General features: G+C 73.6%; 50 protein-coding genes and 2 pseudogenes (2 of these 52 only partly in view). 26 read left to right on the top strand and 26 right to left on the bottom strand.

Going from position 1 to position 56,277, the window contains the following annotated elements:
- The 14 genes from ACGFML_RS23370 to ACGFML_RS23305 form a co-directional block, all read right to left on the bottom strand.
- Positions 1-241: the 5' portion of an ABC transporter permease gene (locus ACGFML_RS23370; RefSeq protein WP_393546606.1), read on the bottom strand. It extends 731 nt beyond the left edge of the window; only the first 241 of its 972 coding nucleotides appear in the window; its start codon is at positions 239-241; its stop codon lies beyond the left edge, outside the window.
- The gene (locus ACGFML_RS23365; RefSeq protein ID WP_393546605.1) at positions 228-1,031 is read right to left on the bottom strand and encodes an ABC transporter ATP-binding protein; all 804 of its coding nucleotides are present in this window, start codon (positions 1,029-1,031) and stop codon (positions 228-230) included. The genes ACGFML_RS23370 and ACGFML_RS23365 overlap by 14 nt, the downstream gene beginning before the upstream one ends.
- Positions 1,032-1,078: 47 nt before the next feature.
- A complete protein-coding gene (locus ACGFML_RS23360; RefSeq protein ID WP_393546603.1) occupies positions 1,079-2,185 on the bottom strand; it encodes an aliphatic sulfonate ABC transporter substrate-binding protein in 1,107 nt (368 codons plus the stop codon).
- Positions 2,186-2,399: 214 nt separating this feature from the next.
- Entirely contained in the window at positions 2,400-3,755 is a 1,356-nt protein-coding gene (locus ACGFML_RS23355; RefSeq protein ID WP_393546602.1) for a sulfate adenylyltransferase subunit 1, read from the bottom strand.
- 2 nt (positions 3,756-3,757) lie between these two features.
- A complete protein-coding gene (gene cysD, locus ACGFML_RS23350; RefSeq protein WP_393546600.1) occupies positions 3,758-4,696 on the bottom strand; it encodes a sulfate adenylyltransferase subunit CysD in 939 nt (312 codons plus the stop codon).
- Positions 4,693-5,226, bottom strand: coding sequence for an adenylyl-sulfate kinase (gene cysC, locus ACGFML_RS23345; protein ID WP_393546598.1), 534 nt, complete (start codon positions 5,224-5,226; stop codon positions 4,693-4,695). Before cysC ends, cysD begins: the two co-directional genes overlap by 4 nt.
- An 80-nt stretch (positions 5,227-5,306) precedes the next feature.
- On the bottom strand, positions 5,307-5,996 hold the full coding sequence (locus tag ACGFML_RS23340) for a phosphoadenylyl-sulfate reductase (RefSeq protein WP_393546596.1): 690 nt from the start codon (positions 5,994-5,996) through the stop codon (positions 5,307-5,309).
- Complete coding sequence (locus ACGFML_RS23335; protein WP_393546594.1) at positions 5,993-6,193, bottom strand: hypothetical protein; 201 nt, start codon at positions 6,191-6,193, stop codon at positions 5,993-5,995. The genes ACGFML_RS23340 and ACGFML_RS23335 overlap by 4 nt, the downstream gene beginning before the upstream one ends.
- Complete coding sequence (locus tag ACGFML_RS23330; protein WP_393546593.1) at positions 6,190-7,902, bottom strand: nitrite/sulfite reductase; 1,713 nt, start codon at positions 7,900-7,902, stop codon at positions 6,190-6,192. Before ACGFML_RS23330 ends, ACGFML_RS23335 begins: the two co-directional genes overlap by 4 nt.
- 215 nt (positions 7,903-8,117) lie before the next feature.
- The gene (locus ACGFML_RS23325; protein ID WP_350257049.1) at positions 8,118-8,201 is read right to left on the bottom strand and encodes a putative leader peptide; all 84 of its coding nucleotides are present in this window, start codon (positions 8,199-8,201) and stop codon (positions 8,118-8,120) included.
- 116 nt (positions 8,202-8,317) lie between these two features.
- A complete protein-coding gene (locus ACGFML_RS23320; RefSeq protein WP_393546591.1) occupies positions 8,318-8,911 on the bottom strand; it encodes a GNAT family N-acetyltransferase in 594 nt (197 codons plus the stop codon).
- A 12-nt stretch (positions 8,912-8,923) separates the two neighbouring features.
- Positions 8,924-9,631 carry a class F sortase gene (locus ACGFML_RS23315; RefSeq protein WP_393546589.1) on the bottom strand — a complete coding sequence of 236 codons (708 nt, stop codon included), beginning with the start codon at positions 9,629-9,631 and terminating at the stop codon, positions 8,924-8,926.
- Between the two features lie 145 nt (positions 9,632-9,776).
- On the bottom strand, positions 9,777-10,643 hold the full coding sequence (locus ACGFML_RS23310) for an LLM class flavin-dependent oxidoreductase (RefSeq protein WP_393546587.1): 867 nt from the start codon (positions 10,641-10,643) through the stop codon (positions 9,777-9,779).
- Positions 10,644-10,876: 233 nt separating this feature from the next.
- Positions 10,877-12,169: a GAF domain-containing protein gene (locus ACGFML_RS23305; protein ID WP_393546585.1), complete on the bottom strand. Its 1,293-nt coding sequence runs from the start codon at positions 12,167-12,169 to the stop codon at positions 10,877-10,879.
- A 305-nt stretch (positions 12,170-12,474) separates the two neighbouring features.
- Between ACGFML_RS23305 and ACGFML_RS23300 the strand changes: the two genes are divergently transcribed.
- Positions 12,475-12,894 (top strand): hypothetical protein, encoded by a 420-nt coding sequence (locus tag ACGFML_RS23300; protein WP_393546583.1) that lies wholly within the window; start codon positions 12,475-12,477, stop codon positions 12,892-12,894.
- A gap of 153 nt (positions 12,895-13,047) precedes the next feature.
- Here ACGFML_RS23300 and ACGFML_RS23295 read toward each other — a convergent pair whose 3' ends face one another.
- Positions 13,048-14,691: an acyl-CoA dehydrogenase family protein gene (locus ACGFML_RS23295; protein ID WP_393546581.1), complete on the bottom strand. Its 1,644-nt coding sequence runs from the start codon at positions 14,689-14,691 to the stop codon at positions 13,048-13,050.
- An 18-nt stretch (positions 14,692-14,709) separates the two neighbouring features.
- On the opposite strand from ACGFML_RS23295, the gene ACGFML_RS23290 reads away from it, so the two are divergent.
- Positions 14,710-15,852, top strand: a complete 1,143-nt coding sequence (locus ACGFML_RS23290; protein ID WP_393546579.1) for a YihY/virulence factor BrkB family protein — start codon at positions 14,710-14,712, stop codon at positions 15,850-15,852.
- A 204-nt stretch (positions 15,853-16,056) separates the two neighbouring features.
- Positions 16,057-17,379: an MFS transporter gene (locus tag ACGFML_RS23285; protein ID WP_393546577.1), complete on the top strand. Its 1,323-nt coding sequence runs from the start codon at positions 16,057-16,059 to the stop codon at positions 17,377-17,379.
- A gap of 61 nt (positions 17,380-17,440) precedes the next feature.
- Here the strand turns inward: ACGFML_RS23285 and ACGFML_RS23280 are convergent, their stop codons facing one another.
- Complete coding sequence (locus tag ACGFML_RS23280) at positions 17,441-19,129, bottom strand: IclR family transcriptional regulator C-terminal domain-containing protein (RefSeq protein WP_393546575.1); 1,689 nt, start codon at positions 19,127-19,129, stop codon at positions 17,441-17,443.
- 198 nt (positions 19,130-19,327) lie between these two features.
- Here ACGFML_RS23280 and ACGFML_RS23275 point away from each other — a divergent pair.
- The 8 genes and pseudogenes from ACGFML_RS23275 to ACGFML_RS23240 form a co-directional block, all read left to right on the top strand.
- A pseudogene (locus tag ACGFML_RS23275) lies at positions 19,328-20,131 on the top strand (CoA transferase subunit A); the annotation flags it as partial.
- A 225-nt stretch (positions 20,132-20,356) separates the two neighbouring features.
- Positions 20,357-21,082, top strand: coding sequence for a CoA-transferase subunit beta (locus tag ACGFML_RS23270; protein ID WP_393547008.1), 726 nt, complete (start codon positions 20,357-20,359; stop codon positions 21,080-21,082).
- A gap of 115 nt (positions 21,083-21,197) precedes the next feature.
- Positions 21,198-22,040 carry a protocatechuate 3,4-dioxygenase subunit beta gene (gene pcaH / locus ACGFML_RS23265; RefSeq protein WP_393546573.1) on the top strand — a complete coding sequence of 281 codons (843 nt, stop codon included), beginning with the start codon at positions 21,198-21,200 and terminating at the stop codon, positions 22,038-22,040.
- A complete protein-coding gene (pcaG, locus tag ACGFML_RS23260) occupies positions 22,040-22,684 on the top strand; it encodes a protocatechuate 3,4-dioxygenase subunit alpha (protein ID WP_393546571.1) in 645 nt (214 codons plus the stop codon). The genes pcaH and pcaG overlap by 1 nt, the downstream gene beginning before the upstream one ends.
- 100 nt (positions 22,685-22,784) lie before the next feature.
- A complete protein-coding gene (pcaB, locus tag ACGFML_RS23255) occupies positions 22,785-24,170 on the top strand; it encodes a 3-carboxy-cis,cis-muconate cycloisomerase (RefSeq protein WP_393547006.1) in 1,386 nt (461 codons plus the stop codon).
- Complete coding sequence (locus ACGFML_RS23250; protein WP_393546569.1) at positions 24,167-24,961, top strand: alpha/beta fold hydrolase; 795 nt, start codon at positions 24,167-24,169, stop codon at positions 24,959-24,961. Before pcaB ends, ACGFML_RS23250 begins: the two co-directional genes overlap by 4 nt.
- Positions 24,961-26,145 carry a 4-hydroxybenzoate 3-monooxygenase gene (locus ACGFML_RS23245; protein WP_393546567.1) on the top strand — a complete coding sequence of 395 codons (1,185 nt, stop codon included), beginning with the start codon at positions 24,961-24,963 and terminating at the stop codon, positions 26,143-26,145. The genes ACGFML_RS23250 and ACGFML_RS23245 overlap by 1 nt, the downstream gene beginning before the upstream one ends.
- Before the next feature lie 62 nt (positions 26,146-26,207).
- The gene (locus tag ACGFML_RS23240; protein ID WP_393546565.1) at positions 26,208-26,573 is read left to right on the top strand and encodes a VOC family protein; all 366 of its coding nucleotides are present in this window, start codon (positions 26,208-26,210) and stop codon (positions 26,571-26,573) included.
- A 71-nt stretch (positions 26,574-26,644) separates the two neighbouring features.
- On the opposite strand, the gene ACGFML_RS23235 is transcribed toward ACGFML_RS23240, so the two are convergent.
- Positions 26,645-27,745, bottom strand: coding sequence for a PP2C family protein-serine/threonine phosphatase (locus ACGFML_RS23235; protein ID WP_393547004.1), 1,101 nt, complete (start codon positions 27,743-27,745; stop codon positions 26,645-26,647).
- 203 nt (positions 27,746-27,948) lie between these two features.
- Here ACGFML_RS23235 and ACGFML_RS23230 point away from each other — a divergent pair.
- The 4 genes and pseudogenes from ACGFML_RS23230 to ACGFML_RS23215 all read left to right on the top strand — a co-directional run.
- Positions 27,949-28,992: pseudogene (locus tag ACGFML_RS23230) on the top strand (NAD-dependent epimerase/dehydratase family protein); the annotation flags it as partial.
- Positions 28,987-29,724 (top strand): glycosyltransferase family 2 protein, encoded by a 738-nt coding sequence (locus ACGFML_RS23225; protein ID WP_393547003.1) that lies wholly within the window; start codon positions 28,987-28,989, stop codon positions 29,722-29,724. The pseudogene ACGFML_RS23230 and the gene ACGFML_RS23225, both read left to right, overlap by 6 nt.
- Positions 29,721-30,398 carry a DUF2064 domain-containing protein gene (locus ACGFML_RS23220; RefSeq protein WP_393546563.1) on the top strand — a complete coding sequence of 226 codons (678 nt, stop codon included), beginning with the start codon at positions 29,721-29,723 and terminating at the stop codon, positions 30,396-30,398. The genes ACGFML_RS23225 and ACGFML_RS23220 overlap by 4 nt, the downstream gene beginning before the upstream one ends.
- Positions 30,395-31,246 (top strand): class I SAM-dependent methyltransferase, encoded by an 852-nt coding sequence (locus ACGFML_RS23215; RefSeq protein ID WP_393546561.1) that lies wholly within the window; start codon positions 30,395-30,397, stop codon positions 31,244-31,246. Before ACGFML_RS23220 ends, ACGFML_RS23215 begins: the two co-directional genes overlap by 4 nt.
- A 352-nt stretch (positions 31,247-31,598) precedes the next feature.
- Here the strand turns inward: ACGFML_RS23215 and ACGFML_RS23210 are convergent, their stop codons facing one another.
- A complete protein-coding gene (locus ACGFML_RS23210; RefSeq protein WP_393546559.1) occupies positions 31,599-32,858 on the bottom strand; it encodes a molybdopterin-dependent oxidoreductase in 1,260 nt (419 codons plus the stop codon).
- Between the two features lie 156 nt (positions 32,859-33,014).
- Between ACGFML_RS23210 and ACGFML_RS23205 the strand changes: the two genes are divergently transcribed.
- Positions 33,015-34,406 carry a hypothetical protein gene (locus ACGFML_RS23205; protein ID WP_393546557.1) on the top strand — a complete coding sequence of 464 codons (1,392 nt, stop codon included), beginning with the start codon at positions 33,015-33,017 and terminating at the stop codon, positions 34,404-34,406.
- Here ACGFML_RS23205 and ACGFML_RS23200 read toward each other — a convergent pair.
- Positions 34,371-34,676, bottom strand: coding sequence for a hypothetical protein (locus ACGFML_RS23200; protein ID WP_393546555.1), 306 nt, complete (start codon positions 34,674-34,676; stop codon positions 34,371-34,373). The two genes, ACGFML_RS23205 and ACGFML_RS23200, sit on opposite strands and share 36 nt — an antisense overlap.
- A gap of 180 nt (positions 34,677-34,856) precedes the next feature.
- On the opposite strand from ACGFML_RS23200, the gene ACGFML_RS23195 reads away from it, so the two are divergent.
- The gene (locus tag ACGFML_RS23195; RefSeq protein WP_393546553.1) at positions 34,857-35,372 is read left to right on the top strand and encodes a MarR family winged helix-turn-helix transcriptional regulator; all 516 of its coding nucleotides are present in this window, start codon (positions 34,857-34,859) and stop codon (positions 35,370-35,372) included.
- Positions 35,373-35,420: 48 nt separating this feature from the next.
- Here the strand turns inward: ACGFML_RS23195 and ACGFML_RS23190 are convergent, their stop codons facing one another.
- Positions 35,421-36,626, bottom strand: coding sequence for a serine hydrolase domain-containing protein (locus ACGFML_RS23190; RefSeq protein ID WP_393546551.1), 1,206 nt, complete (start codon positions 36,624-36,626; stop codon positions 35,421-35,423).
- A 361-nt stretch (positions 36,627-36,987) separates the two neighbouring features.
- On the opposite strand from ACGFML_RS23190, the gene ACGFML_RS23185 reads away from it, so the two are divergent.
- The 7 genes from ACGFML_RS23185 to ACGFML_RS23155 all read left to right on the top strand — a co-directional run bounded on the left by ACGFML_RS23185 (position 36,988) and on the right by ACGFML_RS23155 (position 45,591).
- Positions 36,988-37,644, top strand: a complete 657-nt coding sequence (locus ACGFML_RS23185; protein ID WP_393546549.1) for an isochorismatase family protein — start codon at positions 36,988-36,990, stop codon at positions 37,642-37,644.
- Positions 37,645-37,963: 319 nt separating this feature from the next.
- Positions 37,964-38,710 (top strand): class I SAM-dependent methyltransferase, encoded by a 747-nt coding sequence (locus ACGFML_RS23180; protein WP_393546547.1) that lies wholly within the window; start codon positions 37,964-37,966, stop codon positions 38,708-38,710.
- 226 nt (positions 38,711-38,936) lie between these two features.
- On the top strand, positions 38,937-39,338 hold the full coding sequence (locus ACGFML_RS23175) for a hypothetical protein (RefSeq protein WP_393546545.1): 402 nt from the start codon (positions 38,937-38,939) through the stop codon (positions 39,336-39,338).
- Positions 39,339-39,455: 117 nt separating this feature from the next.
- Positions 39,456-40,040: a (2Fe-2S)-binding protein gene (locus ACGFML_RS23170; protein WP_393547002.1), complete on the top strand. Its 585-nt coding sequence runs from the start codon at positions 39,456-39,458 to the stop codon at positions 40,038-40,040.
- Entirely contained in the window at positions 40,037-41,023 is a 987-nt protein-coding gene (locus tag ACGFML_RS23165; protein WP_393546543.1) for an FAD binding domain-containing protein, read from the top strand. Before ACGFML_RS23170 ends, ACGFML_RS23165 begins: the two co-directional genes overlap by 4 nt.
- Before the next feature lie 47 nt (positions 41,024-41,070).
- Positions 41,071-43,194, top strand: coding sequence for a xanthine dehydrogenase family protein molybdopterin-binding subunit (locus ACGFML_RS23160; protein ID WP_393546541.1), 2,124 nt, complete (start codon positions 41,071-41,073; stop codon positions 43,192-43,194).
- Positions 43,195-43,533: 339 nt separating this feature from the next.
- Positions 43,534-45,591, top strand: a complete 2,058-nt coding sequence (locus ACGFML_RS23155) for a phosphocholine-specific phospholipase C (RefSeq protein ID WP_393546539.1) — start codon at positions 43,534-43,536, stop codon at positions 45,589-45,591.
- A gap of 252 nt (positions 45,592-45,843) precedes the next feature.
- On the opposite strand, the gene ACGFML_RS23150 is transcribed toward ACGFML_RS23155, so the two are convergent.
- Together ACGFML_RS23150 and ACGFML_RS23145 are read right to left on the bottom strand one after the other, a co-directional pair.
- A complete protein-coding gene (locus ACGFML_RS23150; RefSeq protein WP_393546537.1) occupies positions 45,844-47,022 on the bottom strand; it encodes an Ig-like domain-containing protein in 1,179 nt (392 codons plus the stop codon).
- A gap of 227 nt (positions 47,023-47,249) precedes the next feature.
- Positions 47,250-48,500, bottom strand: a complete 1,251-nt coding sequence (locus tag ACGFML_RS23145; protein ID WP_393546535.1) for a DUF6777 domain-containing protein — start codon at positions 48,498-48,500, stop codon at positions 47,250-47,252.
- 223 nt (positions 48,501-48,723) lie between these two features.
- Between ACGFML_RS23145 and ACGFML_RS23140 the strand changes: the two genes are divergently transcribed.
- Positions 48,724-50,007 (top strand): streptophobe family protein, encoded by a 1,284-nt coding sequence (locus ACGFML_RS23140; protein WP_393546533.1) that lies wholly within the window; start codon positions 48,724-48,726, stop codon positions 50,005-50,007.
- A 7-nt stretch (positions 50,008-50,014) separates the two neighbouring features.
- Here the strand turns inward: ACGFML_RS23140 and ACGFML_RS23135 are convergent, their stop codons facing one another.
- From ACGFML_RS23135 to ACGFML_RS23125, 3 genes are read right to left on the bottom strand one after another with little or no spacing between them, the layout of a single operon-like run.
- Complete coding sequence (locus ACGFML_RS23135; RefSeq protein ID WP_393546531.1) at positions 50,015-51,040, bottom strand: serine/threonine-protein kinase; 1,026 nt, start codon at positions 51,038-51,040, stop codon at positions 50,015-50,017.
- Positions 51,037-51,654 (bottom strand): hypothetical protein, encoded by a 618-nt coding sequence (locus tag ACGFML_RS23130; protein WP_393546529.1) that lies wholly within the window; start codon positions 51,652-51,654, stop codon positions 51,037-51,039. The genes ACGFML_RS23135 and ACGFML_RS23130 overlap by 4 nt, the downstream gene beginning before the upstream one ends.
- 16 nt (positions 51,655-51,670) lie before the next feature.
- The gene (locus ACGFML_RS23125; RefSeq protein ID WP_393546527.1) at positions 51,671-54,028 is read right to left on the bottom strand and encodes an FHA domain-containing protein; all 2,358 of its coding nucleotides are present in this window, start codon (positions 54,026-54,028) and stop codon (positions 51,671-51,673) included.
- Between the two features lie 434 nt (positions 54,029-54,462).
- Between ACGFML_RS23125 and ACGFML_RS23120 the strand changes: the two genes are divergently transcribed.
- Positions 54,463-55,902, top strand: a complete 1,440-nt coding sequence (locus ACGFML_RS23120) for a nucleobase:cation symporter-2 family protein (RefSeq protein WP_393546525.1) — start codon at positions 54,463-54,465, stop codon at positions 55,900-55,902.
- Between the two features lie 49 nt (positions 55,903-55,951).
- Here ACGFML_RS23120 and ACGFML_RS23115 read toward each other — a convergent pair whose 3' ends face one another.
- A protein-coding gene (locus ACGFML_RS23115; RefSeq protein WP_393546523.1) for a transcriptional regulator crosses the window boundary here: on the bottom strand, positions 55,952-56,277 show its end. 397 nt of this gene lie beyond the right edge of the window; the window shows 326 of its 723 coding nt (coding positions 398-723); the start codon falls outside the window, past its right edge; its stop codon occupies positions 55,952-55,954.

The following is a 56,277-nucleotide window of genomic DNA, read 5'->3' as shown; positions in this document are numbered from 1 at the left end:
GCACGATGGCGATGGCGATGAGGGGCGGGAACGCCTTCGAGACGACCGTACGCAGCCAGGGCTGACGGGCGACGACGGTGGATTCCAGGGCGTCGAGCCCGGCCTCCAGGCCGGCGAGGTCGCCGGAGGTGTCGCGCGCGCCGGCGGGCTTCCCGGTCGCTTCGGCGGGCGTGCCGGCAGCCGGAGCGACGGCGGGTTCGCCGGTCGCTGCGGTGTCGGACGTGGTCTCAGTGCTGGCCATGGCGGCGGATCTCCCCACGGAGCTGTTCGGTGATCTCGACGGAAAGGTCGGCGACCGCGGCGTCCTCGATACGGCGCGGCTGCGGAATGTCCACCTGCCACTCGCGGGCGATCTTGCCGGGACGGGAGGAGAGCAGCACCACCCGCTGGGCGAGCCGTACGGCCTCACGCACGTTGTGGGTGACGAAGAGGACCGAGAGGTTCGTCTCGCGCCAGATGCGGGTCAGCTCGTCGTGCAGGACGTCGCGGGTGATCGCGTCGAGCGCGGCGAACGGCTCGTCCATCAGCAGCAGCTGGCTGTCCTGGGCGAGCGCGCGGGCCATGGCGACGCGCTGGCGCATACCGCCGGACAGCTCGTGCACGCGCTTGCCGTACGCACCGCGCAGCCGGACGAGTTCGAGCAGCCGCTCGGCCTCGGCACGGCGCTCGCCGCGGGGCACCCCGCGCAGCCGCAGCGCCAGTTCGATGTTGCGGCCCGCGGTCAGCCACGGGAACAGCGCATGCTCCTGGAACATCAGGGCGGGCCGGCCGCCCGGCGTCTCGATGCTGCCGGCGGACGGCGCATCGAGGCCGGCCACGAGGTTGAGCAGGGTGGACTTGCCGCAGCCCGAGGCCCCCAGGAGGCAGACGAATTCGCCCGGTGCGACATCGATGCTGATGTCGTCCAGCACATGCTGCTGCGCGCCGGGCCGACCGAACGACTTCGAGACGTGGTCGATGCGAGCGGCGTACGACGGACTGCCGGCCGGTGTCGCCGGGGCGGGCTGCTCGGTGAGTGTGGTGGTCGTCATCGGTGTCACCTCCTGGGGGACTGCGGTGCTACGGGAAGGGAGGGCTGTCAGCTGCCGAGACCGGCGTCGTCGACCGTCGGCCTGCCCTCGGACCTGAGCACCTTGTTCAGCAGGGTGAGGTCGTAGATGCCCTTGAGGTCGGGCTTCTTCAGCAGGCCCGCCTGCACGGCGTGGTCCGCCTCCTGCTGGAGCGTGGCGGCCAGCGGGTCATCGGTGATGTCGACGTTCTTGAACGCCGGGTCGATGACGTTGTCCGGCAGCGCCTTGCCCGCGAACTCCGGGTCGGCGAGCTGGTCGTTGAGGGCCTGCTTCGCCTCCGCCGGGTGCGACCGGATCCAGGCGTTGGTCCGCACCGAGCCGCGCAGCACGGCCTCGACCGCCTTGGGGTGTTTCTTGAGGAACTCCTGGGAGACGATCAGGTTCGTGATGACGAACTTGCCGTCCTTCCACAGCTTCTTCTCGTCCAGGAGCGGCTTGCCGCCGGCGGCGACGAGCTTGGCGGCCGTCGGCTCGGGCACCCAGGCTCCGTCGATGGAGCCCTGCTGGAAGGCGGTCGGCGTCACCTTGTTGTCGGTGCGCTGGACGGTGACGTCACCCTTGCCGGTGGTGGCGTCGACCTTGTAGCCCTTGCCGGCCAGGAAGTTCAGCAGCGCCACGTCCTGGGTGTTGCCCAGCTGCGGGGTCGCGATCGTCTTGCCCCTGAGATCGCTCAGGCTCTTGATCTTCTTGGGGTTGACGATCAGCGAGACACCGCCGGAGGCCGAGCCGCCGATGATCTTCAGGCTCTTGCCGTGCGACTTCACATAGCCGTTGATGGCGGGGGAGGGGCCGATCCAGCCGATGTCGATGGCGCGGGAGTTGAGCGCCTCGATCTCGGCGGGGCCCGCGTTGAAGACGGACGGCTTCACGGCCGTACCGCCCAGTTCCTTCTGGAACAGGCCCTTTTGGAGGCCGACCAGCGGAGTGGCGTGTGTGGTGTTGCCGAAGAGTCCGATCCGGACGTTGTCGAGCCCGTCGGTCTTGGGCCCCTTGGGGGCGACGTCGGCCGCGGTGTCCTTCTTGGCCTCGGAGCCGTAGCCGCAGGCACCCAGGACTCCCACCAGGAGCGGGAGGGAGACGGCGGCCGCCACCAGGCGGTGTCGAACGGCAGACACGGGAGGAGTTCCTCTCGGAGGGCCGGGACAGTACGCGCCCGTCTAAGGCGCGCCCGGCAGGTCGATCGATCTTCGGAAAGGGGGCGTGGGGGGTACGGAGTCGAGCATCGTCAGCGCACACATCGCCCGACTCCTCCCTGGCCACTGCCGAGGGCACCGCTGCCGATCCGGCCGCCCTCTATCGCGAAGGTGGAGAACATGTCTTTGGGCATGCTCAGAAGTCCCATCCGTCGTCGTCCGCCGGGGCGGCCTCCGCGGCCTCCGCCGCCGCCTCCGCGAAGGCGTTGCCCGCCATGCCCGCGGTCAGCGTCGTACCGTCCGCCGGGTCGATCAGCAGGAAGGAGCCGGTGCGGCGGGAGTCGGCGTACGCGTCCAGGGCCAGCGGCTCGGCCGTGCGCACCACGATCCGGCCGATGTCGTTGGCGGCCAGCTCGCCCGGCGCCGGGTGCTGGGAGAGGTCGTCCAGGGTCAGCCGGGAGGGGATGTCCTTGACGATCGCCTTGACCGTGCGGGTCGTGTGCTTGAGCAGCACCCGCTGGCCGACGGTCAGCGGACGGTCCGCGACGTGGCAGACCGTGGCCTCGACGTCCTGGGAGACCGACGGCGCCGAGGCGGTGGGGGCGATCAGGTCACCGCGCGAGATGTCCAGGTCGTCGCCGAGCCGGACGGTCACCGACTGCGGCGCCCACGCGGCCTCCACGGCCTGGCCCAGCGCGTCTATCGCCTCGATGGTGCTGGTGCGGCCCGAGGGCAGCACCGTCACCGGGTCGCCGACGCGCAGGACGCCGGAGGCGACCTGCCCTGCGTAGCCGCGGTAGTCGGGGTGTTCGGCGGTCTGCGGGCGGATGACGTACTGGACCGGGAAACGACCGGGGTCGTCGGCGGGATCGGCGACGACGGCGACGGTCTCCAGGTGCTCCAGGACGGTCGGGCCGCCGTACCAGTCCATGGCGGCCGACGGGGTCACGACGTTGTCGCCGGCCAGCGCCGAGATCGGGATCGCGGTGATCTCCGGAACACCCAGGGAAGCGGCGTAGCGCGTGAACTCCTCGGCGATGGCGGCGAAGACGGGCTCGGCGTAGTCGACGAGGTCCATCTTGTTGACCGCCAGGACGACGTGCGGGACCCGCAGCAGGGCGGCGACCGCCGCATGCCGGCGGGTCTGCTCGACGACGCCGTTGCGGGCGTCGACCAGCACCACCGCGAGCTCGGCGGTGGAGGCGCCGGTGACCATGTTGCGGGTGTACTGCACATGGCCCGGGGTGTCGGCGAGGATGAAGCGGCGCCGGGGCGTGGCGAAGTAGCGGTAGGCGACATCGATGGTGATGCCCTGCTCCCGCTCGGCACGCAGACCGTCGGTCAGCAGCGCCAGGTCGGGTGCCTCCTGGCCGCGGCCCAGCGACGCCCGCTCGACGGCCTCGAGCTGGTCGGCCAGGACGGACTTGGAGTCGTGCAGCAGCCGGCCGACCAGGGTCGACTTGCCGTCGTCGACGGATCCGGCGGTGGCGAACCGCAGCAGCGAGGTCGCGCCGGCGTCCAGTACGTCCTCAACAGTGTGGGTGGTGCTCATGGTTAGAAGTACCCCTCGCGCTTGCGGTCCTCCATGGCGGCCTCGGACATCTTGTCGTCGGCCCGGGTCGCGCCCCGCTCGGTGAGCCGGGAGGCGGCGATCTCCGCGATGACGGCCTCGATGGTGTCGGCGTCGGAGTCGACCGCGCCGGTGCACGACATGTCGCCGACCGTGCGGTAGCGCACCTGCCGGGTCTCCAGGGCCTCGCTGTCCTTGGGGCCGCCCCACTCGCCGGGGGACAGCCACATGCCGTTGCGGCCGAAGACCTCGCGCTCGTGGGCGTAGTAGATGGCGGGCAGCTCGATCTTCTCGCGGGCGATGTACTGCCACACGTCCAGCTCGGTCCAGTTGGACAGCGGGAAGACGCGGACGTGCTCGCCGGGCGAGTGCTTGCCGTTGTAGAGCTGCCACAGTTCGGGGCGCTGCCGGCGCGGGTCCCAGCCGCCGAACTCGTCTCGCAGCGAGAAGACCCGCTCCTTGGCGCGCGCCTTCTCCTCGTCCCGGCGGCCGCCGCCGAAGACCGCGTCGAAGCGGTTCGACTCGATGGCGTCCAGCAGCGGGACGGTCTGCAACGGGTTGCGGGTGCCGTCGGGGCGCTCGCGCAGCTCGCCGCGGTCGATGAAGTCCTGCACGGAGGCGACGTGCAGGCGCAGGCCGTGCCGTTCGACGGTGCGGTCGCGGTAGTCGAGGACCTCGGGGAAGTTGTGCCCGGTGTCGACGTGCAGCAGGGAGAACGGCACCGCGGCGGGCGCGAACGCCTTGAGCGCGAGGTGCAGCATGACGATGGAGTCCTTGCCGCCGGAGAAGAGGATCACCGGCCGCTCGAACTCACCCGCCACCTCGCGGAAGATGTGGACGGCCTCGGACTCCAGGGCGTCCAGGTGCGGCAGGGTGTACGGGCTGTCCCCGCCGGCCTCGGTCAGAACGGTCGCGGTGGTCACGCCAGTCCCCTTTCGACGAGCAGCCCGTAGAGCGCGGCTGCGGACTCCTGCACGGTCTGGGTGTGCGACTCGATGCGCAGGTCGGGCGATTCGGGCTGCTCGTAGGGGTCGTCCACGCCGGTCAGCCCGGATATCTCACCGGCCGCCTGCTTGGCGTACAGCCCCTTCACATCGCGTTCGGAGCACACCTCGACCGGAGTGGCGACGTGCACCTCGAGGTAGGCGGTGCCCTCGGTCTGGTGCCGCTTGCGCACCGCCTCCCGGGCGTCCGCGTAGGGCGCGATCACCGGCACCAGCGCGATGACTCCGTTGTCGGCCAGCAGTTCGGCGACGAAGCCGATCCGCTGGACGTTGGTGTGCCGGTCGGCGCGGGTGAAGCCCAGGCCGGCGGAGAGGAACTCGCGGATCTCGTCGCCGTCCAGGACCTCGACCCGGCGGCCCTCGCCGCGCAGTCGCTCCGCGAGCGCATACGCGATGGTGGTCTTGCCCGCGCTCGGCAGTCCGGTCAGCCACACCGTGGCGCCCGTCATCGGCTTCTCCTGAGCTTCCACAACGTCTCGAACATCTGTCGTGCCCTGCAAGGTGTCCTGAAAATCCTGAAGTTCGGCCATCAGTGCAGCCCGCACTCGGTCTTGTTGCTGCCCGCCCAGCGGCCCGCCCGCGCGTCCTCGCCCGCGAGGACCCGGCGGGTGCAGGGGGCACAACCGACGGAGGGGTAGCCGTCCATCAGCAGCGGGTTGGTGAGCACGCCGTGCTCGGCGACGTACGCGTCCACATCGGCCTGCGTCCAGCGGGCGATCGGCGAGATCTTGACCTTTTGGCGCTTGGCGTCCCAGCCGACCACCGGGGTGTTCGCGCGGGTCGGGGACTCGTCCCGGCGCAGCCCGGTCGCCCAGGCGTCATAGCCGCTCAGGCCCTCCTCCAGCGGCTGGACCTTGCGCAGCGCGCAGCACAGGTCGGGGTTGCGGTCGTGCAGCTTCGGCCCGTGCTCCGCGTCCTGCTCCGCGACCGTCTGGCGAGGCGTCAGCGTGATGACGTTGACGTCCATCACCTCGGCCACCGCGTCCCTGGTGCCGATGGTCTCCGGGAAGTGGTAGCCGGTGTCGAGGAACACCACGTCCACGCCCGGCATGGCGCGCGAGGCGAGGTGGGCGACGACCGCGTCCTCCATGGAGGAGGTCACGCAGAAGCGGGACCCGAACGTCTCGGCGGCCCAGGCCAGGATGTCGAGCGGGGACGCGTCCTCCAGGTCGCGGCCCGCGCGTTCGGCGAGTTGTGGAAGTTCGGTGGCAGTGGTCACGACGCACCTCCGGAAGAGGGTGACGGGGCGGCGGACAGCCCTTGGGAGAGCAGGCCCAGGAACTTCAGCCGGAACGCACGGCTGCACGACCGGCATTCCCAGGCGGCACCCTCGCCGCGGACCGAGCCCTCCTCGGAGGGCCGCAGGTCCTCGTCACCGCAGTACGGGCAGTAGAACGGGGCGGCGCGTTCGCTCACTTCAGTGCACCCTCTTCCGCACGGGTCGCCCACTGGGCGAACCGCTCGCCGTCGGTGCGCTGCTCCTGGAAGTTGCGCAGCACCCGCTCGACGTAGTCGGGGAGTTCGTCGGCGGTGACCTTCAGCCCGCGGACCTTGCGGCCGAACCCGGCCTCCAGGCCCAGCGCGCCGCCCAGGTGGACCTGGTAGCCCTCGACCTGGTTGCCGTCGTCGTCCAGCACCAGCTGGCCCTTGAGGCCGATGTCCGCGACCTGGATGCGGGCGCAGGCGTTGGGGCAGCCGTTGACGTTGATGGTGACCGGCTCGTCGAACTCCGGGAGACGGCGCTCCAGTTCGTCGATGAGCGAGGAGCCGCGGCCCTTGGTCTCGACGATCGCCAGCTTGCAGAACTCGATGCCGGTGCAGGCCATCGTGCCGCGCCGGAACGGGGACGGCGTGACCCGCAGGTCCAGCGCCTCCAGTCCGGAGACCAGCGAGTCCAGGCGCGACGCGTCGATGTCGAGCACGATCATCTTCTGCTCGGCGGTGGTCCGCAGCCGGCCCGAGCCGTGTTCCGCCGCCAGCTCGGCGATCTTGGTGAGGGTGGCGCCGTCGACCCGGCCGACGCGCGGGGCGAAGCCCACGTAGAAGCGGCCGTCCTGCTGCTTGTGCACGCCGACGTGGTCGCGCCACCGCTGGTCGGGCTGGGCCGGGGTGGGGCCGTCGGTGAGCTTCCGCTCGAGGTACTCGTCCTCCAGCACCTGGCGGAACTTCTCCGGGCCCCAGTCGGCGACCAGGAACTTCAGCCGGGCGCGGGTGCGCAGGCGGCGGTAGCCGTAGTCGCGGAAGATCGAGATGACGCCTTCGTAGACATCGGCGGCCTCCTCGCGGGAGACCCAGACGCCCAGGCGGACGCCGAGCTTGGGGTTGGTGGACAGGCCGCCGCCGACCCACACGTCGAAGCCGGGGCCGTGCTCGGGGTGCTCGACGCCGACGAACGAGATGTCGTTGATCTCGTGCGCCACGTCCAGCAGCGGCGAGCCGGACACCGCGGACTTGAACTTCCGCGGCAGGTTGGAGAACTCGGGGTTGCCGATGATCCGGCGCTGGATCTCCTCGATGACCGGCGTGCCGTCGATGATCTCGTTCTCGGCGATGCCGGCGACCGGCGAGCCGAGGATGACGCGCGGGGTGTCACCGCACGCCTCGGTGGTGGACAGGCCGACCTCTTCGAGGCGGCGCCAGATCTCCGGGACGTCCTCGATGCGGATCCAGTGGTACTGGACGTTCTGCCGGTCGGTGATGTCCGCGGTGCCGCGCGCGAACTCCTGCGAGATCTCGCCGATGACGCGCAGCTGGTCGGTGGTCAACCGGCCGCCGTCGATGCGGACGCGCAGCATGAAGTACTTGTCGTCCAGCTCCTCCGGCTCCAGGATCGCGGTCTTGCCGCCGTCGATCCCGGGCTTGCGCTGGGTGTAGAGGCCCCACCAGCGCATCCGCCCGCGCAGGTCATTGGGGTCGATGGAGTCGAATCCGGCCTTGGAGTAGATCGTCTCAATGCGTGTCCGCACATTGAGACCGTCGTCATCCTTCTTGAACTGCTCGTTGCCGTTGAGCGGCGTGAAGTGTCCAACGGCCCACTGGCCCTCGCCGCGGTGGCGGCCGGCCTTGCGGCGCGGCTTTGCGGCCCCGGCCGAGGGCTGGGGAGTTTCCGGGGTGTCGGCGGCCATGGGTGTACGTCCTTCTGGGCGGGCTCAAGGGTGCGGGCGGGCGCGGCGTACCCCGTGGTGACCTGCGTGGACACACCACATCGCGGCGCGTGGCGACGCGTCGGAGAAGGTGGGCCGAGGGTGGGGTGCCGGCGCGTCCGCGACGATGGGGACGGCGGGAAATCGGTGGTGCTGGCGGTGCTGTCCAGGGGCTCAGGGCCCCGGTCGGCGCTTCGTCAGCCTGCCCGACAAATGGCGCTGGACATGCGGCCGAGGTCGACGTGCCGCCGACTCACCAAGGCAATTCCAGCTCGAGACATGACGGAAGCCTGGCACGCCGTTCTCCGGCCAGTCCACCGTCATCCAATATTTGGACATGACTGTCTCGAATCGTGGACATGTGTGTCCTGGGTCACTCGCGTGCGACCGCCCGGGGTCAGGCTCCGGCGGGCGCGACCGGCCCCGCGCCCGGCCAGGGGCCCGGCATCGCGACCTGCGGCTCCTCGGTCACCGTGGTCTCGTAGACCCGGAAACCGCGTCGTTGGTAATTGGCCATCGCGTGCGGTCCGTCGTCGCTGCAGGTGTGCACCCACACCCGGCGCGTCGGCTCCCGCCGCGGCCACCGCTCCGCCAGGTCCCAGGCCCGCCCGATGCCGTACGCGAGCAGCTCACCGCCGATGCGCCGCCCCCGGAAGGCCGGCAGCAGCCCGAAGTAGGCGATCTCCACGGCGCCCTCCGGTGACGGGTTCAGCTCGATGAACCCGGCGGGCGTTCCCCGCTCGTACGCCACCCAGGTCTCCACCCCCGGCTGCCCCAGATGCTCCGCCCACTGCGCGAACGACCAGCCCAGCCGGTCGGTCCACAGGATGTCCCCGCCGACCGCGGTGTAGAGGAACCGGCTGAATTCCGGCGACGGCACCTGGGACCTGACGATGCGGACCCCCTGCTCGGCGGGCGGGCCCTCGGCGGCCACGAGGTCCGCGGGCGAGGTCTGCTCCAGATACCAGGTGGTGACCGTGACGCTGCTCATCGCGTCAGCACATCACACGACCGTTCGACGGCGGTCACCGGACCGGACCGTGGGACGGTCGCCTGGGATGATCCCGGTCATCCGGGCGAAGACCACCACGTTGCCCGCGTAGCCGCTGCTCGCGGAGTAGCCGCCGCCGCAGGTCAGCAGGCGCAGTTCGGGGCGCCCGGTGGAGCCGTAGACCCGCCGTGCCGGGAAGTGGCCCTTGGTGAAGACCTCGATGCCGTAGACCTCGAAGACGACGGTCCGCCCGTCCGCGCGGGTCACCTGGACCGTCTGGCCCTTCCTGAGCGAGCCCAGGCGGTAGAAGACCGCGGGGCCGGTGTAGGTGTCGACATGGCCGACGATGACGGCGGTGCCGTTCTCGCCCGGGGCCGGGGCGTCGGCGTACCAGCCCGCCAGGCGGGGGTTCCGGGACGGCGGGGAGGCTATCCAGCCGTCCTTGTCCAGGCCGAGCGGGACCACCGGGGCGGAAATCCGCAGGGCGGGGACGGTCACCCGGGAAACGGCGGAACGGGCGAGCGGGGGCGGCCCGGGGCGCCCGCCGACGGGGGAGAGCGTGGTGCCGCCGCCGGGCTGCGGCGGGCCGTCGGCCCCGTCGGCCAGCCCGCCGCGCAGCATGGCGAATCCGGTGAGGCCGACCAGGGCCAGCACACCCCAGTTGGGCCGGCGCGGTACGGGCTCCGCGCGCGGCTCCTCGGGCCGGCCCCACAGGCTCATCGCTCTCCTCCCTGGACCCGTGCCCCCGCGCGCGCGGTCCGCAGACGGCACGCTAGGCGCGCGCCGGGGAGGGGGCGAGAGCAGACGGTCGTTCGGGTGGCCCGCCCGGCGGACCCGGGCGGGGCCGCCGGGCGAACCCGCCAGGTCAGGCGCCGTCCGCCGCGAACACCGCCTCGGCGAGCCGGCCGACCTGGTCCGGGTCGGGCGACCAGCAGTACAGCATCACCTCGTCCGCGCCGATCGCCGTGTAGGCGGCCACCGCCTCGCGGATCCGCGCCGGGGTGGTGAGCAGCCCGTCCACGATGTGGTCGGTCCAGTCGCCCGGCCCGTAGTAGGCGCGCAGTTCCCGGCGGGCCCGGTCGATCACCGGCCGGGGGCCGAGGGCCGCGTTGACCTGGGCCACCAGCCGGGGGCGCCCGCTCCGGCCGGCCCGGTCCCAGGCGTCCTCCACCGCGCGGAACATGCCGTCCATCTTCTGGGACGGCAGCGCCGCGCCGAGGAAGCCGTCGCCCCAGCGGGCGACGCGTTCCACGACGGCGGGTACGAAACCGCCGAAGAGGACCTCGGGGCCGCCCGGCCGCGCCGGAGCGGGACCGATCGGGCCGACGTCCTCGGCGAACGGCTCACCGGCCCAGATCCGCCGCAGCTCGGCCATCTGGGTGTCGAGCCGGCGGCCCCGGGTGCGCAGGTCGACACCCGCGGCCCGGTAGTCGTCCTCGCGCCCGCCGATCCCGATGCCGAGCGTGAAGCGCCCGCCGGAGAGCAGATCGAGGGTGGCGGCCTGCTTGGCGAGCAGCGGCGTCCCGTGCAGCGGGGCGAGCAGCACCTCGGTCTGCACCCGGACGCGGGAGGTGGCGCCGGCCAGGGCGGCCAGGGTGATCAGTGGTTCGGGGTTGGCGAACACCAGCCGGTCGAGCAGGGCGACGGTGGTGAACGGAGTGGCGTCGGCGCGCCGGGCCCAGGTGAGCAGCTGTGCGGGGTCGGCGATGGGCAGGCCGAGACCTACGGACATGGAATCCTCCGGAAGGACGGGTGGGCTGCGACGGCATGCGGGCATGCGTCATCGCAGAGGGTCGTGTCGCCCACTCGTTCGGCCACGCGCCTGCCGTCCGGCGGCGCGCGCTGCTCCCCTTCTGCGACGTCCTTCTGAGGAGCTCTCTTCAGAGTGCGGTCAGTCTACGAAAGGGAACGGATGTCCGCACGGGAATATCGGCGCGCCCACCGCGCCCGCTCGCGCCGTGCCCGCTACCCCCGCCGGGCCGCCACCACCGCCGGCGCCGACGACTGCGGCAGCAGTCGGACCCGCCGGGACGGCAGCCGCAGCTCCACCTCCACCCCGTCCGCGAAGCGGTACGGCCGGTGCGCCAGCACTCCCGCGAGATGCCGCCGCAGCCGGGACAGCTCGGCGCGCACCGTCACCGTCCGGCCGCGGTCACCGAACAGGTCCTGGGCGAGCTCGGCGGCACTGCGGCCCTCCGGATGGTGCGTGGCGAGGACGAACAGCAGCTCGGCGTGGCGCGGGGACAGCTCGTGCGCCCAGTCGCCGGCCGGCCCGGTGACCGTCACCGTCGCGCTGTCGCGCCCGCTGACGTCCAGCAGCACCCGGCCGGGCCCGGCGGCCGGCTCCGCACGGCCGATCCGGATCAGCCAGCCCCCCGGCAACGGCTCCAGCGTGCACATGCCGTACCGCGGCAGCCACAGTGGCCCGGCCTGCGGCGCCTTGGGCAGCGCCACCCGGTCCGGCGGTGCCAGGCCGGTGACCCCGGCGGTCCAGCCGCTCGGGTCGACGGCCAGGGCGCGCCCGCCGATCCGCGCCAGCACCGGCGCCGCGGTCGACCGCAGCCGCTCCAGCAACGCATGGTGCCGGAGCCGCAGTTCCCCCTCCGCGAGCCGGGCGACCGTGGAGACCAGGGAAAGCGTCGTGGGATGGAAGGAGTGCGCCGGTCCGCTGAGGTCGACGGCGCCCAGCAGGCGGCCGTCGCGCGGGTCGTGCAGCGGCGCCGCGGCGCACGTCCACGGGTGATGGGTGCGGACGAAGTGCTCGGCGGAGTGCACCAGCACCGGGCGCCGGGCCACCAGGGCGGTGCCGATCGCGTTGGTGCCGACGACGTCCTCCGCCCAGTCGGCGCCCTTGTCGAAGCCGAGCCGGTCGGCCAGCCGCCGCACCGGCGCGCTGCCCTCCCGCCACAGCACCCGGCCCTCGGCGTCGGCGACGACCATGATCTGCTGCGCCGCGTCGGCGGCCGCCAGCAGCCCGTCATGGAGGACCGGCAGGACCGCCGTCAGCTGGGAAGCCTGCCGGCGGTGTTCCAACTCGGCGACGGAGAGCGGGTGTTGCGGTCGGTCCCGCTCGGGATCGACGCCGGAGGTGATGGCCCGCAGCCAGGACTCGCCGATGACCGGGCGGGGCACGCCTGCCGGTGCGTCGGGCGGGAGCTCGCCCGAGAGCGCGGCCTCCCGCACCGAGGCGAGGCGGCGCGCGGTCTCGCGGACGTCCTGGGCCGACCGGACGGCGCTGCCGATCGCTGTGTCCTTCACGCTGCTCCCCGTCGCGCACCCGTCACGGCCGCCGGAGCCGGCCGCCGGCTGCCGGCGGCCACCGCCCGGCCCGGTGCCCATCGTGCCCTCACCAGGGCGAAGGCGGGGGGCCATTGGGCAGATCCATGCAACCGGATGCAACGGTTGTGGCCTATGACGCGCTCCGGCAAATCTGGTCCCAGCGGCCGATGGAGTCTCGATGCCGAGGCTCGCCGGACACCCGCCGGCGAGCTCGCGGCTGTCCGCCGGGGATTCCGTCGGCCGCCGCCACGTCCGCAGGGCACGGTGCGGGAGGGGAGCTCACCATGGGGGCGATCGCGCCGCGCGTCGTGGTGATCGGAGCGACGGAGGGACTGCGGATCGCGCGCGCCGGACGGCTGGCCGCCCACTACGGGGTGCCCCGGCTGCCCGCGGTCGACGTCCTGATCAGACGTCAGCCGCTGCCCGCCGACGGCTATGTCATCGACGGTGCGCCCCAACTGCTCGGCCGGGTGGCCGGCATCGGCGGCCTGCTGCCCGCGCCCGCCTTCGCCGACCTCGTCGCGTATCTGCGCGAGCCGGGCCGGACGGAGGGGGAGGACGCCGGCCGGGTCCTTCGGTACTACGAGGCCCGGGGCGTACTGGTCGGGTTCCGGCCGGGCGCCCCCGACGCGGACCTCATCGTGGCCATCGATGCGGCGTTGCGCGGGCGGACCGCCGCGGACCCGCCCGGATGGCCCTGTTGACCGGGAACGGTGCCGAGTCGGCGCGGCACCGTTCCCAGGGGGTGTCGGCACACCCCCGGACCGGCGCGGCGGCGGTACCCCCTGTCCCCGTTCCCCCGGGGAACCCCCGCTCCTGCGGAGGGAACGGGGAACCGCCGCCGCGCCCCGCGGGGTTCAGTCGTCCGTCACCGGCCGCGCCCGGGCCACCAGCGAGGCCAGGTCCAGCGTGTGCGGCAGCGTCCCGAACGCGGCGCCCGCGTCGCCGCCCAGCCGGGAGGCGCAGAACGCGTCCGCCACCTCCGGCGGCGCGTGGCGCACCAGCAGCGAGCCCTGGAGAACCAGGGCCAGCCGTTCCACCAGCCGCCGGGCGCGCGCCTCGATGCCGTCCAGGTCGGCGAGTTCGGTCAGCAGGGCCTTGATCGCCCGGTCCAGCCGGTGGTCCGCGCCGCGGGCCGCGCCGATCTCCGTCAGGTACGCGTTCAGCGCGTCCGGCTCGCGTCGCAGCGCCCGCAGGGCGTCCAGCGCCTGGATGTTGCCCGAACCCTCCCAGATGGAGTTCAGCGGCGCCTCGCGCAGCAGCCGCGGCATCCCCGACTCCTCGATGTAGCCGTTGCCGCCCAGACACTCCAGCGCCTCGGTCGCCACCGGGGTGCAGCGCTTGGTCACCCAGTACTTGGCGGCCGGGACCGCCAGTCGCAGGAAGTGCCGGTCCTGTTCGCTGCCGCCGTCCGAGGCAGCCGCCAGCCGCAGCGCCAGCGTCGTCGCCGCCTCCGACTCCAGCGCCAGATCGGCCAGCACGTTGCGCATCAGCGGCTTGTCGATCAGCGGTCCGCCGAACGCCTCGCGGTGGGCGCAGTGGTGCACCGCCTGCGCCACCGCCTGTCGCATCACCGCGGCCGCTCCGGTCACACAGTCCAGCCGGGTGGCCGCGACCATCTCGAGGACGGTCGTCACCCCGTGCCCCTCCTCACCCACCCGGCGCGCCCAGCTCCGCCCGTCGAACTCGATCTCCGCCGAGGCGTTCGAGCGGTTGCCGAGCTTGTCCTTGAGCCGCTGGATGCGGAACGCGTTCCGGGTGCCGTCCGGCAGTACTCGGGGCAGCAGGAAGCAGGTCAGCCCTCCCGGGGCCTGCGCCAGCACCAGGAAGACGTCCGACATCGGCGCGGAGCAGAACCACTTGTGCCCGGTCAGGACGTACTCGCCGGGCGCGGCCAGTGGCTCGGCGTGGGTGGTGTTGGCCCGTACGTCGCTGCCGCCCTGCTTCTCGGTCATCGCCATCCCGGCCAGCGCGCCGCCCTTCTCGGTGGCCGGCCGCAGCCCCTGCTCGTACACCCGCGAGGTCAACAGCGGCTCCCAGACGGCTGCCAGCTCCGGGTCGGTGCGCAGGGTGGGCACCGCCGCGTGCGTCATCGACAGCGGGCAGGTGTGCCCCGCCTCGGCCTGCGTCCAGACCAGGAGGCCGGCGGTCCGCAGGACGTGCCCGTCCGGCCGCGTCCAGGCGCCGGTGAGGCCGGACGTGACGGCGTGGCCGAGCAGCCGGTGCCAGGCCGGGTGGAACTCGACCTCGTCGATGCGGTGCCCGTAGCGGTCATGGGTGCGCAGGACAGGCGGGTGGGCGTTGGCCTGTTCGCCCCACTGCTGGGCGTGGGCCGAGCCGGCCGCCTGCCCCAGCCTGCCCAGTTCCTCCCGTGCCGTGTCGAGGCGGGAGGCGCCGACGTACCGCGCGACGCCCTCGGTGAGTGCGGGGTCGGAGGCGAAGACGTCGTATCCGACCAGCGGCGGGGGCTGGTTCGTCACTGAATGAGTGCTTGCTGCCATGGCAGCTACGGTAAGGACGTGCCGCCAGCAAACGAACCAGTCGAACGGCCGGCGGGCCGTTTGACCAGGGCCCGGGTCCTGTACCGCAACGTCTCCAAGCGCCGCCTGGCCTGGCTGCTGCTCAAGGACGTCGTCAACTCCTGCATGGAGTACCGCGTCACCGGTCTGGCCGCCGAGGCCGCGTTCTTCTGCCTGCTGTCGCTGCCGCCGCTGCTGCTCGGCCTGATCGGCCTGCTCGGCTACATGGAGCAGTGGATCGGCCCCGCCACCATCGACAGCATCCGGCAGAACATCCTCAGCGCCTCGGGCACGGTCCTCTCCGGCAAGGGCGTGAACGAGATCGCCCGCCCGCTGCTGAACGACGTCTTCACCGGCCGCCGCCCCGACGTCATCTCCCTCGGCTTCGCCATCGCCCTGTGGTCCGGCTCCCGGGCGCTGAACGTCTTCGTCGACACCATCACGATCATGTACGGGCTGGACGGCCGGCGCGGCATCGTGCGGACCCGCCTGCTGGCCTTCGCGCTCTACCTCGCCGGCCTGGTCGTCGGTGCCGTCGCGCTGCCGCTGATGGTGGCCGGGCCGGACACGGTCGTCGGCTGGCTGCCGGCCAGCGCGGACATCATCCGGACGCTGTACTGGCCGGTCGTGCTGACCCTGTCCGTCGCCTTCCTGACCACCCTGTACCACGTGTCCGTGCCGGTGCGCTCGCCCTGGCCGGAGGACATCCCCGGGGCGGTCGTCGCGCTCGCGATGTGGGTCCTGGGCAGCCTTCTGCTGCGCATCTACCTCACCTCCACCATCGAAGGGCCCACCATTTACGGGTCGTTGGCCGCTCCGGTCGCGGTCCTGCTGTGGACCGGGGTGTCCGCCTTCGCGGTGCTGGTCGGGGCCGCGACGAACGCCGCCCTGGACCGGGTGTGGCCCTCGGTCGCCACGGCCGCGGCGCGCGCGGAGCGGGAACGGCGGGTGCACGCGGTGGGGGAGGGGCGGGCAACACGGGGCGGCGAGGACGGCTCCGGCGGCCGGAGCGGCTCCCGCAGCGAGGACGGCTCCCGCAGCAAGGACGGCTCCGGCGGTGAGGACGGCTCCGGCGGTGACGGCGGCGGAGGCGGCGACCGCGGTGAGGGTGACGGTCCCGGCGGGGGGCCGCCCGCCGGGTGACGGTCTGCGCGGGCCATTGACAGCCCCGGGGTGCGGGGAGAGGATCCTCGGCCAGCAAGGTGAACGAAAGTTCACCACGCGAACGTCCTGCGTGAACCTCCCGCACGCGCTTCACCGTACGCGCCTTCCCGCGAACAGCCCTTGTCGCGCGCCCACTCCGCACCGCTCGCCCGTCACCCGGACCGCTGTGAATCCGAGGCCGCCATGTCGCCCACCGGCACGCCCGCGTCCCCCGCCGGCACCTCCGCCGCCCCCGCCCCCGCGCGCCACACCTTCCGCTCGGTCGCGCCCGTCCTCGCGCTGTGCTGGCTCGCCGTCTTCTTCGACGGCATGGACGTCAACGTCTACGGCGCCGTCCTGCCGCACATGCTTGACGACCCGTCACTGGCGCTCACTCCCGGCACGGCCGGCACGATCGGCAGCTGGACCACCTTCGGCATGCTCGTCGGCGCCCTCGGCGCCGGCACCCTCACCGACTGGCTCGGCCGCCGTCCGGTCCTGGTCACCAGCGTGCTGCTGTTCTCCGCGGGTTCGGCGGTCTGCGCCCTGGCCGCCGCGCCCGCCCCGTTCGGCGCCGGGCGCTTCCTCGCCGGGCTCGGCCTCGGCGGCCTGATGCCCCTGTGCCTGTCGATGGTGATGGAGTTCGCGCCACCGGGCCGGGCCGCGCTCGCCACCGGCCTGCTGATGACCTCGTACCACGCGGGCGGCATGGCGGCGACCGGCCTCGGCCTCACCCTCGCCCCCGCGTTCGGCTGGCGCTGGGTGTTCTGGGTCGGGGTGCTGCCCGCGGTCGTCGCCGCGCCGCTGCTGCTGAGGCTGCTGCCGGAGTCCCCCGGGGTCCTCCTCGCCCGGGGGCGCGCGGCCGAGGCCGCCGCGCTCGCCGACCGCTACGGCATGGCCCGCCCGGTCCCCGCCGACGCGCCGTCCGGGGGCGCCCGGGGCCGCCTGGACGCGGTCCGCGCACTCTTCGGTCCCGGCGTGCGCGGGGCGACCCCGCTGCTGTGGCTCGCGTCCTTCTGCGGACTGCTCCTGGTCTACGGCGTCAGCACCTGGCTCCCGCAGATGATGCGCGCAGCCGGCTACGGCCTGACGTCGTCCGTCGGTTTCCTGCTGATCATCAACGCGGGCGGCATCGTCGGCATGCTCGTCGCCGGCCGCGCCGCCGACCGCTTCGGCCCGGTCGCGGTCTCCGGCGTGTGGTTCCTGCTCACGGCGGCCGGCGCGCTGCTGCTGGGCACCCGCCTCCCGCTCGGGCTCACGTACGCGGTGGTGGCCGTCACCGGCGTCTGGCTCTTCAGCGCCCAGACGATGGTGTACGCGGCGGCCGACCGCGTCTACCCGCCCGCCGAACGCGCCACCGGCCTGGGCTGGGTGACCGGCATCGGCCGTACCGGCGCCGTCGTCGGTCCGTGGCTCGGCGGCACCCTGGCGGCCGCCGGCAACAGCCGACTGGGCTTCTCCGTCTTCGCGCTGGCCGGTCTGCTGGGCGCGGTCGCGATCGGCTCGGTGGCGCTGGTCCGCCGCTGACGGCGCTGACGGCGCTGACGGCGCTGACGGCGCGTCCGGCGGCCCTTCGGCCGTCAGCGCCTCACAGCGCCGAAATGCGTGCGTAGCGCCCGGCCACGCGGAGGTCCGCCTCGATGTCCGCGGCGGCCTCGCGCAGCGCGGGCAGGACGGACCGGCGGGTGGCGTCCGGTGCGCAACGGCCCGCGTGCGTCGAGACGTTGACCGCGGCGACGACGCGACCGGCGCGGTCGCGGACCGGTACGGCGAGGGAGCGCAGCCCTTCCTCCAGTTCCTCGTCGACCAGGGCATAGCCCTCGGTGCGGACGGTGTCCAGCAGGGCCGCGAGGCGCCGCGGGTCGGTGACCGTGTGGCGGGTGAGGGGTTCGAGGCGGATGCGGGCCAGGCGGGCGGCCAGCTCGGCCGGGGGGAGGGCGGCGAGGAGGACGCGCCCCATGGACGTGGGACAGGCGGGGAAGCGGGTGCCCAGGGTGATGTTGACGCTCATGATGCGGACGGTGGGCACGCGCGCCACGTACTGGATGTCGTCGCCGGACAGGACCGCCATCGACGCGGAGTCGTGCACCCGCTCGACCAGCGCGGCCAGGTGCGGCTGTGCGACGGCGGGCAGGGTCAGCCCCGACAGGTGGGCGAAGCCCAGCTCCAGGACCTTGGGGGTGAGGCGGAAGAGCGTGCCGTCGGTGGTGAGGTAGCCGAGGTGTTCCAGGGTGATCAGGGCCCGGCGGGCGGTGGCGCGGGCCAGGCCGGTGGCCTGGGCCACGGCGGTGAGGGGGAGGGCGGCACGCCCGCTGCCGAATGCGGTCAGGGTGAGCAGCCCCCGGGCCACCGATTCGACGAACTCGGGGCCCGACTCCTGCTTCGAGGCCCGCATCCACTCCGCCGGTGCCACTGCGGTCCGGTCGCCGGCGGCGCCGGTGGGCGGCGCGCCCAGCGCGTGTTCCATGGCGGTCACCGTCTCCCGCAGCCGCGGCAGCACCGCCTGCCGCAACCCGTCCGCACTCAACCGGCTGGTGTGGCTGACGACGCTGACCGCGCAGACCGTACGCCCGGCCCCGTCCCGCACCGGCATGGCCACCGCCACCAGGCCCGGCTCGATGAGCTGGTCGTCCTGCGACCAGCCGGCCGTCCGCGCGGCGGCCACCCGCGCCTCGAAGTCACTGCCGGACGCGGAGTCCGGCGCACCGGCGCCGCGCCGCGGGGGCACGGCCGGGAAGCCCGCGTCCGTCGGATCGGCCGCCCGGCGCTCCCGCCAGCGTCGCCAGTCGTCCGCGTCCCAGGCGTCCGCGAACAGGGCGCCCGGCGCGCCCCGTTCGGCGGGCAGCAGATCGCCGATGCGGAAGGCGAGCGACATCGCGCGGCGGCGGGTCGCCTGGTGGACGAAGCGCACTCCGTCGCCGTCCGGGACCGCGAGCGAGACCGACTCGTCGAGGGTGTCCGCGAGCCGGTCGGCGAGCGGGCCCAGGCGGTCGGGGAGTTCGGAGGCGGCGAGGTAGGCGTTGCCCAGTTCCAGGAGCCGGGGGGCGAGCACGGCGTCGCGGCCCTCGGTGCGCACATAGCCGAGCCGGGCGAGGGTGCTCAGCACCCGGTCCACGGTGGAACGCGCCAGGCCCGTGGCGCGCACCAGATCGCCCACCGCCCGCCGGCCACCGCCCGCCGCCAGCACGCGCAGCACGGACAGGCCGCGCATCAGCGGCCCCACCGCCTCCGGCGGCGGTGGCGGCGAGGACAGTGCGGTGGGTGCGGGGTGGCTCATGGGCTCTCCACGGTGCGGCGATCTCGTCGGAACCGTACCCGGCGCACCGTTGACAGGGCCGGGGGCCGGGTTCACACTCGGGGCTTCATTCTGAACTTAAGTTCACCACGCGAACGCGTCGCGACCAAGCCGCGAATCGGCCCACCGGGACGGCGAACCGACGAGTGCGGTGGACGAGCCGGAACCGAAGGCGAGGACATGGCCGACATCCGTTCCCTGCGCGACGCCGTCGCGGACCTGATCCACGACGGGGACACCGTGGCGCTGGAGGGCTTCACCCACCTGATCCCGTTCGCCGCGGCGCACGAGATCATCCGCCAGGGCATCACGGGCCTCACGCTCGCCCGGATGACCCCGGACGTCGTCTACGACCAGCTGATCGGCGTGGGCGCGGCCCGCAAGCTGGTCTTCTCCTGGGGCGGCAACCCGGGCGTGGGCTCGCTGCACCGCTTCCGGGACGCCGTCGAGAACGGCTGGCCCGCCCCGCTGGAGATCGACGAGCACAGCCACGCCGGGATGGCCAACCGCTACGCCGCGGGCGCCGCGAGGCTCCCGTTCGCGGTGCTGCGCGGCTACCGCGGCAGCGACATCCCCGGCCGGAGTTCCACCGTCGCCACCGTCACCTGCCCGTTCACCGGTGCGGAACTGGCCGCCGTCGCCGCCCTGAACCCCGATGTCACCGTCATCCACGCGCAGCGGGCCGACCGGGCCGGCAACGTCCAGCTGTGGGGCCTGACCGGTGTGCAGAAGGAGGCCGCGCTGGCCGCCCGGCGCGTCCTGGTCACCGTCGAGGAACTCGTCGACACGCTGGAGCCGCGCCCCGGCGGGATCGTGCTGCCCGGCTGGGTCGTCGACGCGGTCGCCGTGGTCCCCGGCGGCGCCCACCCCTCCTACGCGGCGGGGTACTCCGTCCGTGACAACGCCTTCTACCGGGAGTGGGACACCATCGCGCGGGACCGGGAGAGCTTCTGCCGGTGGGTCCGGGAGCGGGTGCGCGCGACGGGCGACGGGCCGCGGACGACCGCCCCGGCGGCGGCTCCGGACCCGACGCCCGCCACCGGAGCCGCACCCGCGCCGGACACCGCACCGGCGCCGGACACCGCACCCGCCGCGGACACCGCACCCGCCCCGGCGAAGTCCGGCCCGGCGGTCACTGCGGCAGCGACCGGTGCCGCCACCGCCGCCCCGGCGGCGGACGATGCCCCCACCTGCACTCCCGACGAGCTCATGGAGATCAACGCCGCCCGCGCACTCGCCGGAGCCGGCACCTGCTTCGTCGGCATCGGACTGCCCAGCACGGCCGCCAACCTCGCCCGCCGCACCGTCAATCCGGGCCTCGTCCTGATCTACGAGTCCGGCACCATCGGCTCCAAACCGGACCGGCTGCCGCTGTCCATCGGCGACGGCGAACTCGCCGACACCGCCGACGCGGTGGTGTCCGTACCGGAGATCTTCAACTACTGGCTCCAGGGCGGCCGGATCGACGTCGGCTTCCTCGGTGCCGCGCAGGTCGACCGGTTCGCCAACATCAACACCACCGTCGTCGACCGCGGCCCCGGCAGGCCCGAGGGGCGGCTGCCCGGCGCGGGCGGCGCCCCCGAGATCGCGGCCAACTGCGGGCAGGTGCTGATGGTGCTCCGGCACAGCCGCCGCAACTTCGTCGGCAGGCTCGACTTCGTCACCACCCTCGGCCACGGCGCCGGCCCCGCCGACCGCGCGGCCCTCGGCCTGCCCGGCGCCGGGCCGACCGTGGTCATCACCGACCTCGGCGTGCTCCGCCCCGACCCGCGGACCGCGGAACTCGTCCTCACCGCCCTGCACCCGGGAGTGACGGCCGAACAGGTACGGGACGCCACCGGCTGGGACCTCAAGGCGGCCGAACGGCTCGGCGTCACCGACCCGCCCACCGCCGCCGAACTCGCCGCCCTGCGCGCCCTGAAGGCGGCATCGTGAACACCGCCCGCCACCACCGGAGAAGACCCCACGACCGGAGAAGACCCCACGACCGGAGAAGACCCACGACCGGGAAGACCCCACCACCCACGCGCAGCGCACGGAGAGGGCACCCATGACCCCACCCACCCCACCGCACGGCGGCATCCCGGCCCCGCTCTCGGCCCCCGGCGGCCCCCCGGCACCGCGCCCCGCCACCCAGTCGGAGATCGCCCGCGAGATCGCCGACCTGGCGGCCGCCGACCGGGACCGCGCCGCCGCCCGCCCGGCCCCCGCTCACCCGGACCGGAACTACGCCCCGTACCGCAGCAGCGCCGCCCGCCACCCCCGCCGCCCGCTGATCGAGATCGACACGCTCGCCGACCCGGAGGCTGTCGAACTGACCGGCCCCGCCTTCGGCGTCACCGACGTCACCGACCTCGACGCCGACCTCACCCGGCAGCACGCCGGCGAACCACTGGGCGAACGCATCACCGTCACCGGCCGCATCCTGGACCGCACCGGCCGTCCCGTCCGCGGCCAGCTCGTCGAGCTCTGGCAGGCCAACGCCTCCGGTCGCTACGCCCACCAGCGCGACCAGCACCCCGCCCCGCTCGACCCGAACTTCACCGGCGTCGGCCGCGCGCTGACCGACCCCGACGGCCGTTACACCTTCACCACCGTCAAGCCCGGCGCCTACCCCTGGCGCAACCACCACAACGCCTGGCGTCCGGCGCACCTCCACTTCTCGCTGTTCGGCTCCGCCTTCACCCAACGCCTGATCACCCAGATGTACTTTCCCGGCGACCCGCTCCTTCGCCACGACCCGATCCTGGCCTCGGTCACCGACCCCGCCGCCCGCGCCCGGCTGGTGGCCGCCTACGACCACGAGCTGTCGCGCCCCGAGTGGTCCCTGGGCTACCGCTGGGACATCGTCCTCGACGGCCCGTCCGCCACCTGGACCGAGGAAGGCCGCTGATGTCCGTCGCCCCCCGCCCCCACGCGGCACTGCCCCCGACACCGTCCCAGACCATCGGCCCGTTCTACGGCTACGCCCTGCCGTTCCTCGGCGGCGAAACGATCGCGCCCACTGGCCACCCCGACACCCTCACCCTGCACGGGTACGTACGGGACGGCACCGGCGCGCCGGTGCCGGACGCGCTGCTGGAGTTCTGGCAGACCGGCCCCGACGGCAGCCCTCCGGGTGCCCCCGGGTCGCTGCGCCGCGATCCGGTCACCGGCGCCGTCATCGGCCGCAATGGCGTCGACTTCACCGGCTTCGGCCGCGTCCCCACCGATGCGGACGGCCACTACGCCCTCCGCACCTTGCCCGCCACCGCCGCCGCCACCACCGCCTCCACCGGGAGCGCCGGCGCCGCGCCCTGTCTCGCCGTCTGCGTCTTCGCCCGCGGGCTGCTGCACCACCTCTTCACCCGCGTCTACTTCCCCGAGCACGCGTCCGCCAACGCCGCCGATCCGCTGCTGTCCCGACTCCCCGCGGACCGCGCGCGCACCCTCCTCGCCCGCGCCGAAGGCCCCGCCCGCCACTACCGCTTCGACGTCCACCTCCAGGGCACCGAGGACGGCACACACGAGGAGACGGTCTTCCTTGCCTTCCGATGAGCGGTCGGAGTCGACGGCCCCCCTCCCGACGGCCGATGCCGCCGACGCAGCCGATGCCGCCGATGCCGCCGACGCAGCCGATGCCGCCGATGCCGCGGACCTGGGGCTGCTGAGTCCCTCCTGGGCCGGCTCCGACGTCGCCCGGCTGACCGGCGACACGGCGTACCTGCGGGCCATGCTCGACGCCGAGGCCGCCCTCACCCGTGCCCAGGCCGCCGTCGGACTCGCCCCCCGGCAGGCGGCCGCCGCCGTCACCGCCGCGGCGCACGCGCACGACCCGCGCACCCTCGCGACACGGGCCCGCGCCGCCGGCAACCCGGTCGTCCCGCTCGTCGCCGACCTCACCGCCGCCGTCGCCGCGCGTGACCCGCATGCCGCCGAACACGTCCACCGGGGCGCCACCAGCCAGGACATCCTGGACACGGCCCTCATGACGGTCGCCGCCCGCGCGCTGGACGCCGTCCGCGCGGATCTGGCCCGCACCGCCGGTACGCTGCGGGCCACGGCCGCCGAACACCGCGACACGCCCATGGCCGGCCGCACCCTCACCCAGCACGCCGTGCCCACCACCTTCGGCCTCAAGGCCGCCGGTTGGCGCAGCCTCGTCCTCGACGCCCACGACCGGCTCACGGCCGTCCGCGCGACGCTGCCGGCCCAACTGGGCGGCGCGGCAGGCACTTTCGCGGGCTTCCACGCCTACGCCGAGGCCGACGGCGGGGCCGGGCCGGGCCCGAGGGACGAACCCGGCCCGGCCGACCGGCTGGTCGCCGCGTATGCCGCCGAAACCGGCCTCGTCGAACCCGCCCTGCCCTGGCACACCCTGCGCACCCCCCTCGCCGACCTCGCCGGGGCGCTCGCCTTCACCGCGGGCGCCCTCGGCAAGCTCGCCGCCGATGTGCTGACCCTCTGCCGTACGGAGATCGGCGAACTCGCCGAGGGCGCCGCGGGAGGCTCGTCCGCCATGCCGCACAAGGCCAACCCGGTGCGCGCCACGCTGATCGCGGCCGCCGCCCGCCAGGTTCCCGCGCAGACCGCGGTGCTGTACGGGTCCCTCGCCGCCGAGGACGAACGTCCGGCCGGCGCCTGGCACGCCGAATGGCAGCCGCTGCGCGAGGCGTTGCGGCTGGTGGGCGGCGCCGCACGGGACGCGGCCGAGCTGACCGCGGGGCTGCGCGTGCACCCGCACCGCATGCGGCGGAACCTCGACGCGACCGGTGGCCTGGTCGTCACCGAACGTCTGGCCGCCGTCCTCACCCCGCTGCTCGGCCGCGCCGGGGCTCGCCGCACCCTGGACGCGGCGGCCCGGAGCGTCACCCGGGACGGCACCGGCCTGTTCGAGGCACTGCGCCCGGCCGTGGCGGGCGTCCTCGCCGAGGACCGGCTCCGCCAACTCCTCGACCCCACCGCGTACACGGGCTCCGCGCCCGCCCTCGTCGACCGCGCCCTGGCCCGCCCCACGCCCCGCCCGCAGGAGCCCACCCCATGACCCACCCACCCGCCGCCCGGCCCGAGCCGCACGCCGTCGACGGCCCCCACGACGCGCCGCCGCTGATCCTGGGCCCCTCCCTGGGCACCTCCCACACCCTCTGGGACCCCCAACTCGCCGCACTCGTCGGGCGGTTCCGCACCGTCCGCTGGAACCTCCCCGGCCACACCGGCCCTCTCCCCACCGCCCCCACCACCACCACCACCGTCCCCGGCCTCGCCCGCCGCGTCCTCGACCTCGCCGACTCCCTCGGCATCGACCGCTTCGCCTACGCCGGCGTCTCCCTGGGCGGCGCCGTCGGCGCCTGGATCGCCGTGCACCACCCCGCGCGGCTCACCTCGCTCGCCCTGATCTGCTCCTCGGCACGCTTCGGCCCACCGGCCGCCTGGCACGACCGGGCCGCACTCGTAAGGGAACGGGGCACCGGCCCGATCGCCGACACCGCCGCCGCCCGCTGGTTCACCCCCGCCTTCGCCGGCACGCCCCGGGCCACCGCCCTCGTCGACGCGCTCCGCCGCACCGTGGCGCCGGCGGGCTACGCCGCCTGCTGCGACGCCCTCGCCGCATACGACCTCCGCGCCGACCTGCCGCGCATCGCCGCGCCCACGCTCGTCGTCGCGGGCCGTGCCGACCCGGCCACCGGGCCCGCACACGCCCGCGCACTCGCCGACGGCATCCCGGACGCGACCCTGCGCGAACTTCCCCGTGCCGCCCACCTCGCCAACGTCGAGCGGCCCGCCCCGGTGCGTACGGCCCTCCTCGCCCACCTCACGGAAGGAACGGACCGGTGATGGGCGCACACCACACCACGGTCGGCATCATCGGCGGCGGTCCCGCGGGGCTGCTGCTCGCGCGCCTGCTGCACCGGTCCGGCATCGACTGCGCCGTCCTGGAGAGCCGCGACCGGGGCTACGTCGAACAGCGGCAGCGCGCGGGCATCCTCGAACAGGGCACGGCCGATGTGCTGCGCGCCTGCGGCGCGGGGGAGCGGCTGGACCGGGAGGGCCTGGTCCACGACGGCATCGAGCTCCGCTACGACCGGCGCGCCCACCGCCTCGACCTCCCCGCCCTGACCGGCGGCCGCCGCGTCACGGTCTACGCCCAGACGGAGATCGTCAAGGACCTGATAGCCCTCCAGCTCGACTCCGGCCCACCGCTGCTGTTCGGCGCCCGGGCCCTCGCCGTCACGGGCGCGGACACCGCGAGCCCCCGCATCCACTACCGCCACGAAGGCCGCGAGCACACCCTGAGCTGTGATTACGTCGTCGGCTGCGACGGCTTCCACGGCATCACCCGCAGCGCCGTCCCCGAGCGCGAACGCCGCACCTACGAACGCCGCTACCCCTACTCCTGGCTCGGTGTGCTCGCCGACGCCCCGCCGTCCTCCGACGAGCTGATCTACGCCCACTCCGCGCGCGGCTTCGCCCTTTTCAGCATGCGGTCCCCGGCCGTCAGCCGCCTCTACCTCCAGGTGCCCAACGGCACCGACCCGGCCGACTGGCCCGACGACCGCATCTGGGACGAACTGGAGGCCCGCGGCGCCGTCGACGGGCCCTGGCAGCTCGTCCGCGGACCGATCACCGCCAAGTCCGTCCTGCCGATGCGCAGTTCGGTCACCGAACCGATGCGCCACGGCCGCATCCTGCTGGCCGGCGACGCCGCGCACATCGTCCCGCCCACCGGCGCCAAGGGCCTCAACCTCGCCGTCGCCGACGTCACCGTCCTCGCCCGCGCCCTGGAGCACCTGCACCGCACCGGCTCCGCCGAACTCCTCGACGCCTACTCCGCCACCTGCCTGCGCCGCGTCTGGCGCGCCGAACACTTCTCGTACTTCATGACCACGACCCTGCACGCCCCCGAGGGCCGGCCCTCGTTCGAGACCCGCCTGCAGCGCTCCCAGCTCGACCGCATCGCCACCTCTCGGCACGCCGCCGCCGAACTCGCGGAGAACTACGCGGGGTTGCCGCTGAGGTGAGAGACGCCGGGCCCGCCGGAAAGGCGGGGGACAGGCGGCGGGCACGGTGGAAGGTTGGCGCCATGCTCGATCACTTGGCGATTCAGGTACGCGACATCACGGCGAGCGCGCGCTTCTACGACGCGGTCCTGGCGCCGCTCGGCGGCAGACGGACCAAGGAGTTCGGCGCGAACATCGGCTTCGGCACGACGGGGCACGACCTCTGGCTCGTCCCCGCCGCCGACGGCGCCCCGGCGCGCGAGATCCACCTCGCCCTCGCCGCGGGCGACCGCGCGGCCGTCGACGCCTTCCACGCCGCGGCCGTCGCGGCCGGTGCCGAGTCCCTGCACGCCCCGCGGCGGTGGCCCGAGTACCACGAGGCGTACTACGCCGCCTTCGTCCGCGACCCCGACGGCAACAACATCGAGGCCGTCTGCCACACGTCGTAGCCCGCGGTCACCGCGGACCGGCGACCTCAGGGTGGGCCGGCGTCCGGAACCGCCGGGACCGGTCGGCCGGTTCACCCGTCGCCGTGCCCCCGCCGGTACCGCACCAGCAGCATCGCCGCGTCGTCGTGCAACGGCCCCTCGACATGCTCGACCAGGTCCTCGCGCACCGCGCGCAGCGCCCCTTCGGGGTCGGGGTCCTTCAGCAGCGCGGCGCGTTCTTCGAGCGGATAGAAGCGGCCCGCCGCGTCGCGGGCCTCGGTGACGCCGTCGGTGTAGAACAGCAGCTGGTCACCGGGGGCGAACGGCACCGTGTACGGCAGGGGAGCGCCGGGGCCGTGGTCGCTGAGACCGAGGGGGAGGGCGCGGTCGGGCGGGGCGGCGTAGCCGACCGCCCCGTCGGGACGGACGACGAGCGGAGCCGGGTGGCCGAAGTTGAGGAGCGTGGCGTGCGGGCCGTCGCCGACCTCGGCCAGCACCGCCGTCACGAACCGTTCGCCGGCCAGATGCCGGTTCAGCGCCCGCTCCAGCCGCTCGCCGACCGCGGACAGATCCGGCTCGTCGTGCGCCGCCTCACGGAACGCCCCCAGCACCACCGCCGCGGTCTCCACCGCCTCCAGTCCCTTGCCCTGCACATCCCCGACGATCACCCGCACCCCGCCGGGCGAGGTCACCACCTCGTACAGGTCCCCGCCGATCCGCGCCTCGGCCACCGCCGAGGTGTACGACACGGCAATCCGCAGCGGCCCCGCGCCGCGCGGCACCGGACGCAGCAGGACCCGCTGCGCGACCTCGGCGATCGACCGGACGCTGGCCAGCTCCGCCTCACGGCGCTGGCGCATGACCGAGGCCACCACCCCCGCCGCGGTGACCCCGGCCACCGTCAGCAGCGCGGTCAGCCCGCGCCGCCCCTCGAACAGTTCGCTGTAGAGCCCCAGACCGGTACAGAGGACGGCCGCGATCAGCCCGACCAGGGCCGTCCGCCGCCAGCCGCCCACCAGCCCCGCGAACGCCGGCCCCAAGGACACCAGCGGCAGCAGGCCGAGCCCCGGACCCACGAGGAGGTCCGTCGCGCAGACCGCCGCCATCACGGCGTACGGAAGCGCGAACAGCACCCGGGAACCGGTGCGCTGCTCTGATTTCGACACGGCCAAGGCGTACTCCGACGGGGGCATCATGGGCGGGACGGTGCGGGGGAAACCGCCCCCGACCTGAGCATATGCGCCATATGCCGGAACGAAATACCGTGCAGACGGGCTGTTATCAAATTGCCGTCGAGCGGGACGTGCCGGGACGTGCCGGGCGGGGATCTTACGGACCCATGACGCACCCGCCGCCCCGCGCGCCGGAACGCCCCGCCGCGCCTAGCGTGACCGGCATGCGTGTACTGGTCACCGGCGGCGCCGGATTCATCGGATCGCAGGTCGTCGCGGCACTGGCGGAGCGCGGCCACGAACCCGTCGTCCTCGACGTGCTGCTGCCTGCCGCCCACCCGGAGCCGCCCCCGTCACCGCCGGGAGTGCGGCGCATCGTCGCCGACGTACGCGACCGCGCCGCCGTCGCCGAGGCCCTGCGCGGCATGGACGCGGTCTGCCATCAGGCCGCGATGGTGGGGCTGGGCAAGGACTTCGCCGACGCGCCCGAGTACGCCGCCTGCAACGACCTGGGCACCGCCGTCCTCCTCGCCGAAATGGCCGCCGCCGACGTCGGCGCGCTCGTCCTGGCCGGGTCGATGGTCGTCTACGGAGAAGGGCACTACAGCTGCCCCGGCCACGGCGTGGTGCGACCCGGCCCGCGCACGGTGGCCGACCTGGACGCCGGCCGGTTCGAGCCGCGCTGCCCCGCCTGCGGCGCACCGCTGCGGCCGGGCCCGGTCGGCGAGGACGCCCCCGTCGACCCCCGCAACGTCTACGCGGCGACCAAACTCCATCAGGAGCATCTGGCCGCCGCCTGGGCCCGCACGACCGGCGGCCGGGCCGTCTCCCTGCGCTACCACAACGTCTACGGGCCCGGGATGCCACGCGACACCCCCTACGCCGGTGTGGCCGCGTTCTTCCGCTCCGCACTGGCCCGCGGCCAGGCACCGGCCGTCTACGAGGACGGCGCCCAGCGGCGGGACTTCGTCCATGTCCACGACGTCGCGTCGGCCAACGTGGTCGCGCTGGAAGCCCTGGCGGACCGCGAGCCGGGAACCCTGCGCGCCTACAACACGGGCAGCGGGCAGCCGCACACCGTCGGGGAGATGGCCCGGGCCCTCGCCGCGGCGTGCGGTGGCCCGGAGCCGGTCGTCACCGGCGAGTACCGGCTGGGCGACGTCCGCCACATCACCGCCTCCTCCGAGCGCATCGCCGACGAACTGGGTTGGCGGGCACGGACCGGATTCGCCGAGGGCATGGCCGACTTCGCCCGCGACGGGATGCGTGCCGCCCCGTCCCGGACCCGCCCCACCGCCGGCCGGCCGGCCCCGGTGGACGTGGTGCTCCCCTGCCTCGACGAGGCCGCCGCCCTGCCCTGGGTGCTGGCCCGCATCCCGGAAGGCTGGCGCGCCATCGTCGTCGACAACGGCTCCACCGACGGTTCCGCCGCCCTCGCCCGCAGCCTGGGCGCCACCGTCGTCCACGAACCCCGCCGCGGCTTCGGCGCCGCCTGCCACGCCGGACTGCTGGCCGCCGACGCCGACGTCGTCTGCTTCTGCGACTGCGACGCCTCACTCGACCCCGGCCTGCTCGCCCCCTTCGCGGTGGCCGTCCGCGACGGCGGACACGACCTGGTGCTGGGCCGCCGCCGCCCGCAACAGCGCGGCACCTGGCCCCCGCACGCCCGCCTCGGCAACTTCGCCCTGAGCCGGATGCTGCGCCGCCGCACCGGCCTGCGCCTGCACGACCTCGGCCCGCTGCGCGCTGCTCGGCGCACCGCACTGCTCGGCCTGGACCTCACCGACCGGCGCAGCGGCTACCCGCTCGAGATGGTCGTCCGCGCCGCCGACGCGGGCTGGCGGATCGTCGAACGCGACGTCCCCTACCGCCCCCGCACCGGCCGCTCCAAGGTCACCGGCACCTGGCGCGGCACCTGGCACGCGGTCCGCGACATGCGCGCCGTACTGCGCCGGCCGCCGCTCGCCGCCCCCACGCACCGGAAGGAGACGGCCAGGTGAACCGGCCCGCACACCGTCCCGAGCCTGCCGGGCCCACCGGCCCGACGACTGTCCTGGTCATCGCCAAGGAACCGGTCCCCGGCCGGGTCAAGACCCGCCTCACCCCGCCCTACACACCCGACGAGGCCGCCCAACTGGCCGAGGCCGCCCTGCACGACACCCTCCAGGCCGTCCGCGCGATGCCGGCCCGGCGCCGCGTGGTGGTGCTCGACGGCCGCCCCGGCCCCTGGCTCCCGGCCGGCTTCGACGTCCGGCCGCAGCACCCGGGCGGCCTCGACGAACGCCTCGCCGCCGCCTTCGCCGACAGCGTCGGCCCCACCCTGCTCCTCGGCATGGACACCCCGCAGGTCACCGCCGGTCTCCTCGCCGCCGCCCTGGCACCGGACGGCTGGCAGCGCTGCGACGCCTGGTTCGGTCCGGCCGACGACGGCGGCTTCTGGGCCCTCGGACTGGCCGCACCCGACCCCGCACTGCTGCGCGGCGTCCCCATGTCCACCGCCCGCACCGGAGCCCTTCAGCGCGCCCGCCTGACCGCCGCCGGACTCCGTGTGAGGGACCTGCCGCCGCTGCGCGACGTCGACACCGCGGCCGACGCCCGCCTCGTCGCCGCCCTCACCCCCCAAGGGCGCTTCGCCGCCACCCTCGCCCGACTGACGGCGGTCCCCGAACGATGAACCCCACCACAGAACGCGCCCCCACCTGGGGCGCCGACCCCTACGCCGACGCGCTGCGCAGCGGCCGCGGCCCACTGTTCCTGCGCCGCCCCGACGGCTGGCTGCTGCCCCTGGACGTCGAACGCTGGTGCGCCCGGGCCGACGCCGCCGACCGGTCGGCGCTGCGCCGCTGCGAAGGCACCGTCCTCGACATCGGCTGCGGCCCCGGCCGGCTCGTCGCCGCACTCGCCGCCCAGGGCCGGCAAGCCCTCGGTATCGACGTCAGCGAGGCCGCGGTCGCCCGCACGGCCGCGGCCGGCGGCACCGCCCTGTGCCGCTCGGTCTTCGATTCCCTTCCGGAGGAAGGCAGTTGGGGCACCGCCCTGCTCCTCGACGGCAACATCGGCATCGGCGGCGACTGCCGCGCCCTGCTCCGGCGCACGGCCGAACTGCTCGCCCCGCACGGCCTGCTCATCGTGGAGACCGTCCCCGCGGACGTCGACGAGCGGGTCCAGGTCCAGGTCGCCGGGGGGCACGGCCACCAGGGCGGCCTCTTCCCCTGGGCCCGGGTGGGCACCCCCGCACTGCTGCGCCACGCGGCGGCCACGGGCTGGACCCCCGCCGAGCGGTGGTGCGGCACCGGCCCCCCGGCACCCGCGGATCAGCGGCCGGGCGCCGAACGCCGCTTCGTGGCCCTGCGCCGCCGCACCCGCACCACCGAGGCCCGCACCCGCACCGCGCTGCCCCGCAGTCGGGGCGCCGCCCAACGGCCCAGCAGCAACAGCGCCGACGCCGCGAACAGCACGGCGGTCACCAGCAGCCAGCGGGAGAGGAAGACCCCGCCGGGCAGCCCCGTCGCCAGCGTGTAGGACGTCGTCCCGCCCCCGCCGCCCGCGATGAGCGGGAACCACACCAGCAACAGCAGCGCCGACAGGGCGGCCGGCACCCGGACATGGCCCGTCCATGCCCGGTGCCGGCCGGTGCCCGCCGTGACCGCGCACACCACCCGATCGGCCAGCGAGTACAGCGGCAGCAGCACCAGATCGTGCAGCAGCGCCGCCCCGGCGAACCACGCCACGACGAGCGGCCACGGCCCACCGCCCAGCAGCCGCAGCCCCGCATAGCCGGCCAGCGCGAACGAGGCGAGCATCAGCACCAGGTGCAGCGGACCCTCGCCGTACCAGCGGCGCCGCCGCACCCGCGAAAGCCACTCCGCCCCCGTCACGACACCCTCCCGAACGTCAGCCGGGCCACCCACTTGGTGTTGAGCACCCCCGGTGCCGCCGGGACGATGACCCGCGCCGGATGCCCGTGGTCCTCGGACAGCTCCGCGCCGTTCACCCGCAGCGCGAGCAGCGAACGCCCGTCCCGCACCTGATGGGCACTCAGTGCCGCCCGCCGGAAGGCACCGTGCAACTGCAACGACTCCACCAGCACCTCCGGCGGCCGGTCACCGGCTCCCACCAGCGCGGCGAGATCACGCAACCGCACCCCGCCCCACAGCTGGTCATCCGTCGACCAGCCCTCGACACAGGCGATCGGCAGCGCCGACTCGTACTGCGGCAACCGCAGCAGCTCCGCCCGGTCCAACCGCACCTGCCGTCCGCCGCCCTCCACCGTCAGCCGCCAGTCGTCCCCGGTGTCCCGCGACCGGATCCCCGCGTACGCCGCGGTCTTGTTGATCTGGAACCCGTCCGGGCCGCTCCCCGGATCGGTCCCACCGTGCGGCGCCAGCAGGGCCGTACGCCGCCACCACCCCCCGACGCTCTGGCCCGCCGTCGTCCCCAGCAGCAGCAACGCCCCGCCGCCCACCAGCCACAGCGCACCCCGCCGCGAAACCGTCGGCGCCGCCGGCCGCGGCGCGACCAGCCCGGTGTCGTCCGCCTCCGGCGCCGGATCCCGGCGCTCGCGCAACGCCCTGACGGTCCGCGGGATCCGCAGTACGACATGCGCGACGAACGCGGCGATGAACACCCAGGCCCCGTAGAAGTGCAGCGGATAGAACGACCCCGGGAAGAGATAGTCCAGCTGGATGTTGAGAATCCCCGTGACGAACTCGAACAGCGCCCCGCCGACCAGCAACAGCAGCGACAGCCGCTCCAGCGCATGCCCCACCGACCGGGCCGGCGGCAGCGCGAACAGCTTCGGGATCACCGACCAGAGCTTCGCCAGCAGCACCGGCACCAGCGTCACACCGAGGGTGACGTGCACCCCCTGGGTCACCCGGTAGAGCCAGTGCGGACTCGTCGGCCAGGCGAACAGGTAGAACCCCAGCAGGCCCTTGCCGGGGGTCTTGTCGTTGACGCCCCCGGCCAGATCCGGGCTGTACGCCGCGTACGACAGCAGACCGGTCACGAACAGCACGGTGACACCGGCCAGGAGCACGACACCGAGCAGCGCCGTCAGCCGGGGACCGCGCAGCGGACTGCGCCAGAACGACGGTGAGGCGGGAGAAGGGGCAGCGAAGTGATGGGCACGCATGATGTGTCCTCGACGGTCCGCGCGACGAGTTCCGCCGCAGTGGCCCCGACCGTACGCCCCGGCGGGTGCCTCCAGGGGGTGGCGACCCATGACGAAATCCTGACGTCGCCGCCGCCGGGCGGCCCCGGCGCCCCACCCGCGCCCTAGCGTTCCGCTGTGACCACTCGTGTGACCCCCGAACGCCGTGTGCCCCCCGAAGAGCGTCGTGTCCGGCGCGCCGACCTGCTGGCCGCCACCGCCGGCACCCTCCTCGTCACGGCGGTCGCCCTCATCGGCACCGTCATCGAGCGCGCCAACGGCAGCCTGCACGTCAACTGGCCCCCGCTGTACGCCTCATGGTTCCCGCACCTCGGCCCCGGCACCCCCGCCGCACTCGCCCTCGCCGCTCTCGTCATCGCCTACGGCCCTCCACTGGCCACCCGGCTGCCCTGGCGCGCCCTCCTCCTCACCAGCTGGCTCACCGCCATGGCCTGGACCTGGTCACTCGCCCTGATCGACGGCTTTCGGACCGGCATCTCCCGCCGCCTCACCACCCCCTACGAATACCTGACCGTCATCGACCGCTTCACCCGCCCCGGCCCCGCACTGCGCGACTTCACCCACCACATCCTCAACACCTCCCCGGACCACTGGCCCGCCCACGTCGCCGGCCATCCGCCCGCCGCGGTCCTCACCTTCGTCGGCCTCGACCACATCGGCCTCGCCGGCGGCGCCTGGGCGGGTATCTGGTGCATCACCCTGGGCACCTCCGCCACGGCCGCCGTCCTCATCGCCCTGCGCGCCCTCACCGACGAGCCGACCGCGCGCCGCGCCGCACCCTTCCTCGTCCTCGCCCCCGCCGCCGTCTGGGTCGGCACCTCCGCCGACGGCTACTTCGCCGGCGTCGCCGCCTGGTCCCTCGCCCTCCTCGCCCTGGCCGCCACCCGCACCACCCGCGCCCCCGGGGCGGCCGCCCTCGCCGCCGGCCTCCTCTTCGGCCTCACCTGCTACCTCTCCTACGGCCTCACCCTCATCGCCGTCATCGGCGCGGCAATCCTGCTCCTGGGCCGCACCGCCCGCCCGCTGCCCCTCGCCCTGGCCGGTGCCGCGGCCGTCGCGGCCGGCTTCACCCTCGCCGGCTTCTCCTGGTGGGAGGGGTACCGCCTGTTGGTCGAGCGGTACTACCAAGGCGCCGCCGCGGTCCGCCCCTACGCGTACTGGATCTTCGGCAACCTGGGCGCCACCGTCCTCGTCACCGGTCTCGCCACCGTGGCCGGGCTGCGGCACGCCCTGACGGCCGCACCCCCGGCACTGCGCCGGCTGCGGCTCCGGCCCCCGGGGACGGCCGCCGGCCGCCTGGCCGTCCTCGCCCTGGCCGCGCTCCTCACCCTGCTCGCCGCCGACCTCTCCGGCATGAGCAAGGCGGAGACCGAGCGCATCTGGCTGCCGTTCGCCGTCTGGCTGCTGCCCGCGACCGCCCTGCTGCCCGCCGCCCGGCACCGCCACTGGCTGACCGCCCAAGCGGTCCTCGCCCTACTCGTCAACCACCTTCTCTACACCGGCTGGTGACGACCAGTCGGGATAGCTGGACCAGGCGAACAGCGAACGGCTGGCGCTCACCCGGCCCGGGCGCAGGATCCGGATCGGGCCGCGATTGCAGGCGGGACAGTCGGCGCGGGTCAGGGGGGAGGCGACCCGCACCCCACGGACGAAGTACTGGGCACGCGGCTGGCCCGACAGATCGGTGACATGGCGGATCTCGTACTCCTCCTCCCACCCGTAACCGCAGTGCAGGCAGACGAGGGAATACGCCTCGTGACCGGTCTCGGCGTTGTCCATGGTCACCACCGCCTCTCACCGCGCCCCGCGCCTACCTCGCGCCGAACACGGAACCATGCCGCATTCATCCATTATTGCTCCGGGTAACGGCATTCGGGCACCGAGCGGGAACCAGCTTCGCCTGCTCCCGCGCACGAGGCTGCCACCAGGGGAAACGCCGCCACCCGATATAAAGGCGGAATGGGGCCCGACGCCAATCCCGAACATGATCACCACCTCGACAGCGACGTCGAGGAGGTGATCGCCGCGGTGCTGACCGCATCCCGGCTGCTTGTCGCGATATCCGCCCACGCCCTCGCCGAGACCGAGCCCACGCTCACCCTCCCCCAGCTGCGCACCCTCGTCGTGCTGGACAGCCAGGGCCCGGTCAAGCTCGCCTCGCTCGCCACCGCCCTGGGCGTCAACCCGTCCACCGCGATGCGGATGGTCGACCGCCTGGAGGCGGCCGGCAGCGTCCACCGGCAGGCCAAACCCGGCAACCGCCGCGAGATCGTACTGAACCTGACGCCCAAGGGTCGGGCCCTCGTCGAGCGGGTCGTCTCCCACCGCCACGCAAGGATCGCCGACATCGTCACCCGGCTCCCCGCCGCACAGCGCACCGGACTGATCACCTCACTGCGTGCCCTCACCGACGCGGCCGGCGAACCCCGCATCGCACCGCGACCGGCACCGCCGCCCGAATCGGCCGCGCCGTAGCACCCCGATCGGACGGCCGCCCCGCCCCGGGCTCGGGCCCGCACCGCGTCAACTCCGGGCCCGCCCCACCGCCTCGTACACCGCCGAGATCAGCCCCATGTTGCGCGGATCGGCATCACCGGTGGCACCACTGCCGTACCTGTTCATCACATACGCATAGGACAACCGATTCTCCGGATCGGCGAAGGCGTACGACCCACCCGCACCGCCATGCCCGAACGCGCGCCGGTTGGGACCGGCCTGGCCCTGGTGGTTGAGCATGAAACCCAGCCCCCACTGCCGCTCCGTCCCCGGCGGCGCCAGCGCGTCGATCGCCAGATCCGGCTCGTGCGGCAGACTCTGCGCCGTCCGCATCGCCTCCAGCGTGCCGGACCCCACCAGCCCCCCGCCCGCCAGCGCCCCGTAGACGGTGGCCAGGCCGTGCGCCGAGGCGTGCGCATTGCCCGCCGGGATCTCCGCCGAGCGATAGGCGGCACTGTTGACATCACCGGTGGGGATGTACGTCAACGCCAGCATCACCGCCGCCAGCGGATGGTCGGTCAGCGCCCGGAACGGCGGCCGCGGAAGGCCCGGGAACCGCGCGGCGATCCGCGCCTCGTCCAACTGCCCCACCATCTCCGCACACCGCGCGTGCTCCTCCGCCGGCGTACCGATGAACACCCGCGCGCCCAGCGGTTCCGCGATCTCGCTGCGCAGGAACGCCCCGAGCGACTGCCCGCTGATCCGCCGCACGACCTCACCCACCAGGTAGCCGAACGTCACCGCGTGGTACCCCTGTGCGGTGCCCGGCTCCCACCACGGCGGCGCGGCGGCCAGCGCCGCACACACCCGGTCCCAGTCGTAGGCGTACCGCGCCGCCAACGGCTCCCGGGGTGCGATCACCCCCGCCCGGTGGCTCAGCAACCACCGCACCGGTATGTCCTGCTTGCCGGCCTGCGCGAACTCCGGCCAGTAGCGGGCCACCGGCGCGTCCAGCTCCAACTGGCCCCGGTCCACGAGGAGATGGGCGCACAACGCGGTCATCCCCTTGGACGTCGAGTAGACGTTCACCAGAGTGTCGCGCTCCCAGGACCGGGTCCGCGCCGCGTCCGCGTGCCCGCCCCACAGATCGACCACCGGCACCCCGTCCACGGTCACCGCCACCGCCGCGCCGACCTCCCCGGGCGCCCGGAAGTTCCGCTCGAAGACCTCCCGCACCCCCTCGAACCCCACCGCACAGTGCCCGCTCGCCACGACTTCCCCCACGTCGACCATGCTGCTTCTCCCTCAGGTGGCTCTCGCGCGGATGGTTCCGGTACGGCCGGTTCGGCCGGGCCGGCTGCGGTCGGTTCGCCCCGGTGGTTCCGGTGCACATTGCTCTCGCGTGACCGCTGCGACCGCGTGACCGCTGTGACCGCTCCGGCGTGGACGTCCCGTACGGGATGATCCGTCCGGGTCGATGCCCGTGGCAACTACGGGGGCCCCGTACGGCTCAGTGGAGCGTGTATCCGGCGCTCGCGGCGCGGCCCGGACAGCCCGGCACGCCTTCGTGGCCCCCGTACCCCGGACCCGAAATCCCGCGTATCCGCCGAAGCGGCCACCGCAAAATGGAGACCACGACCGAGAGAGGGAGACCATGACCGAGCACTCGACCCGCCCCCGGCCGGCCCCGCGTCCGCACCCGGTCGAGGCCCTGATCGTCGTCGACGCGCAGGCGGCCTTCGTCACCGGGCGGGAGGCGGTGCCCGAGTCGGCCCGGGTCCTCGACCGGGCCCGCGACCTGATCGCCCGTGCCCGCGCCGCCGGGGCTCTCGTCGTCCAGCTGCAGAACGACGGCCCGCCCGGAGCCGTCGACGAACCGCACACCCCCGGCTGGGAACTCCATCTGCCCGTCGCCCCCGGCCCGTTGGAGACCGTGGTCCGCAAGACCGACGACGACGGCTTCGCGGACACCCGCTTGGGTGCCCTGCTCGCCGATGCCGGTGTCCGGGCGCTGGCCGTCTGCGGCGTGCTGTCCGAGATGTGCGTCAGCGCGACCGCCCGTACGGCCCTGGCGAACGGGTTCCGCGTCGTCCTGCCGCACGACGCGCACGCCACCTACGACATCCCCGCGGCCCACGGCATCAGTGGCATGGTCCCGGCCGCGATGTCCTCCCGCGCCGCCGAATGGGCCCTGGGGGACGAGGTCGAGATCGTCGCCCGCGCCGCGGACGTGCCGTTCACCGGTGCGCCGCGCCCGCCGGGACGGATCCGCCCGCCCGCCGCCGAGACCGCGCCCGGGGCGGCCCCCTGAAACGGGTGGTCTCCTCCATGCGCGGAGGGCGGGCACGGCACGATCCGGCCGCAGCGGGGCGGTCGCCGCGGGGCGGTCGCAGTGGGGCGGGCCCGGAAACCCGGGCCCGCCCGGCCGGAACTGGGCCCACAGGGGCCAACGGTGGGGGAGCGGTGGCGATCTGCCGCCGGCTCCGGACGCAGGCCCTCAGGCCCCTCGGCCGGGGCGCTCACACGGCCGACCACCGCCCCCGGCCGCCACGTCCCGCCCCGGACCGTGGGCTCACGCGGACCTACCATCGCCGCATCGGACCCGCCGGATCGGACCAGGGGAGGGCAGGATGGACCGCAACATCCGCACGATGGACGACGTACTCAGGCTGCTGGACGGCCTGTTCACGCCGGACGCCGACCGTTGGACGCCCGACGCCGCCACCTGGTGGGACGGCTTCTACGCGGACCGCTCCAGGTCGGTGCCGTTCTTCGTGGCGAAACCGGACGAGAACCTCGTTTCGTACCTCGACCGGGGTCTGATCGCCCCCGGCCGTGCCCTCGACCTGGGCTGCGGCCCCGGCCGCAACGCCCTGCACCTCGCCTCGCTGGGCTTCGCGGTGGACGCCGTCGACCTCTCCCCGGCGGCCATCGCCTGGGCCGAGGACCGCGCCCGGGAGGCGGGAGGGGCGGCGGCCGGAATCCGCTTCCACCGGGGCGACGCCTTCGCCCTCGCGGACACCGAACTCGGCGGCCCGTACGACCTGATCTACGACTCCGGCTGCTTCCATCACCTGCCACCGCACCGCCGCGTCAGCTACCTCGGCCTCCTCGAGCGGGCCCTCGCCCCCGGCGGCCACTTCGCCCTCACCTGCTTCACGGCCGGCGCGATGGGCTCCGAACTCCCCGACGCCGACTTCTACCGCCAGTCCCGACTCCACGGCGGACTCGCCTATCCGCCGGACTCCCTGCGCTGGATCTTCTCCGACCTGACAGAGGTCGAACTGCGCCCCATGCGCGGCGAGCCACCCGAGTCCCCCTGCTTCGGCGAACCCTTCCTCACGACAGCCCTCTTCCGCCGCGACCCCGGGCGGTAGCCCCCGCGGGAGGTTCGCCCACCGTCCTCTCACGACTCCCCCAACCGATCACCCCAACCGATCACCCCACCCGACCGCCACGCGCACCCCGATTACAGAGAGTAACTTTCTGGGGCTGTGCTGAACAGTTGCGCCCGTTCACACCACTCGTTCGAGTCTCCGGTCGCACACAGCGGGCCATGGGGCGAGCCTGGAAGCGTCCGGCTCCCAGAGGAAGGCCCCGACAGTGAACAGCGCGGAAGAGGCGTCACAGGCGGAACAGGCGAAAAGCCCCGAGCACTCGGACGAGGTCGTGGTGGAGGTGGTCGGCTGCGCGACGCAGGACGCGCATGCGGTCTTCAGCGCGCTGCGGGATTCCTTCGCCTCCGACCGTGCCGCGGACGACGTGCCGACCGAGGTGGCCGGTGCGACCACGACCGTGTGGACCGCGACCGTCGACGTCAGCGAACTGCGGGCCGAGGCCGCACCACGGCCGCTGACCGAGCCGGTGACGGTCGAGGTGCAGGGCGGCTACTGGGCGGTGGCCCGGCTGCGCGAGAGCCTGACGCACGCGTTCGCGGTACGGATCGTCGGCACGGCAGCCGGCGACCAGGAGCAGGAGGTCCAGCTGCGGCTGGAGACCCGCTGAGCGGCCGGGAAGCCGGGGCGGAGCCGCATCGGAAGCCGGACCGGGAGAAGCCGGGCGGGACGGAAACACGCCGTGTCGAATCGCTGGACGGCCGGAAGGACCGAACGAGTGGAGTCCATCAACCAGCCCGCCGACGAGGCCGGGCCGCCCCGGTCGGCGACCGGGGCCCGATCCCACCGGTCCGCGGTGTATCTGCGGGTCAACGGGACGACCTACACCGTGACCGTGGACCACCGGACCACGCTCCTGGACGTCCTGCGCGAGCGCTTCGATCTCACCGGCGCCAAGAAAGGCTGCGACCACGGTCAGTGCGGCGCGTGCACGGTGCTGGTCGACGGGCGGCGCGCCAACAGCTGCCTGCTGCTGGCCGTGGCACAGGACGGACGGCACCTCACCACCATCGAGGGCCTCGCCGACGGCGAGCGGCTGCACCCGCTCCAGGAGGCGTTCCTGGAGCGGGACGCCCTGCAGTGCGGCTACTGCACCCCCGGGCAGATCTGCTCGGCGGTCGGCGCGCTCGCGGAGGCGGCGGACGGGTTCCCCTCGCACGTCACGCCGTACGACGCGGAACCGGGGGCGCCGGTGGAGCTCACCGCCGACGAGATCCGCGAGCGGATGAGCGGGAACCTGTGCCGGTGCGGTGCCTATCCCCGCATCGTCGAGGCGATCGCCGATGTCGGAGAGGCGCGGGTGAGGTCGTGAAGCCGTTCGGATATGTGCGCGCCGGCAGCGTGGACGAGGCGCTGCAGGCGGTGCGGGAACAGCCCGGGGCGCGGTTCCTCGGCGGGGGCACCAACCTCGTCGATCTGATGAAGCTCGGCGTGGAGACGCCGCGGCTGCTCGTCGACGTCAGCCGGCTGCCGCTCGACCGGATCGAGGAAGCGCCGGACGGCGGGCTGCGGATCGGTGCGATGGTCCGCAACAGCGATCTGGCCGCGGCCGCCGCGGTGCGCGAGCGGTATCCCGTACTCTCCCAGGCGCTGCTGGCCGGCGCCTCGGGGCAGTTGCGGAACACCGCGACCACCGGCGGGAACCTCCTGCAGCGCACCCGCTGCCCCTACTTCCAGGACGTGTCCAAGCCCTGCAACAAGCGGGCACCGGGCACCGGTTGCCCGGCCCGCGAGGGCGCGCACCGCGACCTCGCCGTCCTGGGGCACTCCGAGCACTGCGTCGCCACCCAGCCGTCGGACATGGCGGTCGCCCTCGCCGCCCTGGACGCGACCGTTCACCTGTACGGCCCCGACGGCGAACGCAGCGTGCCGGTGACCGACTTCCACCGGCTGCCCGGTGACCGGCCGGAGCGGGACACCGTCATCCGACAGGGCGAACTGATCACCGCCGTCGGGCTTCCGCCGGCCCGTCCCGGCGCGCGCTCGCGCTACCGCAAGGCACGCGACCGGGCGTCGTTCGCCTTCGCCCTGGTCTCCGTGGGGGCGGTGCTCGTCCTCCAGGACGGCGCCGTGCGGTATGCGGCGCTGGCGTACGGCGGGCTCGCGCACCGGCCGTGGCGGGCCCGCGCCGCCGAGGCCGTGCTGCAGGGTGCGTCGGCCACCGAGGACACCTTCGCGCGCGCCGCCGAAGCGGAACTCGCCGCCGCCAGCCCGCTGCGTGAGAACGGCTTCAAGGTCACCCTGGCGCGGAATCTGACGGTCGGGGTCCTCGCCGATCTCGCGGCCCGCGCTTGACCACCCCGTCGCCCCGTCCCGAAAGCCCCCACCGCAAGGACCGCGCCATGGCTTCCGACCCGTTCCTCCTCGGCCCGCTCCCGGAGCCCCTCGGCGCACCGCTCGTCCGCCGGGAAGGACGGGAGAAGGTCACCGGCGCCGCCCGCTACGCCTTCGAACACACCCCGCCGGGCTGCGCCTACGCCTGGCCGGTCCCCGCGACGGTCGCCCGCGGGCGGATCACCGCCGTCGACACCGCGGCGGCGCTGGCCCTGCCCGGGGTCCGCGCGGTCCTGACACACGAGAACGCGCCCCGCCTCGCCGCCCCCGAGGACCCCACCCTGGCCGTGCGCCAGGACGACCGGGTCCCGCACCGCGGCTGGTATGTCGCACTGGCCGTCGCCGACAGCCTCGAGGAGGCCCGTGCGGCGGCCGAGGCGGTTCGCGTCTCGTACGACGCCGACGGCCACGACGTACGGCTGAGCGCCGATCACCCGGGCCTGTACGTGCCCGAGGTGGCCAACGGCGGCTATCCGGGGCACCGCGCACGCGGTGACTTCGAGGAGGCGTACGCCGCCGCCCCGGTCACCGTCGACGCGACCTACACGGTGCCGCCGCTGCACAACCACCCCATGGAACCGCACGCCGCCACCGCCCGCTGGCACGACGGCCACCTCACCGTCCACGACTCCAGCCAGGGCTCCACTCGGGTGCGCGACGACCTCGCCGCGCTGTTCGCGCTCGACAAGGGCGACGTCACCGTCACCTCCGAGCACGTCGGCGGCGGCTTCGGTTCCAAGGGGACCCCCCGCCCCCAGGTGGTGCTCGCCGTGATGGCTGCCCGGCACACCGGGCGCCCCGTCAAACTCGCCCTGCCCCGCCGCCAGATGCCCGCCGTCGTGGGTCACCGCGCGCCGACCGTCCAACGCGTCCGGCTGGGCGCGGGCGCCGACGGCGTGCTGACCGCCCTCGCGCACGAGAGCGACAGCCACACCTCCACCCTCTCCGAGTTCGTCGAGCAGGCCGCCGTACCGGCCCGCGTCATGTACCGCTCGCCCAACAGCCGCACCACCCACCGCGTCACCCCGCTCGACGTGCCCGCTCCCTCCTGGATGCGCGCACCCGGTGAGGCCCCGGGCATGTACGCCCTGGAGTCCGCCCTCGACGAACTCGCCGTCGCCCTCGACGCCGACCCCGTCGACCTGCGCATCCGCAACGAGCCGGAGACCGAACCGGACAGCGGCCGGGCCTTCAGCAGCCGGCACCTCGTCGAGTGTCTGCGCGCGGGCGCCGAGCACTTCGGCTGGCTGCCCCGCGATCCCCGGCCGGCCCGGCGCCGCGAGGGAAACCTGCTGCTCGGTACGGGTGTTGCCGCCTCCACCTACCCCGTCCTCCTGATGCCCAGTACCGCCGAGGCGCACGCCGCCGCCGACGGCAGCTACCGCGTCCGGATCAACGCCACCGACATCGGCACCGGCGCCCGCACCGTCCTCGCCCAGGTCGCCGCCGCCGCGCTCGGCGCACCCGAGGACCGGGTACGGATCGAGATCGGCAGCAGCGACCTGCCGCCCGCCTTCTTGGCAGGCGGCTCGGCCGGCACCGGCTCCTGGGGCTGGGCCGTCCACGAGGCCGCCGCCGCACTGCTGGTTCGGCTGCGCGAACACCAGGGGCCGCTCCCCGCCACGGGGATCACGGCGACCGCCGACACCGGGCAGGCGGCGACCGCGCCGAGCCCCTACTCCCGGCACTCCTTCGGTGCCCAGTTCGCCGAGGTGCAGGTCGACACCCTCACCGGCGAGGTACGGGTACGGCGGCTGCTGGGCGTGTTCGCGGCCGGCCGGATCCTCAACTCCCGTACGGCGCGCTCCCAGTTCATCGGCGGCATGACGATGGGCATCGGCATGGCCCTGACGGAGGGCAGCAGCCTGGATCCCGTCTTCGGCGACTTCACCGAGAGCGACCTGGCCTCCTACCACGTGCCGGCGTCCGCCGACGTCCCCGCCATCGAGGCGCACTGGCTCGACGAGGACGACCCGCACCTCAACCCCATGGGCAGCAAGGGCATCGGCGAGATCGGCATCGTCGGCACCGCGGCGGCCGTCGCCAACGCCGTGTGGCACGCCACGGGAATCCGGCTGCGCGACCTCCCGCTCACCCCGGACAAGGTCCTGGCCCGGCGGCGGGCGGGCTGACCGGGGCGCACCCGGCACCCGCGGCCTCCCCGGCCCGACGTCCCGCGGCGGCCCGGCTCCGCCGCCCGTCCGCGCCCCGGATCGCACGCCCTGCGCCGTCCTCACCCCGGTCCGCCGTCGCACCCCGCCCGGCCGGTTGACCCGTTCTGCCCGGCTTCTTCCGCCTGTCGGGCTGTTCGTCGCGCGTACCGCGCCGCGTCATACGGACGACACCCCCCCTTCCCTGGAACTCGCTGCTCTTGGAACACTCTGCTGACCCTGCTTTTCGATCGACCCGCATCGCCCCGCACGACCGTCCACGTATCAGCAAGCCCCCACACCTCAAGAGGTCCCTGACACATGCCTGAACTGAATCGGCGCCGTTTCCTCCAGATAGCGGGTGCCACCGCCGGTGCCTCCGCCCTGTCGAGCAGCATCGCCCGCGCCGCGGCCATCCCCGCCAAGCGGAGCTCCGGCTCCATCAAGGACGTCGAGCATGTCGTCGTCCTGATGCAGGAGAACCGTTCCTTCGACCACTACTTCGGCTCCCTGAAGGGCGTCCGCGGCTTCGGCGACCCGCGTCCGCTCACCCTGAACAGCGGCAAGTCGGTCTGGCACCAGCCGGACGGCGGCAAGGATGTACTGCCCTACCGCCCGGACGCCGAGAACCTGGGCATGCAGTTCATCGAGGGCCTCAACCACGACTGGGGCGGCGGTCACAAGGCCTGGAACGACGGCAAGTACGACAGCTGGATCCCCGCCAAGGGCACCGGCACGATGGCCTACCTGACGCGCAAGGACATTCCGTTCCACTACGCGCTCGCCGACACCTTCACCGTCTGCGACTCGTACCACTGCTCGATCATCGGGGCGACCGACCCCAACCGCTACTACATGTTCTCCGGCCACGTCGGCAACGACGGCTCGGGCGGCGGCCCCGTCCTCGGCAACGAGGAGGCCGGGTACGGCTGGACGACGTACCCGGAGCGGCTGGAGAAGGCCGGGATCTCCTGGAAGCTCTACCAGGACATCGGTGACGGTCTGGACGCGGCCGGCAAGTGGGGCTGGATCGACGACGCCTACCGCGGCAACTACGGCGACAACTCCCTGCTGTTCTTCAACCAGTATCGCAACGCCAAGCCCGGCGACCCGCTGTTCGACAAGGCCCGCACCGGAACCAACGCCAAGCAGGGCGACGGCTACTTCGACGTCCTCAAGGCCGACGTGAAGGCCGACAAGCTTCCCCAGGTCTCCTGGATCGCCGCCCCCGAAGCCTTCTCCGAGCACCCGAACTGGCCCGCCAACTACGGCGCCTGGTACGTCTCGCAGGTGCTGGACGCGCTCACCTCCAACCCCGAGGTGTGGGCCAAGACCGCCCTGTTCATCACCTACGACGAGAACGACGGCTACTTCGACCACGTCCTGCCGCCGTTCCCGCCGGCCGACGCCGACCAGGGACTGTCCACCGTGGACGCGTCGCTCGACCACTTCTCGGGCAACGTGACCTACGGGGCCGGCCCCTACGGCCTCGGCCAGCGCGTCCCGATGCTCGTCGTCTCCCCCTGGAGCACCGGCGGTTACGTCTGCTCCGAGGTCCTCGACCACACCTCGATCATCCGCTTCATGGAACGCCGCTTCGGCGTCCACGAGCCCAACATCTCGCCCTGGCGGCGCGCCATCTGCGGCGACCTGACCTCCGCCTTCGACTTCGGCCTGGAGAACACCAAGCCCGCCGCACTGCCGGACACCGACGCCTACGAGCCGCCGGACAAGAACCGGCACGACAGCTATGTGCCCAAGCCGCCGGCCAACCCCGTGCTGCCCAAGCAGGAGGCGGGTTCCCGACCGACCCGCCCGCTGCCGTACACGCCGCTGACGGACGGCGCGGCCACGCCCGACACCGGGAAGTACACGCTGACCTTCAGCGGCGGCGACACGGCCGGTGCCTGCTTCACCGTGACCTCCGGGAACCGCACGGACGGTCCGTGGACCTACACCACGGAGGCCGGCAAGAAGATCTCCGACACCTGGAACACGCAGTACTCGAAGGGCTCCTACGACCTGACGGTGCACGGCCCGAACGGCTTCCTGCGCGTCTTCAAGGGCCCCGGCAAGACCGCCGGCCCCGAGGTCACCGCCCGCCACGACGCGACCTCCGGCAACCTCACCCTCACCATGACGAACCCGGGCGGCACCGACCGCCACCTGACGGTCACCAACGCCTACGGCGGCGCTGCCGAGACCTTCCCGGTGCGTGCCGGTGCCACCGTGCAGCACACGGTGGACCTGCGGGCCAGCAAGCGGTGGTACGACGTTTCGGTGGCCTCGGACGGCGACACCGGCTTCCTGCGGCGGTTCGCCGGACACGTGGAGAACGGCCGGCCCGGCGTGAGCGACCCGGCGATCCTGACCGCCTGACCGCCTGACCGCCTGACCGCCTGACCGCCCACCGGCCGTGCGCCGGGGGCCGGTACCCCGCTACCGGCCCCCGGCGCCCCGTCAGGAGCCGGCGCCGGGCGGCTCGTCGGTAGGACGAACGTCGCTCTTCCGATGGCCGGGCGGCGGGGGCCGCGGTCCAGTGGGCGGGCGGGCGGGTGCCGGCCGGCCGGCCGGAGGAGAGCCGCGCCGAGGAACGGCGCCCGGCCGCCCGATGAGGGCTGCGGACGACGGCTACTTCAGCGCGCTGCGCTGCTGCCACTGCGGCCAGCTCTCCTGCCAGACCTCGAGGCCGTTGCCGACGTCGGTCCGGTTGGGGTTGCTGGTGCCCTTGACCTCGACCGTGGAGCCGATGGTGAGGAAGTCGAAGACCTTCTTGGCGTCGCCGGTGCTCATCCCGAAACAGCCGTGACTGGTGTTGGCCACGCCCAGCTGCTTGTTCCAGGGCGCGGAGTGCAGGAAGGTGCCGGACGCGGTGAGGTGGGTGACCCACTTGGAGTCCAGCATCCATTCGTCACCGTGTCCGATGGTGGAGGAGTCCATCGTCTCGGCCGCGTTCTTGCTGCGGACGGTGTGCACACCGCCCCGGGTCGGGTCCTGCGGGGAGCCCGCCGAGCCGGTGACGCTGCCGACGTTCTTGCCGTCCGCGTACATGGTCAGGGTGTGCGACGGCACATCGATGACGGCCTTGTGGTCGGCGCCTATGGAGAACCCGTAGTTGTAGTCCCGCGCGAACCAGCCGCCCGCCGTACCGGAGTTGATCCCGCCCAGCGCGCCCTTGACGGAGACCTTGGTGCCGGCGGGCCAGTGGTCCTTGGGGCGCCAGTCGATCCGGTCCTTGCCGGAGTAGTCCTTGACCCAGCCCCAGGCGCCCTGGACGTGCGGCTGGGTGGTGACCTTCAGCGCCTTCTCGATCTCGGCCCGCCGGTCGGTGGCTATCGGGTGGTCGAAGAGGATCGAGACGGGCATTCCGGTGCCGACGGTCTGCCCGCCGCCGGGGGTGTTGGTGAGCTTGTTGACCTTGTCGGCCGCCTCGGTGGTGAAGACCGAGGTGGCGGCGGATTCCTTGCCGCCCGTCGCCTTCGCCTTGGTCTTCACGGTGTAGGTCGTCTTCGGCCGGACCTTGCCGGCCGACTTCCACGAGGACCCGTCGGCGGCGAGCCGGCCGTCGACCGCGGTGCCCTGACCGTCCTTGACCTCGACGGAGGTGAGCTTGCCGCCGTCGGCCCGGACGGATATCGGCGAGCCGAGCGCGGCCGACTTGCTGCCGGTCGCGGGGGTGACGGTGACCTTGGCCGCGGGCTCGTCCGCCTTCGACGAGCCGGCGCCCGCGCCGCACGCGGTCAGCAGGGTGGCCGACGCCATCAGGACGGGGATGAACCGGGCGGGATGGCGGCGTGGTCCGGCGTGCACGAGGGTCCTCCAAAGCAGAGCGCTGACGGCGGGGAGCCCGCCGTCAGTTCAGATGCTTTGTCTGCTTCGGAGGTTGTCCGGGGGATCGGAGATTTATGACACGGTTCGCCCCCGGCCCCCGGACCGCCCCGCCTCGGGACGGTCGAGGGGTCGGGGTCCGGGTCCGGTGCCACGCCCGGTTCTGGGGAGTGTGACGACAACCCCCAGGCGGGACTCTACGGACACCCCTAGGGGCTGACCTGCCCGGATTCCCCGCCGGTGGACGCCGTCGCGGGCTGGGACGCGGAGGTGGGCGCCTGCGTGGTCGGGGCCTGGGTGGGGGATTCGGGCTGCGGCGGGGCGGAGGAGGAGCCGGGCGGAGCCGAGGTGGGGGCCGAGCTCTGCGGGCCGGAGCTCCCGGACGTCCCCGAGGAGGAAGAGGAGGGACCGGAGGAGGGCGGCGTGGTGGGCGGGGTACCGGAGGGCGAGGTGGTGGGCGGCGGGGTCCAGGAGTCGCTGGAGCCGGCGCTGCCCTTGGGGCGCTGGAAGTACTGGCCCGTTTCCGGGTCGTAGAGGACGAATGCGTGCACGTCGGTGGAGGAGGGCTGCACGGCCACCGTGTTCGAGGCGCGGTATCCGGGCCACGCCTTGCCGACGGTCTTCGCGTTGCTGCTGACGGCCACCGGAGGGCGCAGCGGGTTGCCGCAGGCGCAGCGCACCCGAGGCATCCCGCGCGAGTCGACCAGGACGGCGCTGCCCGTCTGGAGCACCGACTGGAAGGCGGTGGCCTTGCCGTCCTTGAAGCCGTGGTTGGTCACACGGGTGTCCCGGCGCAGCTGGACGGGTGTCAGCGACCGCAGGAAGGACGGGACGGCGCCGACGTCGACGCCCTCGGTGGCGGCGAACGCCTTCGCCCGGGCCCGGTCGCTCTCCAGGTAGGTGATCTGCCGTTCGACATTGCAGCTGGTGGTGCTGCGGCTGCCGCCGTACAGGCCGGGGGTGGAGCCCTGGTAGGTCGGGGTGCCGGCCGAACTCTTCCCCGAGGGGGCGCCGGTGGGCGTGCCGGGGGAGGAGCTCGGCGACGGCGGCAGGGAGGACTGCTTCGCCGTGGACCTGGTGAACGGATCGGGGCCCTTGTCGGCGGCGGGCTGGAGGAACACCTCGCCCGCGCCGGTGCCGCCCGGACGGGTCAGGACCACGGTCAGCACGACGGCCGCCACCACGGCGGCCGCGACGATCGCGACCCTGGGGGCGGACCGCCACCAGGGCCGGCCGTCGCCCCCGCCGCCGGCCTTGCCGCCACCTCCGCCACCCCCGCCGCCCCCGGACCCGCCACCCGCGCCGCCGCCGGGGCCCTGCGGCCGGTCCACCTCGGTCGGCGGCGCGCCCGCGCGGGTCGGCTCGGTGGCGGGGCCGGACGGGGTGCCCGACGAGGGTCCGGAGAGCGGGCCCGACGGCGGTCCGGTCGGGCTGCTGTCGGGCGGCGGCTGGGATGTCACGGGTACCTCTTCCGACGCGAGCGGGTCCTCCGGTGGAGCAAACAGATCCGGATATTTGCCCTGGTTTGTCGAGGTCGCTGCCATTGTGTGCCGAGGGGCGGCACCGTCCGCAAGCCGGGTGGCCTGCCCGTGCCTACGGTGGCGAAGGTCGTGATTCGCCCGTAATTTCGCTAATTGCCGCATCACCTCCCCCCACTCCGTCCGGCGTTCGGCAGGAGACAGCGTGAGCCAGCTGCGAGGCCCCGCAAGAAGTGGTCCCCTCCGTGTCTGGGGGGAAGCCCTGGCCGCGGCCGCGGCGGGGATCGTCGCCATGTACGTCGTGGCCGCACTCGGCCTGTGGGCGGCGGGCGCCGGAGACCTGCCCGGCGGCGGGTTCCTGCACGTCGTGGCGGCCGCCGTGGCCATCGCGGCGGGTGGCTCGGTGGGGCTGACGGGCGATGCCGGGGTGATCGTGCAGGCGGACGCCGCCCTCGACGCCGTACCGCTGTCGGTGACCCTGGCCGGCGTGCTGGTGACCGCCACCGTCTTTCTGCGTCCGCTACGGCACCGGGCCGTGGCCACCGGCCGTGAACTGCTGGCCCGGGTCGCCCGTACGGCCGCCTGCTGGCTGGTGCTCCTGCTGGTCACCGCCCTCGTCGCACGCCACAGCTTCCGGATCGCCGTGGGCAACGACCTCGCCGACCAGCTCGGCACGGAGCTCGGTGCGACACCCACCGTCGGCTTCCGCGCCGATGTCCCCGCCACCCTCGGCTTCGGGCTGCTGTGGGTACTGGCGGTGCTCGCGCTCACCTTCCTCGTCTCGCGCCGCGCCCCGCTCACCTCCCCGCTGCTCCATCTGCAGAACTGGGTCCGGCCGCCCGCGTTCGCGATGCTGACGGCGCTGCTCGCCTATGTGGCGATCGGGTTGATCGCCGGGGTGGTCGTGCTGATCGTCAAGGGGCATCCGGCCGAGACCGCCGCCGTGATCCTCCTGGGGCTGCCGAACCTGGCCTGGATGGCGCTGGGCATCGGTACCGGCGGCGCCTGGAGCGGCCACGTCGACAAAGCCATCGGGCTGCCGATGCCGCAGCTGCTCGACGACGTCCTGCACACCCGGCACGGGCGGCGCACCGTGGACCTGGGCTCCCTCGCCGAGCACGACGGCCGGGTCTGGCTGCTGGTGGCGGTGGCGGCCGTGGTGCTGCTCGGCGCCGCGTTCACCGGCGCGGTCCGCTCCCCGGCCCGGCTGCCCGCCTGGCGGCATGCGCTGGAGACGGCGCTGGCGCTGGCCCTCACCCTGCTCGTCGTCGGGCTGATCACCCGGATCTTCGCCCACTACGGGCTCTCCCTGGTCGGCGTCGGGGACCTCGGCGGCGATCTGGGCGGCGAGGTCGTCCTGGAGCCGCAACTGCCGCGCCTGGTGGCGGCGGGCGCCGTCTGGGGGCTGGTCACCGGATTCCTCGGCAGCCTCCTGGCGCGGCGCGTACGGCACCCGGGGGAGGCGGACGAAGCCCCGCGCGCGGCCTGACGCGCGGCTACCGGCCGGGAAACACCGGCGTGGCCCAGCTGGGCGGCGGCGGGGGAGCGGTGGGACCCGACGGCGGGGTCGCGCCGTCGACCCGCGTCGGCGCGTGGTCCGCGGCCGGCCGGGGCGCGCCCCCGGCGGGCGCGCCCCGGCCGGCCGCGCGCAGCGCCGCCACGAACCCCCGGCAGGTGTCGTAGCGCTCCCCGGGAGACTTGGCCAGCGACCGGGTGAACACCTCGTCGACGGCGGGTGCCAGGTCCGGGCGCTGCTCGGTCAGGACCGGCGGCGGGTCGTACTGATGCGCCCAGAGCAGCGCCATGTCGTCGTCGCGGCGGAACGGCGGCGCCCCGGTGAGCATTTCGAACAGCACACAGGCCAGGCTGTAGACGTCGCACCGGCCGTCCACCGGACGGCCCGAGATCTGCTCGGGTGCGACGTAGTCCAGTGTGCCGACGAACTGCCCCACGCTGGTGAAGCCGGTCAGCGACAGCGATTTCTTCGTCAGCCCGAAGTCCGTCAGATAGGCGTGCTCGGGGCGGTCGGTGTCGGTGCCCTCGGCCACCAGGATGTTGCCGGGCTTGACGTCGCGGTGCACCAGGTCGTGGTCGTGCGCGGCGTCCAGCGCGGACGCCACCTGGAGGGCGATACGGCAGGCGACCTCCAGCGACAGCGGACCCGCACGGTCCAGCAGCGCCCGCAGATCCCGCCCCTTGACGTACCGCATCGCGATGTAGAGCACGCCCTCGGCCTCCCCGGCCTCGAAGACCGGCACGATGTGCGGGTGGTCGATCGCCGCGGCCACCCGCGACTCGTGGACGAAGCGCCGGCGGAAGGTGTCGTTGCGGGCCAGTTCGGGTGCCAGCAGTTTGATCGCGACGGTCCGGCCGAGCCGCAGGTCCTCGGCCCGGTAGACGACCGCCATGCCACCGCGGCCGATCTCGTCCCGGAGCAGGTAGTCGGCGATCCGGCGCCCGCGGAACCCGGAGGAGTCGGGGGTGGCGGCGCGCTCCCCGGGCGCGGGTTCCCCGGCGCTCACCGGACGTCACCCAGGCGGGTGGGGGCGGGCGGCGGGCCGTCCGCCGCCGTGTCCTCGGCCGGCGGCGGACGGGGTTCCTCGCCCGAGGCGCCGGGCGGGTCCGGAGCGTCCCGCTCCCCGCTCCGCGCCGCCGGTCCGGCCGTCACCGCGTACGTCTCCAGCGACCTGCCGTCGCAGTAGCACCACCGTTCGTGCCGCGCGTCGTACAGCCAGACCGCCTCGCCGTCCACGACCACCCCCAACCGCGTCCCCCGGGCCTCGCGGCCGAACGACTCGCCGTCCAGTCGCCCGTCCAGCAGCTCCTCGACCAGCCGGCGGTAGCGGCCGAGCTCGCCCTCCAGGGCGCCCAGCAGCGGCCGGGGGTCGGCGGTCCGGGCGGGCGACTGTCCGGCGGCGGGCGGGCCGTGCGGAACGGACAGCAGTAGTCGGCCGTCGACCCAGGCCGACCAGCCGTTGGAGCACAGTGCCAGCGCCCAGTCGCCGCGCCGGTCGACGACCTGGACGGGCAGCAGCGGGTCGAGCGCCGCCGTCGGCCGACCGGGATCCGGCGCGGCCCAGGTCGCCATCCCGTCCGGCGGGACCACATGGCTGGGGAGGAAGTCGGGCGCGGTCACAGGCGGCTCCTCGGCGCTACTTGCGCATGATCTCGGGCTCACGCCGCCGCAGCAGCTTGGTGACCAGGAACCCCAGGACGAGGGAGAGCACGATCAGCATGCCCATGTCGAGCAGCCAGATCCCCGCCGAGTGTTGGAAGAGGGGATCCGCGGTGACCGGCGTCGGCAGCAGCCGGTGCAGGTCGACGGTGCCCCCCATCGCGCCCAGCGCCCACCGGGACGGCACCAGCCAGGCCACCTGCTCCAGCCCCGGCACCCCGTGCAGTTTCACCAGCGCGCCGCAGAGCACGACCTGCACGATCGCGAGGAGGACCAGCAGGGGCATGGTGACCTCCTCCTTGCGCACCAGGGCGGACACGAAGAGGCCCAGCATCATCGCCGTGAACGCCAACAGCGCGACGGCGAGGATGATTTCGATCAGGGGTGGCAGCAACACTCCTTTGCCCCCGGGCGCGTTGAGCCTGACCCCGAACAGTGCGACCAGGGTCAGGACCACGGCCTGCACGACCGTGACGGTGCCCAGCACCAGCACCTTCGACATCAGATACGCCGAGCGGGACAGGCCGACGGCTCTCTCGCGCTGGTAGATCGTGCGTTCCTTGACCAGCTCGCGGACGGCATTGGCGGCGCCGGTCAGCACCGCACCCACGCACAGGATCAGCAGCGCGTTCAGTGCGGACTCCCGGGAGAAGCTGCTGCCGGCCAGGGCATGGGCCAGCGCGCCCATCACGAACGGCAGCGCCACCATGATGACCAGGAAGGTGCGGTCGGCGCCGAGCACCGCCGCGTACCGGCGGACCAGGGTGCGCAGCTGTCCGCTCCAGCTCTGCGCCTTGTGGGCGGTCACCGGGCCCCGGGGGGACTCGGGGGTGTGCGGGGGCTGCCGGGAGTCGGCGGAGATGCAGCGGCGGTACAGGGGCGAGGCGCGGTACTGCCCGGCCCAGTCGCGCGCGGTGTCCGCCTCGAACGCCTCGAACGCCTCCGGCCACTGGGTGAAGCCGAAGAACGCCAGCGCCTCGTCGGGCGGCCCGTAATAGGCGATCTTCCCGCCGGGGGCGAGGACCAGCAGCCGGTCGCAGACGTCCAGGCTCAGCACGCTGTGGGTGACGACGATGACGGTACGGCCGTCGTCCGCCAGGTCGCGCAGCATGCGCATCACCGAGCGGTCCATACCCGGGTCCAGCCCGGAGGTCGGCTCGTCGAGAAAGAGCAGCGACGGTTTGGTCAGCAGCTCCAGGGCGACGCTGACCCGCTTGCGCTGGCCGCCCGAAAGGCTGTGGATCGGCTGGTCGGCCCGCTGGTCGAGGCCCAGTTCATGGATCACCTCGTCGACCCGGGCCAGCCGCTCGGACCTGGCGGTGTCCTCCGGGAAGCGCAGCCGGGCTGCGTAGCCCAGGGCGCGGCGCACGGTGAGCTGGGAGTGCAGGATGTCGTCCTGCGGTACGAGTCCGATGCGCTGGCGCAGCTCGGCGTAGTCGCGGTAGAGGTCCCGGCCGTCGTAGAGCACGGAGCCGTCGTCCGCGGGCCGCAGCCCGGTCAGCGCGTTGAGCAGGGTCGACTTGCCGGCGCCGCTCGGCCCGACCACCGCGAGCAGCGATTTCTCACCGACCGGGAAGGAGACCTGGTCCAGCAGCGTCTTGCGGCCCTTGTCGACCCGCACGGCCAGGCCCTGGACGTCCAGCGAGACCTCGCCGGTGTCGACGAACTCCTGGAGTTCGTCGCCGACGAGGGCGAACGCGGAGTGGCCGATGCCGATGATGTCGCCCGGGATGACCATGGCGCGCTCGACCGGCTGGCCGTTGAGGTAGGTGCCGTTGTGGCTGCCCAGGTCGACGATCTCGTAGCCGTCCGGCCCGGCGCGCAGTTCGGCGTGCCGGCGGGAGACGGCGAGGTCGTCGACGACCAGGTCGCTGTCCGGTGCGCGGCCGATCCGGGTGGTTTTGGCGGTGGCGGGCAGCGGCCGTACGGAACTGGGCCGGCGGAAGGTGTGGGTGCCGGCGGGGTGCGAGACGGCGGACGGCCGCTCGGTCCGGCGGGGGGCGGGCTCCTCGCGGGGCGGGGCCCCGCTGAGCACCGCAGACGGGCCGTCGGCCGGGTTGCCGAACCGGATCACGCTGCCCGGCCCGACGTCGCAGTGCTCCACCCGCCGTCCGTCGGTGTAGGTGCCGTTGGTGCTGTGCTCGTCCTCGACCGTCCAGTGGCCGTCCGTGGTCCGCAGCACCGCGTGGTGCCAGGAGACCCGGGCGTCCTGGAGGACGACTTCCCCGGCGGGGTCGCGGCCCACGTGGTAGGTCTGGTGCGGATCCATCACCACGGTGCCGCCGGCGGCCTCGACGAGGAGTTCCGGCGCACTGGCATCCGGGCGCTTGGCCATATCTGGATTTTACGGCGGCGGGCCGGGCCCCGCCTGTTTGCCGACGTCCGCAGGCCCCCGCAAAACCCCAGGTGGCGCTACCTCTTGCCGAGGCGGTCGGCCGTCCGCGGCCCGTTCACCCGGCCCTCGGCGGCCGGCGCGCCCGCGGTGGCCCGGACGGTGACCGCCGGTTACTCGCGAGAAATGCCGGAGGTCAACTAAGGTGAGCGCTCCGATGGGCCCCACCTGTAAATTCCATGCAAATAACGGAATTTACACCGCCGATCGAAGGAAGTCCCGTCGAACCGGGACACAATGCGCAGCGCAGGGCTACCTGGTGTCGGCAACACCGCTCACCGTCGGCTTTGTAGGACCCCGCCGGTCCCGTCATGCCATCCGGACATGTCGGTGCCGGTCCGCTTCTTATTCACCTACCTCGTGAAGGCAAGGCAGAGATGGCACGATCCTCCCGACACTCTCCCCCGCAGTTCTCCGGACAGGGAACGCACCCCGTCGACGAGGTGCTTCCCGTCGGTAAACTCGCGCTCTACGGCTTCCAGCACGTCCTCGCCTTCTACGCCGCGGCCGTCATCGTCCCCATCCTCGTGGGCAACGCCCTCGGCCTGACCCACGAGCAGCTCGTCTACCTGATCAACGCGGACCTGCTGACCTGTGGTATCGCCTCGATCATCCAGGCCCTCGGGGTCTGGCGGATCGGCGCCCGGCTGCCGCTCGTGCAGGGCGTCACCTTCACCGCGGTCTCGCCGATGATCGCCATCGGCCTGGGCGCGGGCGGCGGCGTCGCCGGACTGCTCGTCGTGTACGGCGCGGTCATCACCGCGGGTATCGCGACATTCCTCTTCGCGCCGTTCTTCAGCAAGTTGGTGAAGTATTTCCCGCCGGTCGTCATCGGCACGATCCTCACCATCATCGGCCTGACCCTCATACCCCAGGGACTCCAGGACGCCGCCGGCGGCGCCCAGTTGATCGGGCACCCGGAATTCGGCTCCGTCAAGAATCTCGGATATGCCCTCGGCACCCTGCTGTTCATTCTGGCCGTGGTCCGCCTCGGAAAGCCGTACCTGAGCAGCCTGGCCGTTCTGCTGGGCCTGGTCGGCGGGACCGCCGTCGCCTGGTGCTTCGGCGACGTCGATTTCGGAGCGGTGGGGAGCGCCGAATGGTTCGGTGTCAGCACCCCGTTCCATTACGGAATGCCGAAGTTCGAACTGTTCCCGATCATCGCCATGGTCGTCGTCATGCTGATCACCATGGTGGAGACCACCGGGGACGTCTACGCGATCGGGGAGATCACCCGCAGGAAGGTCGACAACGCCACCGTCGCCGACGCCCTGCGCGCCGACGGCGTCGCCACCGTGCTCGGCGGACTGCTCAACTCCTTCCCGTACGTGGCGTTCGCCGAGAACATCGGCCTCGTGCGGATGTCCAAGGTGATGAGCCGCTTCGTGGTGGTCGCGGCCGGTGTCTTCATGATTGCCCTGGGGCTGCTGCCCAAGGTCGGCAGTGTGGTCGCCGTCATCCCGCACCCGGTGCTCGGTGGCGCCGCGATCTCGATGTTCGGCATGGTCGCCACCGTCGGCATCCAGATCCTGGGCAAGGTGGACCTGCGTGAGGAGCGCAACGCCCTGATCCTGGCGGTCAGCCTCGGCGCCGGGCTGCTGCCCTCCGCGGTCGCGCCGTTCTTCGACCGGATGCCGGCCGACGTGAAGGCGATCCTCGACAGCGGCATCACGCTGGGCGGTCTGACCGCCATCGTGCTCAACCTGTTCTTCAACGTCCTCACCCGCCGCAAGTCGATGGAGATCGACTGGGACGACATCGAGGACGGCGAGCCGGCGGACCCGCAGGGCCCGCCGATGGGCGCGCCCGTGCACTGAGCCGCGCCGCCGGACGCGGGCCCCTCGGTCGGGCCCGCGTCCGGCGCGCTCAGTGCGTCACGGAGTTGAACGGCGGTGCCTCACCGGCCTCGCCGATCAACTCCCAGAAGTGGTCGACCAGCCGCCGCAGATACGCCGACCGCTCGGCCGCCACCTCCTTGAGCCGGGCGTCGTCGTTACGGGCCACCACATGCCCCATGTAGCGCTCGGCGAATTCCGCGAACTCCCCGTGCATCGTGCGCAGCGCGTCGCTCACCCGCGTCTTGTTGAGCGTGGTGATCTTCGTGATCGGAGAGACATGGGCCTTCCAGCGCCCGTCGATGGCCGTCCGCAGATGCCCGGCCAGCTCGTCGACCTGTCCCATCACGCCGATCA

The sequence above is a fragment of the Streptomyces sp. NPDC048650 genome (assembly GCF_043199095.1).
Taxonomy (GTDB): domain Bacteria; phylum Actinomycetota; class Actinomycetes; order Streptomycetales; family Streptomycetaceae; genus Streptomyces.
This window is presented reverse-complemented; position numbering and strand designations above follow the sequence as displayed.

What these genes read in the sequence shown, in the direction of transcription:
- ACGFML_RS23365 (WP_393546605.1), bottom strand. Translation starts at nt 1,031, where the DNA reads ATGACGACCACCACACTCACCGAGCAGCCCGCCCCGGCGACACCGGCC.
- ACGFML_RS23355 (WP_393546602.1), bottom strand. Translation starts at nt 3,755, where the DNA reads ATGAGCACCACCCACACTGTTGAGGACGTACTGGACGCCGGCGCGACC.
- cysC (WP_393546598.1), bottom strand. Translation starts at nt 5,226, where the DNA reads ATGACGGGCGCCACGGTGTGGCTGACCGGACTGCCGAGCGCGGGCAAG.
- ACGFML_RS23330 (WP_393546593.1), bottom strand. Translation starts at nt 7,902, where the DNA reads ATGGCCGCCGACACCCCGGAAACTCCCCAGCCCTCGGCCGGGGCCGCA.
- ACGFML_RS23325 (WP_350257049.1), bottom strand. Translation starts at nt 8,201, where the DNA reads ATGTCTCGAGCTGGAATTGCCTTGGTGAGTCGGCGGCACGTCGACCTC.
- ACGFML_RS23320 (WP_393546591.1), bottom strand. Translation starts at nt 8,911, where the DNA reads ATGAGCAGCGTCACGGTCACCACCTGGTATCTGGAGCAGACCTCGCCC.
- ACGFML_RS23315 (WP_393546589.1), bottom strand. Translation starts at nt 9,631, where the DNA reads ATGAGCCTGTGGGGCCGGCCCGAGGAGCCGCGCGCGGAGCCCGTACCG.
- ACGFML_RS23310 (WP_393546587.1), bottom strand. Translation starts at nt 10,643, where the DNA reads ATGTCCGTAGGTCTCGGCCTGCCCATCGCCGACCCCGCACAGCTGCTC.
- ACGFML_RS23300 (WP_393546583.1), top strand. Translation starts at nt 12,475, where the DNA reads ATGGGGGCGATCGCGCCGCGCGTCGTGGTGATCGGAGCGACGGAGGGA.
- ACGFML_RS23295 (WP_393546581.1), bottom strand. Translation starts at nt 14,691, where the DNA reads ATGGCAGCAAGCACTCATTCAGTGACGAACCAGCCCCCGCCGCTGGTC.
- ACGFML_RS23285 (WP_393546577.1), top strand. Translation starts at nt 16,057, where the DNA reads ATGTCGCCCACCGGCACGCCCGCGTCCCCCGCCGGCACCTCCGCCGCC.
- ACGFML_RS23280 (WP_393546575.1), bottom strand. Translation starts at nt 19,129, where the DNA reads ATGAGCCACCCCGCACCCACCGCACTGTCCTCGCCGCCACCGCCGCCG.
- ACGFML_RS23270 (WP_393547008.1), top strand. Translation starts at nt 20,357, where the DNA reads ATGGAGATCAACGCCGCCCGCGCACTCGCCGGAGCCGGCACCTGCTTC.
- pcaH (WP_393546573.1), top strand. Translation starts at nt 21,198, where the DNA reads ATGACCCCACCCACCCCACCGCACGGCGGCATCCCGGCCCCGCTCTCG.
- pcaG (WP_393546571.1), top strand. Translation starts at nt 22,040, where the DNA reads ATGTCCGTCGCCCCCCGCCCCCACGCGGCACTGCCCCCGACACCGTCC.
- ACGFML_RS23250 (WP_393546569.1), top strand. Translation starts at nt 24,167, where the DNA reads ATGACCCACCCACCCGCCGCCCGGCCCGAGCCGCACGCCGTCGACGGC.
- ACGFML_RS23245 (WP_393546567.1), top strand. Translation starts at nt 24,961, where the DNA reads ATGGGCGCACACCACACCACGGTCGGCATCATCGGCGGCGGTCCCGCG.
- ACGFML_RS23240 (WP_393546565.1), top strand. Translation starts at nt 26,208, where the DNA reads ATGCTCGATCACTTGGCGATTCAGGTACGCGACATCACGGCGAGCGCG.
- ACGFML_RS23235 (WP_393547004.1), bottom strand. Translation starts at nt 27,745, where the DNA reads ATGCCCCCGTCGGAGTACGCCTTGGCCGTGTCGAAATCAGAGCAGCGC.
- ACGFML_RS23225 (WP_393547003.1), top strand. Translation starts at nt 28,987, where the DNA reads ATGCGTGCCGCCCCGTCCCGGACCCGCCCCACCGCCGGCCGGCCGGCC.
- ACGFML_RS23215 (WP_393546561.1), top strand. Translation starts at nt 30,395, where the DNA reads ATGAACCCCACCACAGAACGCGCCCCCACCTGGGGCGCCGACCCCTAC.
- ACGFML_RS23210 (WP_393546559.1), bottom strand. Translation starts at nt 32,858, where the DNA reads ATGCGTGCCCATCACTTCGCTGCCCCTTCTCCCGCCTCACCGTCGTTC.
- ACGFML_RS23200 (WP_393546555.1), bottom strand. Translation starts at nt 34,676, where the DNA reads ATGGACAACGCCGAGACCGGTCACGAGGCGTATTCCCTCGTCTGCCTG.
- ACGFML_RS23195 (WP_393546553.1), top strand. Translation starts at nt 34,857, where the DNA reads ATGGGGCCCGACGCCAATCCCGAACATGATCACCACCTCGACAGCGAC.
- ACGFML_RS23190 (WP_393546551.1), bottom strand. Translation starts at nt 36,626, where the DNA reads ATGGTCGACGTGGGGGAAGTCGTGGCGAGCGGGCACTGTGCGGTGGGG.
- ACGFML_RS23185 (WP_393546549.1), top strand. Translation starts at nt 36,988, where the DNA reads ATGACCGAGCACTCGACCCGCCCCCGGCCGGCCCCGCGTCCGCACCCG.
- ACGFML_RS23180 (WP_393546547.1), top strand. Translation starts at nt 37,964, where the DNA reads ATGGACCGCAACATCCGCACGATGGACGACGTACTCAGGCTGCTGGAC.
- ACGFML_RS23160 (WP_393546541.1), top strand. Translation starts at nt 41,071, where the DNA reads ATGGCTTCCGACCCGTTCCTCCTCGGCCCGCTCCCGGAGCCCCTCGGC.
- ACGFML_RS23155 (WP_393546539.1), top strand. Translation starts at nt 43,534, where the DNA reads ATGCCTGAACTGAATCGGCGCCGTTTCCTCCAGATAGCGGGTGCCACC.
- ACGFML_RS23125 (WP_393546527.1), bottom strand. Translation starts at nt 54,028, where the DNA reads ATGGCCAAGCGCCCGGATGCCAGTGCGCCGGAACTCCTCGTCGAGGCC.
- ACGFML_RS23120 (WP_393546525.1), top strand. Translation starts at nt 54,463, where the DNA reads ATGGCACGATCCTCCCGACACTCTCCCCCGCAGTTCTCCGGACAGGGA.